The sequence below is a fragment of the Nocardia transvalensis genome (genome assembly GCF_015477765.1).
Taxonomy (GTDB): domain Bacteria; phylum Actinomycetota; class Actinomycetes; order Mycobacteriales; family Mycobacteriaceae; genus Nocardia; species Nocardia transvalensis_A.
Genome location: NZ_JADLQQ010000011.1, coordinates 230687 through 272854 on the forward strand (window position 1 = coordinate 230687; position 42168 = coordinate 272854).

43 protein-coding genes and 1 pseudogene (1 of these 44 running past the window's edge) are annotated in these 42168 nt (G+C 68.5%); 18 read left to right on the forward strand and 26 right to left on the reverse strand.

From position 1 onward, the window contains the following. From IU452_RS29990 to IU452_RS30035, 10 genes are all read right to left on the reverse strand, one after another. On the reverse strand, positions 1-215 hold the start of the coding sequence (locus IU452_RS29990) for a DUF58 domain-containing protein (protein WP_195112553.1). The gene continues 1060 nt to the left of window position 1, outside the view; 215 of the gene's 1275 nt are visible here — the first part of the coding sequence; its start codon is at positions 213-215; the stop codon falls past the left edge of the window. Further along, positions 212-1174, reverse strand: a complete 963-nt coding sequence (locus IU452_RS29995) for an AAA family ATPase (RefSeq protein ID WP_195112554.1) — start codon at positions 1172-1174, stop codon at positions 212-214. The genes IU452_RS29990 and IU452_RS29995 overlap by 4 nt, the downstream gene beginning before the upstream one ends. Positions 1175-1199: 25 nt before the next feature. Then, positions 1200-1703 carry a hypothetical protein gene (locus IU452_RS30000; protein WP_195112555.1) on the reverse strand — a complete coding sequence of 168 codons (504 nt, stop codon included), beginning with the start codon at positions 1701-1703 and terminating at the stop codon, positions 1200-1202. Further along, positions 1700-2635 carry a DUF4129 domain-containing protein gene (locus tag IU452_RS30005; protein ID WP_324192895.1) on the reverse strand — a complete coding sequence of 312 codons (936 nt, stop codon included), beginning with the start codon at positions 2633-2635 and terminating at the stop codon, positions 1700-1702. Before IU452_RS30005 ends, IU452_RS30000 begins: the two co-directional genes overlap by 4 nt. Before the next feature lie 308 nt (positions 2636-2943). Then, positions 2944-4119, reverse strand: coding sequence for a lipid-transfer protein (locus IU452_RS30010; protein WP_195112557.1), 1176 nt, complete (start codon positions 4117-4119; stop codon positions 2944-2946). Continuing rightward, the gene (locus tag IU452_RS30015; RefSeq protein WP_195112558.1) at positions 4116-4532 is read right to left on the reverse strand and encodes a MaoC family dehydratase; all 417 of its coding nucleotides are present in this window, start codon (positions 4530-4532) and stop codon (positions 4116-4118) included. Before IU452_RS30015 ends, IU452_RS30010 begins: the two co-directional genes overlap by 4 nt. Beyond that, a complete protein-coding gene (locus tag IU452_RS30020) occupies positions 4529-5461 on the reverse strand; it encodes a bifunctional MaoC family dehydratase N-terminal/OB-fold nucleic acid binding domain-containing protein (RefSeq protein ID WP_195112609.1) in 933 nt (310 codons plus the stop codon). The genes IU452_RS30015 and IU452_RS30020 overlap by 4 nt, the downstream gene beginning before the upstream one ends. A 21-nt stretch (positions 5462-5482) precedes the next feature. After that, complete coding sequence (locus IU452_RS30025) at positions 5483-6724, reverse strand: acyl-CoA dehydrogenase family protein (RefSeq protein ID WP_195112559.1); 1242 nt, start codon at positions 6722-6724, stop codon at positions 5483-5485. Then, on the reverse strand, positions 6709-7773 hold the full coding sequence (locus IU452_RS30030) for an acyl-CoA dehydrogenase family protein (protein ID WP_195112560.1): 1065 nt from the start codon (positions 7771-7773) through the stop codon (positions 6709-6711). Before IU452_RS30030 ends, IU452_RS30025 begins: the two co-directional genes overlap by 16 nt. A gap of 28 nt (positions 7774-7801) precedes the next feature. Then, the gene (locus tag IU452_RS30035; RefSeq protein ID WP_195112561.1) at positions 7802-9955 is read right to left on the reverse strand and encodes an acyl-CoA dehydrogenase family protein; all 2154 of its coding nucleotides are present in this window, start codon (positions 9953-9955) and stop codon (positions 7802-7804) included. Positions 9956-10096: 141 nt separating this feature from the next. Between IU452_RS30035 and kstR the strand changes: the two genes are divergently transcribed. The 5 genes from kstR (at position 10097) to IU452_RS30060 (ending at position 16725) form a co-directional block, all read left to right on the forward strand. Beyond that, entirely contained in the window at positions 10097-10756 is a 660-nt protein-coding gene (kstR, locus tag IU452_RS30040) for a cholesterol catabolism transcriptional regulator KstR (protein ID WP_195112562.1), read from the forward strand. A 183-nt stretch (positions 10757-10939) separates the two neighbouring features. After that, on the forward strand, positions 10940-13519 hold the full coding sequence (gene otsB, locus IU452_RS30045) for a trehalose-phosphatase (protein WP_195112563.1): 2580 nt from the start codon (positions 10940-10942) through the stop codon (positions 13517-13519). A gap of 430 nt (positions 13520-13949) precedes the next feature. After that, on the forward strand, positions 13950-14840 hold the full coding sequence (locus IU452_RS30050) for a metal ABC transporter solute-binding protein, Zn/Mn family (RefSeq protein ID WP_416382387.1): 891 nt from the start codon (positions 13950-13952) through the stop codon (positions 14838-14840). Positions 14841-14854: 14 nt separating this feature from the next. Further along, a complete protein-coding gene (locus tag IU452_RS30055; protein WP_195112564.1) occupies positions 14855-15802 on the forward strand; it encodes a metal ABC transporter ATP-binding protein in 948 nt (315 codons plus the stop codon). Beyond that, on the forward strand, positions 15799-16725 hold the full coding sequence (locus IU452_RS30060) for a metal ABC transporter permease (RefSeq protein ID WP_195112565.1): 927 nt from the start codon (positions 15799-15801) through the stop codon (positions 16723-16725). Before IU452_RS30055 ends, IU452_RS30060 begins: the two co-directional genes overlap by 4 nt. A 175-nt stretch (positions 16726-16900) precedes the next feature. Here the strand turns inward: IU452_RS30060 and IU452_RS30065 are convergent, their stop codons facing one another. Continuing rightward, positions 16901-17776 carry an A/G-specific adenine glycosylase gene (locus IU452_RS30065; protein ID WP_324192896.1) on the reverse strand — a complete coding sequence of 292 codons (876 nt, stop codon included), beginning with the start codon at positions 17774-17776 and terminating at the stop codon, positions 16901-16903. A 180-nt stretch (positions 17777-17956) separates the two neighbouring features. On the opposite strand from IU452_RS30065, the gene IU452_RS30070 reads away from it, so the two are divergent. Then, positions 17957-18580, forward strand: coding sequence for a carbonic anhydrase (locus tag IU452_RS30070; RefSeq protein ID WP_195112566.1), 624 nt, complete (start codon positions 17957-17959; stop codon positions 18578-18580). 62 nt (positions 18581-18642) lie between these two features. Continuing rightward, on the forward strand, positions 18643-19314 hold the full coding sequence (locus IU452_RS30075) for a DUF4232 domain-containing protein (protein ID WP_195112567.1): 672 nt from the start codon (positions 18643-18645) through the stop codon (positions 19312-19314). A gap of 24 nt (positions 19315-19338) precedes the next feature. On the opposite strand, the gene disA is transcribed toward IU452_RS30075, so the two are convergent. The 3 genes from disA to IU452_RS30090 all read right to left on the reverse strand — a co-directional run bounded on the left by disA (position 19339) and on the right by IU452_RS30090 (position 22734). Then, entirely contained in the window at positions 19339-20454 is a 1116-nt protein-coding gene (disA, locus tag IU452_RS30080) for a DNA integrity scanning diadenylate cyclase DisA (protein ID WP_195112612.1), read from the reverse strand. Between the two features lie 59 nt (positions 20455-20513). Then, positions 20514-21911 (reverse strand): DNA repair protein RadA, encoded by a 1398-nt coding sequence (gene radA, locus IU452_RS30085; protein ID WP_195112568.1) that lies wholly within the window; start codon positions 21909-21911, stop codon positions 20514-20516. A gap of 91 nt (positions 21912-22002) precedes the next feature. Beyond that, complete coding sequence (locus IU452_RS30090; RefSeq protein ID WP_195112569.1) at positions 22003-22734, reverse strand: hypothetical protein; 732 nt, start codon at positions 22732-22734, stop codon at positions 22003-22005. Between the two features lie 345 nt (positions 22735-23079). Between IU452_RS30090 and carD the strand changes: the two genes are divergently transcribed. The 6 genes from carD to IU452_RS30120 all read left to right on the forward strand — a co-directional run bounded on the left by carD (position 23080) and on the right by IU452_RS30120 (position 27674). After that, on the forward strand, positions 23080-23568 hold the full coding sequence (gene carD, locus IU452_RS30095; RefSeq protein WP_019931623.1) for an RNA polymerase-binding transcription factor CarD: 489 nt from the start codon (positions 23080-23082) through the stop codon (positions 23566-23568). 2 nt (positions 23569-23570) lie between these two features. After that, positions 23571-24293, forward strand: a complete 723-nt coding sequence (ispD, locus tag IU452_RS30100) for a 2-C-methyl-D-erythritol 4-phosphate cytidylyltransferase (RefSeq protein WP_195112570.1) — start codon at positions 23571-23573, stop codon at positions 24291-24293. A 14-nt stretch (positions 24294-24307) separates the two neighbouring features. Further along, a complete protein-coding gene (gene ispF / locus IU452_RS30105; protein ID WP_195112613.1) occupies positions 24308-24796 on the forward strand; it encodes a 2-C-methyl-D-erythritol 2,4-cyclodiphosphate synthase in 489 nt (162 codons plus the stop codon). A gap of 102 nt (positions 24797-24898) precedes the next feature. Beyond that, on the forward strand, positions 24899-26293 hold the full coding sequence (gene cysS / locus IU452_RS30110) for a cysteine--tRNA ligase (protein WP_195112571.1): 1395 nt from the start codon (positions 24899-24901) through the stop codon (positions 26291-26293). Between the two features lie 46 nt (positions 26294-26339). Further along, on the forward strand, positions 26340-27308 hold the full coding sequence (rlmB, locus tag IU452_RS30115; RefSeq protein ID WP_195112572.1) for a 23S rRNA (guanosine(2251)-2'-O)-methyltransferase RlmB: 969 nt from the start codon (positions 26340-26342) through the stop codon (positions 27306-27308). Positions 27309-27383: 75 nt separating this feature from the next. Then, positions 27384-27674, forward strand: coding sequence for a DUF4190 domain-containing protein (locus tag IU452_RS30120; protein ID WP_195112614.1), 291 nt, complete (start codon positions 27384-27386; stop codon positions 27672-27674). On the opposite strand, the gene IU452_RS30125 is transcribed toward IU452_RS30120, so the two are convergent. From IU452_RS30125 to IU452_RS30135, 3 genes are all read right to left on the reverse strand, one after another. After that, entirely contained in the window at positions 27645-28496 is an 852-nt protein-coding gene (locus IU452_RS30125) for an enoyl-CoA hydratase/isomerase family protein (RefSeq protein ID WP_195112573.1), read from the reverse strand. The two genes, IU452_RS30120 and IU452_RS30125, sit on opposite strands and share 30 nt — an antisense overlap. A 187-nt stretch (positions 28497-28683) precedes the next feature. Then, positions 28684-29853, reverse strand: a complete 1170-nt coding sequence (locus IU452_RS30130) for an acyl-CoA dehydrogenase family protein (protein WP_195112574.1) — start codon at positions 29851-29853, stop codon at positions 28684-28686. A 107-nt stretch (positions 29854-29960) separates the two neighbouring features. Then, entirely contained in the window at positions 29961-30704 is a 744-nt protein-coding gene (locus IU452_RS30135; protein ID WP_195112615.1) for an alpha/beta fold hydrolase, read from the reverse strand. 118 nt (positions 30705-30822) lie between these two features. Here IU452_RS30135 and IU452_RS30140 point away from each other — a divergent pair, with 118 nt between their 5' ends. Next, a complete protein-coding gene (locus IU452_RS30140; RefSeq protein ID WP_195112575.1) occupies positions 30823-31134 on the forward strand; it encodes an antibiotic biosynthesis monooxygenase family protein in 312 nt (103 codons plus the stop codon). A 2-nt stretch (positions 31135-31136) separates the two neighbouring features. On the opposite strand, the gene IU452_RS30145 is transcribed toward IU452_RS30140, so the two are convergent. The 4 genes from IU452_RS30145 to IU452_RS30160 all read right to left on the reverse strand — a co-directional run bounded on the left by IU452_RS30145 (position 31137) and on the right by IU452_RS30160 (position 36564). Beyond that, on the reverse strand, positions 31137-33860 hold the full coding sequence (locus IU452_RS30145; protein WP_324192897.1) for a discoidin domain-containing protein: 2724 nt from the start codon (positions 33858-33860) through the stop codon (positions 31137-31139). 198 nt (positions 33861-34058) lie between these two features. Continuing rightward, entirely contained in the window at positions 34059-34502 is a 444-nt protein-coding gene (locus IU452_RS30150) for an OsmC family peroxiredoxin (protein WP_195112576.1), read from the reverse strand. Between the two features lie 305 nt (positions 34503-34807). Beyond that, a complete protein-coding gene (locus IU452_RS30155) occupies positions 34808-35665 on the reverse strand; it encodes an ABC transporter permease subunit (RefSeq protein ID WP_195112577.1) in 858 nt (285 codons plus the stop codon). Next, the gene (locus tag IU452_RS30160) at positions 35662-36564 is read right to left on the reverse strand and encodes an ABC transporter ATP-binding protein (RefSeq protein WP_195112578.1); all 903 of its coding nucleotides are present in this window, start codon (positions 36562-36564) and stop codon (positions 35662-35664) included. Before IU452_RS30160 ends, IU452_RS30155 begins: the two co-directional genes overlap by 4 nt. A gap of 126 nt (positions 36565-36690) precedes the next feature. On the opposite strand from IU452_RS30160, the gene IU452_RS30165 reads away from it, so the two are divergent. Further along, positions 36691-37983: a sensor histidine kinase gene (locus tag IU452_RS30165; RefSeq protein WP_324192898.1), complete on the forward strand. Its 1293-nt coding sequence runs from the start codon at positions 36691-36693 to the stop codon at positions 37981-37983. Continuing rightward, positions 37980-38642 (forward strand): response regulator transcription factor, encoded by a 663-nt coding sequence (locus IU452_RS30170; protein WP_195112579.1) that lies wholly within the window; start codon positions 37980-37982, stop codon positions 38640-38642. The genes IU452_RS30165 and IU452_RS30170 overlap by 4 nt, the downstream gene beginning before the upstream one ends. A gap of 15 nt (positions 38643-38657) precedes the next feature. Here the strand turns inward: IU452_RS30170 and IU452_RS30175 are convergent, their stop codons facing one another. Then, positions 38658-39296, reverse strand: a complete 639-nt coding sequence (locus tag IU452_RS30175) for a vWA domain-containing protein (RefSeq protein ID WP_195112580.1) — start codon at positions 39294-39296, stop codon at positions 38658-38660. Between the two features lie 134 nt (positions 39297-39430). On the opposite strand from IU452_RS30175, the gene IU452_RS30180 reads away from it, so the two are divergent. Further along, a complete protein-coding gene (locus tag IU452_RS30180; protein WP_195112581.1) occupies positions 39431-39688 on the forward strand; it encodes an SHOCT domain-containing protein in 258 nt (85 codons plus the stop codon). A gap of 119 nt (positions 39689-39807) precedes the next feature. After that, positions 39808-40554, forward strand: a complete 747-nt coding sequence (locus IU452_RS30185; protein ID WP_195112582.1) for an SDR family oxidoreductase — start codon at positions 39808-39810, stop codon at positions 40552-40554. A gap of 22 nt (positions 40555-40576) precedes the next feature. Here IU452_RS30185 and IU452_RS30190 read toward each other — a convergent pair whose 3' ends face one another. The 4 genes and pseudogenes from IU452_RS30190 to IU452_RS30200 all read right to left on the reverse strand — a co-directional run. Continuing rightward, positions 40577-41428, reverse strand: a complete 852-nt coding sequence (locus IU452_RS30190) for an RNA methyltransferase (protein ID WP_324192899.1) — start codon at positions 41426-41428, stop codon at positions 40577-40579. Beyond that, positions 41409-41552, reverse strand: a complete 144-nt coding sequence (locus IU452_RS38555; protein ID WP_228818966.1) for a hypothetical protein — start codon at positions 41550-41552, stop codon at positions 41409-41411. The genes IU452_RS30190 and IU452_RS38555 overlap by 20 nt, the downstream gene beginning before the upstream one ends. Continuing rightward, a complete protein-coding gene (locus tag IU452_RS30195; RefSeq protein WP_195112584.1) occupies positions 41549-41746 on the reverse strand; it encodes a hypothetical protein in 198 nt (65 codons plus the stop codon). Before IU452_RS30195 ends, IU452_RS38555 begins: the two co-directional genes overlap by 4 nt. Before the next feature lie 153 nt (positions 41747-41899). Beyond that, positions 41900-42168, reverse strand: a pseudogene (locus IU452_RS30200) (NDP-hexose 4-ketoreductase); the annotation flags it as partial.

Genomic DNA, 42168 nt, shown 5'->3' on the forward strand with positions numbered 1-42168 from the left:
GCGCCGTCGACCTGAATCCTGGTGCGCGACATCTGTATCGATGCGGCGGCGAGCACGCCCAGCATGGGCGCGGCAAACACCACGAGTTGCCAGCGCTCCAGCATGACGGCCAGCGTGAGCGCCGGTGCCGCCACGCCCGCCAGCATGAACACCAGGGGCGCCGGCCGCCACCGCAGTTCGGCCTCGGCCACCGATGCGATATCCCGATGCCTCATGTGACGGTGGCGCGCGGAACCGGCAGCCGACGCAGCAGTTCGGCGATCACGTCCTCGCCGCGGATGCGGCGCACCCACATCTCCGGGCGCAGCGTGATGCGGTGGGCCATGGCCGGAATCGCCAGGGCCTTCACGTCTTCGGGGATCACGTAGTCGCGGCCCATGAGCAGCGCGCGGGCGCGGGACATCTGCACCAAATCCAGCTCGGCCCGCGGGCTGGCGCCGACCTCGACCTGCGGATGACCACGGGTCGCGGCGGCCAGCGCCACCACGTAGGTCACGACATCCGGGTGCACGGTGACGAATTCGACGGCTTGGCGCATCTCCAGCAGGCCCTGTGCGTCCACCACCTGGCCGATCTGCGGGGTCACCGCGCCCCGCTCCAGGCGGCGGCGAATCATCCGGGTCTCGTCCTGCTCGGACAGATAGCCCAGCCGCAGCTGTACGGCGAACCGATCCAGCTGCGCCTCGGGCAGCGGGTAGGTGCCCTCGTACTCGATGGGGTTGTCGGTGGCCAGCACGATGAACGGCTGTGGCAGCGGGAAGGTTTCGCCATCGATGCTGACCTGTCCCTCGGCCATGGCCTCCAGCAGCGCCGCCTGCGTCTTCGGCGGGGTGCGGTTGATCTCGTCGGCCAGCAGCATATTGGTGAACACCGGGCCGCGGCGGAAATTGAAGCGGCCCGAATTCATGTCGTAGATGGTCGAGCCGATCAGGTCCGCGGGCAGCAGATCCGGAGTGAACTGGACCCGGGTGAACTGCAAACCCAATGCGGCGGCGAAGGATCGGGCGATCAGCGTCTTCCCCAGACCGGGCAGGTCCTCGATCAGGACGTGGCCACCGGCCAGCACCGTGACCATGATCAGTTGCAGTTCGTCGCGCTTGCCGACCACGACGCGGGAGATCTCCCGCAGCACCGCGTCGGTGCGTTTGATGGTTGCGTCCATCGGTGTCGTCATATTCGTCACACTCGTATCAACCTTTTCACATCGACTGGAGTCGGCGCAGGATCTCGTCCAACGCCGCGCGCCCGGGTGCGCGCGTGTTGTGGTCGCGCAGCGCCGAATCGGCCGGGTCCACCCAGCGCCACAGTTCCGGGCCGAACAGCATCAGCCCGGCCGATTCGGTGGCGCGCCGGTTCTTCGTGATCCGGTGTCCGCTGGACAGTTCGAACTCCTTGGCCAGCAGCGGTCGCAGATACCGGTCCCAGTCGGCGCGCGAACCGTCGGCCCGCTCGGCGAGCATCTCGGCGCGAGCCTGCCAGCGCCGCAACATCTCCGCCGGGCCGTTATCGATCTCGTTGTCGGCCGGGTCGTTCGGCGGTTCGGCGCGCGACCGCTCGACCAGCGACCACACCAGCAGCCCCAGCGCACCCAGCACCGGCACGCCGACCAGCACCGGCAGCGCCGCGCGCTGGCTGCTCAGGGCGAGCAGTTCGACGAGTACGACCAGGGCGATCGCACCGCAGACGATGACAGATCGGATCATTGCTGTTCTCCCTGCAGGTCGTTCAGCACGATCCGCAGCAGTTGCTCGGCCCGCATGCGCTGCCACTCGAGCATGGCGTGCGGGCTGAAACGCGCCTCCTCGAACAGCGCGACCAGTTCCCGGGCCGAGGCATCGTGCAGCGCACCGCGATCGAATGCGCGGGCCAGCACCTCGGAGGGGGTGTCGGACACCAGCGGCGCCACCTCGCGGGCCTGCGCCAGGCCGCGTTCCATGGCGACATAGCAGGCGATGATCGCCTCGCGCGCATCCTGGCCGGGCGCGATCATGGCAGCCAGGCCCATCTCGGCCACCTGTGCCAGCGAGACCGCGGGTTCCGCGGCGGACGGGGCGGGGAGGTCTGGCTCGGGCACCGTGCGGGTCCGGGTGCCGAGCGCGACCACGATGAGACCGGCGATCGCGGTGGCGATCAAGGCCGCGGCGGTGACGCCGACGAACCAGAACGTGCGCCCGCTCAGCTCCGGCGTGCCGGAGAACGGGTGGGGCGTCGGCGGCGGGGATTGCAGCGTCGTCGTCGGGGTCGGACGCGCCGCCGGGGCTTCCGGTGCGGTGGATCCTCCTCCCGTCACGAGATATACGGACCAGGTGAGCGCCGCGAAGAGGGCGATGATCGCCAGAACGACGAGCACGATCAGGCCCGCCCGGCGTAGCCGCCAGGGTTGGCGCCGCCGGTCCCGGTCGCGCTCGGGCATGGCCAGCGGCAGCCGGTGCTGGCTCGTGAGCACCCCGGCGAGCAGAATCACCACCGACACCAGCGACAGCACCGGCATCAGCGCGACGGTGACCGCAGACGGCGGCGAGACCGCGTGCGGCCCACCGATTCCCGGGATGAAGCCGCGCAAGGCGAGCACGGCGAACATCAGCAGCGCGATCAGTCCGACCGCGCGCGGTATCGCCGTGCCCACCCGGCCCACCGGCCTCTCCCAAGAACATCGGTACTGCACAAACAGCCACATCGTTACATGCCGAACGGTCCGTCAGGAGGGAAATCGAAACACCAGGACATCACAAATCGGGTGTATCCCCCTGGCGGATCGTCGATCCGGCAATCGGCTGTGAAAATCCACAACGGCACCGGCCCGCATCCCGGCCGGTCCACAAAGAGATACGCCTCTATTTCGCATTAATGCAAAGGCATTGGCGCGCAATCCGAGTCGCGTTTGTACGATTTCTCACAGTTCGCCGAAATCCGCAACGAGGGAATCCGGCGAGTGCGGGAGCGTCAGTTCGCGCTCAGTACCAAGCCGGACGTGGGGACGCCGGTCCCGGCGGTGACCACGATGTTCTGCAGGCCCTGAACCTGGTTGACCGACGTTCCGCGGATTTGGCGGACGCCCTCGGCGATGCCGTTCATGCCGTGGATGTAGGCCTCGCCGAGCTGGCCGCCGTGGGTGTTCAGGGGCAGGCGGCCGCCCAGTTCGATGGCGCCGTCGGCGATGAAATCCTTGGCGTCGCCGCGGCCGCAGAAGCCCAGTTCCTCCAGCTGCATCAGGACGAAGGGGGTGAAGTGGTCGTAGAGGATGGCCGCCTGCATATCGTCCGGGCGCAGACCGCTTTGGGCCCAGAGCTGTTCGCCGACCAGGCCCATTTCCGGCAGGCCGGTCATGGCGTCGCGGTAGTAACTGGTCATGACGTATGGGTCGGAGCCGGAACCCTGTGCCGCGGCGGCGATCACGGCCGGGCGCTGCGAAAGATCGCGGGCCCGCTCGACACTGGTGATCACCAGGGCGACACCGCCGTCGGTTTCCTGGCAGCAGTCCAGCAGGTGCAGGGGCTCGGCGATCCAGCGGGAATTCTGGTGCTCCTCGAGGGTGATCGGCTTGCCGTAGAAGTGGGCGGCGGGATTGACCGCGGCATGTTTGCGATCGGCCACCGCGACCCGGCCGAAGTCGGCACTGGTGGCGCCGTACACATGCATGTATCTGCGCGCCACCATGGCCACCTGCGCCGCGGGCGTCCCCAGGCCCTGCGGATACGACCATGCCGCATCCACACCCGAGGAGGTCGGCGCGGCGGCCAATTGAGTGGAGAACTGGCCGAAGCGGTGTCCGGAGCGTTCGTTGAAGGCCCGGTAGGCGACCACCACGTCCGCAATACCGGTCGCCACCGCCATGGCGGCCTGCTGCACCGTCGCGCACGCCGCACCGCCACCGAAAGGAATATTGCTGAAGAACGTCAGATTCGGGATATCCAGCGCCCGCGCCACCGCGGCCTGGGTGTTGGTGTCCATCGTGAAGGTCGTCAGACCGTCCACATCGGCGGGTTTCAGCCCCGCGTCGTCGAGCGCGGCCGTGACCGCCTCGGCGGCCAGCCGCAATTCGCTGCGCCCGGAATCCTTGGAGAAGTCGGTGGCACCGATGCCGACGATCGCGGCCCGACCGCTGATTGAGGTACTCACGCCTTCTCCTGCAGTGCGATGACGACTTTCGCCTGAATGTGGTCGCCGAGGCTGTCGCGCCCGACCACCTCGATATGAATATCGCCACCTTCGATGGCGGTCACCGTGCCGGTCAGCGTCAGCGTGTCCCCGGCATACAGCGGCACACCCAATCGCAGCGCATTGGATTTCACCACGGCGCGGGGCCCGGCCCAGTCCGTGACGAACCGCTGTACCAGGCCCATATCGGTGAGGATATTGACGAAGATGTCCTTCGAGCCCCGCTCCACTGCCTTGTCACGATCGTGGTGCACATCCTGAAAGTCCCTGGTGGCCAACGCAGTGCTGATCACGAAGGTGGGGTCGGCGTGAATGGTCAGCTCCGGCAGCGCCGTTCCGACCTCGACGGCGGCCGGTTCCACTGTGGCGGTCATCGGATCACCTTCCAGTACGGCAGTGTGTTGTCGTCGTCGAGCTTCTCGAAGGCCACCTCGACCGGCATATCGATGCGGACCCGGTCGGGTTCGACGCCGCGCAGCTCGCCGAGCATGCGCACGCCCTCCTCGAGTTCGACCAGCGCCACCACGAACGGCAGTTGCCGCCCGGGCACCTTGGGCGCGTGATGCACCACGTAACTGAACACCGTGCCCCTCCCGGAGGCGACCACATAGTCGGGCGCCTCGGACTTGTCCTGCCACAGCGCGGGCACGGGCGGATGCCGCAGCGTGCCGTCGGGCAGACGCTGAATGCGCAGCTCGCCGAGCTCGGCTCCCTCCCAGAAGAATTCGGTGTCCTTGGAGACGATGGGCCGCACCCGCTTGCTCAGATCTTCTTGCGGCGCGGCCGGTTTCCCCGTCCCCGGTGCGAACTTCAGCATGCGGAAGCTCATTTCGGTGACCGGTTCGTCGTCGGCGTACCAGGTCAGGATGTACGTGGCGAACCAGCCCTCGCCCAACGCGGTGCGCTTGGGCCCCACCAGATCCTGCAACCGTGTCCGGGCCTGCACCCGCTCCCCGACCCGCAGGTACCGGTGGTAGGTCTGCTCGCAGTTGGTGGCCACCACCGAGGTGTATCCGGCGGCGTCGAGCAGGTCGTTGACGGCGTTCATCGGATCGTCCGACGGCCGCGACCCGCCCAGCCCGGGCATCGTCCAGACCTGCGCCATCGCGGGCGGCGCCACGATGCCCGGATGTCCGGCCGCGCGGGCGGCCTGCTCGTCCACGTAGATCGGATTGGTGTCGCCGAGTGCCTCGACCCAGTTGTTGATCATCGGCTGGTTCACCGGATCGCGGGCCAGGCGCGGGGCGCACTCCCCGGCCGCCTTGATCTGCTCACCGGCGGCGATGATCTGGTCCGCTGTCATGGTTTCCGGCACGGGAAACTCCTATCTCGGTACGCGCGGCAACTTCAGCCCGGCGGTGGCGATCAATTCGCGCATGATCTCGTTGACGCCGCCGCCGAAGGTGACCACCAGGTTCTGTTTGGTCCGCCGGTCCAGCCAGGTCGCCAGCTCGGCGGTGGCCGGATCGGCGGGATCGCCGTGACGGCCGACGATCTCCTCCGCCAAACGGCCCGCCTCTTGCAGCGCCTCGGTCGAAAAGACCTTGGTCGCCGAGGCATCGGCGATGACACCGGCTGGGTTCGCAGTGTCGATGCGGCGTCCGCGGGTCCCTCCGTGGTTACGCAAGCTGCCGCCTCCGGGCCCGTCGCTCCCACCGGTGGCCTTGTCGGCATTGGCGGCCACCTGCCAGTTCAGTAACTCGTTGAGCCGGACCATGGCGTGCATGCGACCCAGTGACCGTCGCACGTCGATTTCACCCAGCACCCCTTGCCGCAGGGCCCATTCCCGCACCCGGTCGTAGAGCTGCTCGATCTTGCCCGACGGACCGAGGCTGATCCGCTCGTGGTTGAGCTGGGTGGTGATGAGTTTCCAGCCGCCGTTCTCCTCGCCGACGAGCATGTCCGCGGGGACACGTACGTTGTCGAAATATGTTGCGTTGGTGTGGTGTGCGCCGTCGCAGGTGATGATCGGCGTCCAGGAATAACCCGGATCCTTCGTATCCACGATCAGGATCGTGATGCCGCGGTGGCGCGATTCGGCCGAACCGGTGCGGCAGGCCAGCCAGACGTAGTCGGCCTCGTGCGCGCCGGTGGTGAAGATCTTCTGCCCGTTGACGATCCAGTCGCCGTTGGCATCGCGCACCGCGCTGGTCCGCAGCGATGCCAGGTCTGTCCCGGCCTCGGGTTCGGAGTAGCCGATCGAGAAGTGCACGTCGCCGGACAGGATGGCGGGCAGGAACTTCTGCTTCTGCTCCTCGGTGCCGAACTGCTGCAGGGTCGGGCCGACCGTCATCAGCGTCACCAACGGCAGCGGTACGTCCGCGCGCGCGGCCTCGTTGTAGAAGATCTGCTGTTCGACCGGCCCGAAACCCTGCCCCCCGTATTCCTTCGGCCAGCCCACGCCGAGCCAGCCGTCGCGGCCCATGCGCCGCACCACCGCGCGGTAGGCGTCGCCGTGCCGATTGACCGCCATCTCGGCCTCCTCCTCGGGAGTGACGAGATCGGCGAAATACGAACGTAAGTCGTCGCGCAGTCGGCGCTGCTCGGGCGTCAGGTCGATGAACATCGGGCTCCCAAACGATCCAGCCGGAACGACGCGCCGCCGAGCCAGCGGGCGATGTCCTTGGCCTGTGAGTAGTAGCGATGCAGCGGATGGGTCACATCGACCCCGATACCGCCGTGCAGGTGATGACATTTCTGCAGGGCCGCGGGCAGTTCGGAGCTGACGCAGTAGGCCAGCACGTCCAGGTCGTCATCGATCCGATCCTGGTGTTCCGGGCTCGAGTCCTCCTGGGCCAGGGTCCAATTCGCCGACACCGCGGCCGCGTGCAGGGTGCGCGAGACGACGTAGATATCGGCGATCTGCTGCGCCACCGCCTGGAATTCGGCCAGCGGCCGGCCGAACTGATGCCGGGTCCGCACATGTTCGGCGGTCAGCGTCAGCGCCCCCTTCACCAGCCCGTCGGCGACCGAACCGATCGAGGCCAGCGCCAGGCGGTGCAGCGCGGCGATGCCGTCCGGCAACAGCTGTTCGGCCGGGATCTCGGCGGCGTCGAAATGCACGGAGAACTCCGGTGCTCCGGTCGAGGCCGGACTCTCCAGCAGCGTCACTCCCGGCGCGGCGGTGTCGACGACGGCGATCCCGGCATCGGTCGGCACCAGCATCCACTGCGCCTGCCCGGCATACGGGACGGCCACCTTGTGTCCGGTGATCCGCACCGTGGCGCCGTCGGCGACGGCGACCGTCTCCGGCTTCACCGCGAACGGCGCGCCCGGCTCGTTCAATGCCGCGGTGAGGATCGCGCCCTTGGCGACGGCCGGAAAGATCCGCTCCGCCAGCGCGTCCGGCACACCGCCGAGCAGCGGCAGCACGCCGAAGCCCAGCGTCGCCAGCGCCGGCACCTGCGCGGCGTCGGTGGCCAGCTCGGTCAGCATGGTCGAAACCTCGAGCAGGCCCATCTCGTCACCGCCGAATCGCTCCGGTAGTGCGACCGACAGCAATCCGCTGTCGACGAGTGCGGGCCACAGCGACATATCACGCGCGCTGTCGCGCTCCAGCAAACTTACGACAACCTCGGCGACCGCATCCTGGCTCTCGTCCCTGTCGAAATCCAATTCAGTGCTCCCGTGTGAGGTGTGGACTTCAGCTGTGCGATTCGCGCGGGAGTCCGAGAATCCGTTCACCGGCCACGGTCAAAAGGATCTGCTCGGTACCCCCTGCAATCGACAAACAGCGCGTTAGCAGGAATTCTTTCACCACATCCGATTCCTGCGCGCCCGCCACACCAGCGAGTTCGACAGCGAATTCGGCGACCGCCTGCCGATGGCGCACACCGACCAGTTTGCGCACACTACTTTGCGGTCCGGGATCCACACCCGCCAACATGCGCTGGGCGGCACGGGTTTCCAGCAACAGCCCGGCGACGGCATCGGACACCAAAACGCCCAGCCGATCCGCGATCAGTTCCGCGCCCGGACCTGCGGTCGGCGCGGTGGCGATCAACATCTCGAGTTCGTCGCCGATTCCGCCGCCGCCCATGGCGACCCGTTCCGAGGACAATGTGGATCGCGCGATTTTCCATCCTGCGCCCAGTTCACCGACCAGACAGTCGTCGGGGACGAATACGTCGTCGAGGAACACCTCGGAAAAGCGTGCCTCGCCGGTGATCTGCACCAGCGGGCGCACCTCGATACCCGGACTCGACATATCCACGAGGAAATAACTGATGCCGCGGTGTTTGGGGACCGAGACATCCGTGCGAGCCAGACATATCGCCCAATTGGCCACATTCGTCAGTGACGTCCACACCTTTTGGCCGCGCAGCCGCCAACCGCCGTCCACACGGGTTGCCGTGGTACGCAAGGCCGCCAGATCCGACCCGGCGTCGGGTTCGCTGAACAGCTGGCACCAGATAACCTCGCCCCGCAGCGTGGGGCTCACGAAGCGTTCGATCTGTTCGGGGGTGCCGTACTGCAGCAGCGTCGGCACCGCCCAGTTGCCGATCTGGATATCGGGCACGGTGATTCCGGCGCGGCGTACCTGCTCGTCGATCAGGGTGCGCAGGATCGGGCCCGCGCCGCGTCCGTACGGAGGCGGCCAGTGCGGTGCCAGTAACCCGGTGTCGGCGAGGGCATTCCGCTGCTGTTCGGGCGGGAGGGCGGCGATGCGCGCCAGCTCCGCGGCCAATTCGGCGGCCCCGGCGGCGTCGAGCCCCACGGCCTCCCACGCCTCGGCGTTCAGCTCGTCACCGTCGAAGCCGAGATCCACGCCGACCGTGCGCCGGCGGCCCTGCCGCACGAGTTCGGTGACCCGCGCCCGCCACACGGCCGATCCGCCGAGCAACTGCCGCAGGGCGACCGCGCGGCGCAGATACAGGTGCGCGTCGTGCTCCCAGGTGAATCCGATGCCGCCGAGCACTTGGATGCAGTCCTTGGCCGTCTCCACCGCCGCATCGAGCGCGATCGCCAGCGCGATGGCGGCGGCCAGCGGCAACTCCTCGGTGCGGGTGTCCACGGCCGCGGCGGCGTCGGCGGCCACCGCCCGGATCAACTCGGCCCGGCACAGCATCCACGCGCAGATGTGCTTGACCGCCTGGAATTCACCGATCTTGCGGCCGAACTGCTCCCGCACCTTGGCGTACTCGGCGGCGGTCTCGAGGCACCAGCCCGCGATCCCGGCGGCCTCGGCGGCGACGAGCGCGGCCGCCACATCGGTGACCGCCCAAGGGGGCTCGAAGGTGTCCGCGGCGGGCACTCGCACCCCGGAGCATTCGACGCGGGCGAGCGGGGTGCTCGCGTCCAAGGGCGGTAACGGGGTTATGCGCACTCCGTCGGTGCCGGGGCGTACCAAGCACCAGCGGTCCCGGCCGGGCAGCAAGACGGCCGTCCCCTCCGCAGCACCGATCACCGTCCCCCAGGCGCCGGTCAGCTCCAGTTCGCCGGTTTCATTGCGAGACAGGGCAACCGGGTCACCCAGCGCGATCCCGCACGGGGTATTCTCGTCGAGTGCACCGCCGGTAACGAGGCCGGCGAGCGCGGTCGCCAGCACCGGACCACCCACCAGATCGTGTGCCGCCTGCTCGATCAAGACGGCCAGGTCGCCGACGGTTCCGTCGGCGCCCCCGGCGGCCTCGGGCACCGCGACGCGGAAAATGCCCAGATCCACCAGGCTCGGCCAGAACTCGCGCCAGTAGTCGGGGATGCCACTGCGCATTGTTGCAATCGGGCGTACCGACGCGGACCACCCGCGCATCGACTCCTGGACGGCTTTATGCTCGTCAGTGGTGGCAATGGTCACACTGCGTACCGCCTTTCCGGCGTGACTCACACACTTAGAACATGTTCTAATATTCCAGCCGGGCGGAAGTCAAGAGACCGTCCGCGACGAACACCGACGCACGACCCCGCGAGCTACGTTTGCAGGAAAGGACTTTCACCGATGGCCAGTCCCTCCCGAGAGCAGGCAGCCGACTCGGGTGCGCCGAACGGTAACCGCCCTCGCGCCACCCCGGTGACCACGCTCAGCGAGGACGAGCTGAGTTCGGCCGCACAGCGGGAGCGGCGCAAGCGCATCCTCGATGCCACCCTGGCCCTGGCATCCAAGGGCGGCTACGACGCCGTGCAGATGCGCGCGGTCGCCGAGCGCGCCGATGTCGCCGTCGGCACCCTCTACCGGTATTTCCCCTCCAAGGTGCACCTGCTGGTCTCGGCGCTGGCGCGGGAGTTCGAACAGTTCGAGAGCAAGCGCAAACCGCTGTCGGGGCAGACTCCGCGCGAGCGCATGCATCTGCTGCTCAACTACGTCACCCGGGCCATGCAGCGCGACCCGCTGCTCACCGAGGCCATGACCCGGGCGTTCATGTTCGCCGACGCCTCGGCCGCCGCCGAGGTGGACCGGGTCGGCCGGGTGATGGACCGGTTCTTCGCCCGCGCCATCGAGGACGGCGAGCCCAGCGATCGCGACCTGGCCATCGCGCGGGTGATCAGTGACGTGTGGATGTCCAACCTGGTGGCGTGGCTGACCCGGCGGGCCTCCGCGACGGACGTCACAGAGCGACTGGAACTGACCGTCGACCTGCTGCTGGGCGACAAAACGTAAGAAGTTTGCCCGTTGTTCCGCGTGGCAAACCAGCTAACGTACGGCAGGAGACCGCACAATCGGGGATGCGCACGGCGAGGCGTCTGTAAACGTCTCGTATCACTGCGCGAACAAGCGAGCAAACCCCACCCAGTAGAGTTTCTCGCGCCCTGACATTTCTCCTCCGATCACTAGGTTGGATGCGTGAGCGCACAGGATCTGCCACAGGAACTTCGCCGTGCCTTGTCGGCCGTAGCCCGCATGCCACGGCTACTGGTCGCATCGGACTACGACGGGACTATCGCGCCCATCGTGTCCGATCCGGCGAAGGCCTATCCCCATCGGGAATCGGTGAGCGCGCTGCGTGCGCTCGCCGGCCTCACCGCCACCACGGCGGCCGTCATCTCCGGCCGGGCTTTACGTGACCTCGCGGCGCTGTCCCGGCTCCCGGTCGAGGTGCAACTGATCGGAAGCCACGGTTCGGAATTCGACGTCGGCTTCGTGCACGCCATCGACAACGACGCCAAACAGCTACTGCAGGAAGTACAGAACGCCCTCACCCGCATCGCCGAGAACAATCCCGGCGCCGCGGTCGAGACCAAACCCGCCAGTGTCGCCCTGCACGTGCGCAACGCCTCCCCCGAGGTCGGCCGGCGCGCGCTGCAGCAGGCCCGGCAGGGTCCGGCCAGCTGGGTGGGCGTGCAGGTCACCGAGGGCAAAGCCGTTATCGAACTGGCGGTCATCCAGACCGACAAGGGCGACGCACTGGACATCATCCGGCATCAGGAGGGCGCCTCGGCCGCGGTCTTCTTCGGTGACGACGTCACCGACGAGAAGGCCTTCGCGCGGCTGTCGGGTCCCGACGTCGGCATCAAGGTGGGCGACGGCGAGAGCCTCGCCAAATACCGCGTGGCCAGCACCGAGGAGGTGGCCAAGGCCCTGGCGTTCCTGCTCGAAGAGCGGCGCACCTGGCTGGCCGGTGCCTCCGCCCCCCGAATCGAACGGCTGACCATGCTGGCCAGCCCCCGATCCAAGGCCCTGGTGACCCCCGACGGCACGGTCACCTGGTTCTGCCATCCCGAACCGGATTCCGCGGCGGTGTTCGCGCACCTGCTGGGCGGCCCGGAGGCCGGGCACTTCACCGTCGCGCCGGAACGGCCCGGGCTGCCGCTGTCGCAGCGCTATGTCGACGGCACCATGACCGTCGAAACCCGGTGGGCCAGTCTGCAGGTGGTCGACTATCTGCCGCACGACGTGGCGCCCGAGCGCACCGACCTGACCCGCGTGATCACCGGTGACGCGCGGGCCGTGGTGACCTTCGCGCCGCGGCCGGAGTTCGGTCAGGTGCCGGTGACTCTGCAACGCGAGCCGGCGGGTCTGCGGGTGCACGGCACCAACGATCCGATCGTCTTGCGCTCGCCGGGCGTGCAGTGGGAGATCGTCGAGGAGGGCATCCACCAGACCGCCCGCGCGGTGATCGATCCCTCGCGCGGACCGGTCGTGCTCGAAATGCGCTGCGGCACCTCGGACCTGGCCCCGGCCATGGCCGGTGAGCTGGAGCGGCGGCGCGAGGCCGAGCGGTACTGGCGCGACTGGGCCGAGCAGCTGGAGCTGCCGCCGCTGAAGCCGGATCTGATGAAGCGCTCCGCGCTGACGCTGCGCGGTCTCGTGCATCAGCCCTCGGGGTCGATCCTGGCCGCGGCCACCACCTCGCTGCCCGAGGACATCGGCGGCGTGCGCAACTGGGACTACCGGTACTGCTGGCTGCGCGACGCCTCGCTGACCGCGCATGCGCTGGTGGCCCTGGGCTCGTTGAACGAGGCCGAGGAGTTCCTGGCCTGGGTGCATCGGGTGCTGGAGACGCTGGCCGGTCCGGAGCGCCTGCATCCGCTCTACACCCTCTACGGCGAGACGCTGCCGCCCGAGGCCGTACTCGACCAGCTGCCCGGCTATGCCGGTTCGCGGCCGGTGCGCGTCGGCAACGCGGCGAATATGCAGGTGCAGCTGGACGTGTTCGGGCCGATCGTGGACCTCATCGCCGCCCTGGCCGATGCGCGGGAGCACAAGGGCATCACCAATCCCGCCAAGGCGCTGCCGGACGAGGACTGGGAGCTGGTGCACGCCATGGTGTCCGCGGTGCAGCGGCGCTGGCGCGAACCCGACCACGGCATCTGGGAAATCCGCGGCAATCCGCGCCATCACGTGTATTCGAAGGTGATGGGCTGGCTGACCGTCGATCGCGCCCTGAAGCTGGCCGAGAAGTTCCACCGCATGGTCGACCCGGCCTGGGCGGAGCTGCGCGAGACCATCGCCGAGGAGGTCAAGGCCAAGGGCTGGAACGACGAGGTGCAGTCCTACACCGCCGCCTACGACGGCACCGATCTGGATGCGGCGACCCTGCACATCGGGCTGAGCGGGCTGATCGACCCGTCCGATCCGCGGTTCGCGGCCACCGTCGTGGCCACCGAGGCGGAGCTGCGCAGCGGGTCGACGGTGTATCGCTACCACCACGACGACGGCCTGCCCGGCGGCGAGGGCGGTTTCCACCTGTGTGCCGCCTGGCTGGTGGAGGCCTATCTGCTGATCGGCAAGCGCTCGGACGCCGAGGCCCTGTTCGCCCAGCTGGTGGACGTGGCGGGCCCGACCGGCCTACTGAGCGAGGAGTACGACCCCGTAGCCGAGCGTTCCCTGGGCAACCACCCCCAGGCCTACAGCCACCTCGGCCTCCTGCGCTGCGCCCAACTGCTGAGCCAGCCCGTCCCCGCCCTGGCCCAGAACTCCTGACCCAGGCCCCAGCCCGCGCTCGGATCCGGCAACCCCTTCCGAGCCGCGGGCGCCCTCCGGCCATCTCGGCATCCCGATATAGGACCGCACCCCAAGGCACCGCGCTCGGGCCGGGCCGACCGTGCCACGCCCAGGATGTGAGTGGAACCAGCCCCGCAGACCGCCACCCCACACCCGCAGGGCGGCACCCAGCCATCGCCGGGCCGCCACCCAACACCCGCAAGGCGGCACCCAGCCATCCGCCGGGCGGCTACCCAACATCCCTGTCCTTCGTCGTCCCGGCATGCTTTTGGCCGGGACGGCGGAGGACAGGGCCGTGGCCGGACTCACAGGGCAATTCGGGCAGATCGATGTCATCGGTTCTGGACACGTACGCTACATTTAAATGGAAATCGTTTCCGTTAAGTGCAGCGTGCAGGAGTGCCCCCGCGTGACCAGAAGTTTCGTCTTCCGATTGGGTGCCGTCGCGATGGGGGTCGCGGTCGCGGCGGCGGTCCTGACCGCCTGCGGTGGTTCGGGCAGCGACTCGGACAAGCCGACCGTCGTTGCCTCCACCAACGTGTGGGGCGGTATCGCCGCGGCGGTTGCCGGGCCGGACGTGAAGGTCGAGTCCATCATCGACGGCTTCACCGATCCGCACGAGTATCAGACCTCGCCGTCGGATGCCGCCAAGATCCGCGATGCCTCGCTGGTGATCTTCAACGGCGGACATTACGACGAATTCGCCGAGAAGGCCGCGGCCGGGCGGAGCAAGCCCACCATCGAGGCGTTCGCGCTGAAGTCGGGTCCTGTCACCGACGACGACAACGAGCATGTCTGGTACGACGTGAACACCGTCGACGCGGTGGCCGCCAAGATCGCCGACGAACTGGGCAAGGTCGACAAGGATCACGCCCAGGCATACACCGACCGCGCCAACGCGTTCCGGGCGAAGCTGAAGGACATCAGCGCGATCACCGGCAGAATCGCCGTCGAGCATCCGAAATCGCCGGTGCTGCAGACCGAACCGATCGCCCACTACCTGCTGCTGGCCGCGGACGCCGACGACCGCACCCCGCACGCCTTCGCCGAGGCCGTCGAACAGGGCACCGATCCCGCCCCGGCGGATGTCGCGGCCGTGCGTGATCTCGTGAACGGCAAGCAGATTCGCGCCTTGATCTACAACGTGCAGACCGAGGACAAGACCACCAAGGATGTGGCCCAGGCCGCGAAGGCCGCCGGTGTGCCGGTGGTCGAGGTGACCGAAACCGTGCCCGAGGGCACCGATTATCTGCAGTGGCAGACCCAGAACGCCCAAGCCCTGGCCAAGGCGCTGGGCTGACGACGGGAGCACCGATGTCCGGGAACGTCCGCACCAGCGACCCCGTTGCCACCGACGCAGAGGCGTCGGACTGCCCGTTCGATCCCGGCTGCGCCGAATCGGTCGCGGAGCCGGGTACGGTCGCCGAACCCGCGCGGCATCGGGCGCCCGCGGTGCGGCTGCGGGATGCGCGGTTGGCGTACGGGGAGCGGACGCTGTGGGAGGGACTGAATCTGGAGGTCGCCCCCGGGGAGTTCATCGCGATCCTCGGCCCGAACGGGTCGGGGAAGACCTCGCTGCTGCGGATGCTGCTGGGACAGGTGCCGCCGGCCGCGGGCAGTGTGGAGATCGCGGGTTCGCCTGCGCGGGTGGGTAATTCGAATATCGGATATGTGCCGCAGCAGAAGACCTTCGAGGCCGGGGTGCAACTGCGGGGTGTGGATCTGGTCGGGCTCGGCGTGGACGGGCATCGGTGGGGGCTCGGGTGGCGCGGGCGAAAGGAGCGGCGGCGCAAGGTCGCCGATGCCATCGCGCAGGTCGGGGCCGAGCGGTTCGCGCAGGCGCCGCTGGACGCGCTCTCCGGTGGTGAGCAGCAGCGGCTGCGGGTGGCCCAGGCACTGGTCGGCGATCCGCGGGTACTGCTGTGCGACGAGCCCTTGCTGAGCCTGGATCTGGCCAATCAGCGGCTGGTGTCCGAACTCATCGACAAGCGCCGCCGGACGCACGACACCGCAGTGCTTTTCGTGACCCATGAGATCAATCCCGTACTGCCCCTGGTGGATCGGGTGCTCTACCTGGTCGACGGCGGGTTCCGCATCGGGACGCCGGATGAGGTGATGACCTCGGAGGTGCTGTCGGAGCTGTATCGCACCCAGGTCGACGTGTTGCGGGTGCGCGGGCGGCTGGTGGTCGTCGGCACCGGCGACACCATGGATGCGCTCGGTGCCGCGGGTACTCATCACATCGGAGAGGCCGAGCAGTGATCGACAAATTGTCCGACGTCTTCACCAAGGTGCTCGACTTCCGCGTCACGGCCGACCTGCTGTCCTACGACTTCGTGCAGCAGGCGGTGCTGGCGGCGGCCCTGCTGGGGCTGTTGGCAGGGGTGATCGGGCCGCTGATCGTGAGCCGCCAGATGTCGTTCGCCGTGCACGGCACCAGTGAGCTGTCGCTGACCGGCGCCGCCGCCGCGCTGCTGGCCGGAATCGGCGTCGGCGCGGGCGCGATCGCCGGTTCGGTGGTCGCGGCGATTCTGTTCGGCGTCCTGGGTTCTCGTGCGCGGCAGCGGGATTCGGTGATCGCGGTGGTGCTGTCGTTCGGGCTGGGGCTGTCGGTGCTGTTCCTGTGGCTCGGGCCCTCGCGCGCCGGTTCGAAATTCTCCCTGCTGACCGGCCAGGTGGTCAGCGTCGGCGACAGCGGTCTGACGCTGCTGACCGTCTGCACGATCGGCGTGCTGGCGGTGCTGGCGTTCGTCTACCGCCCGCTGCTGTTCGCCAGCACCGACCCGGAGGTGGCGATCGCCCGCGGCGTCCCGGTCCGCGCACTCTCGGTGGTCTTCGCCGTCCTACTCGGTGTCACCGCGGCCTTCGGCGTCCAGATCGTCGGCGCCCTCCTGGTCCTGTCGCTCCTGATAACCCCCGCCGCGGCCGCCGCTCACCTCACCGCCAGCCCCGTCCGCGCAACCCTCCTCGCCATCGCCTTCGCCGAACTCGCCGCAGTAGGCGGCATCCTCCTCTCCCTGGCCCCCGGAGTCCCCGTCTCCACCTTCGTCACCACAATCTCCTTCGCCACCTACGTCCTCTGCCGCCTGATCGGCCCCCGCAGCAGATCCGCCTCTCCGCGTTTCAGGCCATACAAGTCAGTGCCGCGAGATTCGGTCACAGGTCCTACGCCGGCACGCGGCTGAGTTCTGGGCGTACCCGACGAGTTACCCATGTGCTCACGAAACCGGTAGCCGGTTTCGAAACCGCGGGCAACCTGCAGACGAGGCGTCAGCCCAGTCGCACCCCTTGTTGACAGGCGCACCCCTTCCAAGTGTTGGAGGGGGTGCGGCTGTCGAGAAAGGGTGCGGGTGGGTTGGGTTAGGGGCCGGCTTCGCCGGCCAGGGCGAAGAGGCCGTCGGGGGTTTGTTCTATGAGGCCGTCCAGGAGGAGGGAGTCGAGGGCTCGGGCGCGTTGGCCGGGGTCGCGGGGCCAGGCGAGGTCGAGGGCTGGGCGGGCTACGGGGCCGGGGGCGGCGCGGAGGACGTCGAGGAGGCGGCCCCGGGCCTGGCGGTCGGTGCCGTCGTATTTCTGGGTGCGGCGGACCACGGTGGAGGCGGGGCGGCCCGCGGTGACCCAGGCGCAGCGTGGGAGTGGGCAGTGGTCGCAGGTGGGGGTGCGGGCCGTGCAGACGAGGGCGCCCAGTTCCATGAGGGCGGCGGAAAACTTCGCGGCGCGGTCGACGCGGGCCGGTAGCAGGGCCTCGGTGTCGGCGAGATCGCGAGACGAAGGGTTGCCCGCGTCGGCGCGGCCGTGCACCGCGCGCGCGACCACCCGGCGAACGTTGGTGTCCACCACCGGAACCCGCTGACCGTAGGCGAAGCAGGCCACCGCCCGGGCGGTGTAGGCGCCGATCCCCGGCAATCCGAGCAGCACGTCCACGTCGGCGGGCACCTCGTCGCCGTGTTCGGCGGCGAGCACCTGCGCGCACTCGTGCAGCCGCAGCGCCCGCCGCGGATACCCCAGCTTCCCCCACGCCCGCAGCACCTCACCCTGCGAGGCGGCCGCCATCGCCGACGGCACCGGCCAGCGCGCCACCCATTCCCGCCACACCGGCTCCACCCGCACCACCGGCGTCTGCTGCAGCATGATCTCGCTCATCAGAATCTGCCAGGCGCTCACTCCGGGTCGCCGCCACGGCAGATCCCGAGCGGTCGCCGCATACCAATCGATCAGCGCATCGGAATCGATGCTCACGCTCTCACTGTCCTCTCCCTACTCCCGGCAATGCTACGGTTCGCGCATAAAGTTGCGAACCGGTCGCCCGCACGCGGTTCACGCACTCACTGCGCGTGTCGGCGGCGCGTCAGCAGTGATTTGCCGGGATGTAACCTCACGGACTCGCCGGTAACCGGCGGCATATGGAAAATGGGACACATGCCTCATACCAACCCGATCAGTGCCTGGAAGGCCCTCCGCGAGGGCAACGAGCGGTTCGTCAGTGGCACGCTGCAGCATCCTAGCCAGGGCGCCGCCGACCGGGCCAAGCTCGTCAGCGGCCAGCAGCCCTCGGCGATCCTGTTCGGGTGCGGCGATTCCCGAGTGGCCGCGGAGATCATCTTCGATCAGGGCCTCGGCGACATGTTCGTGGTCCGCACCGCGGGCCATGTCGTCGACTCCTCGGTGCTGGGATCCATCGAATACGGCGTCGAGATCCTGCACGTCCCGCTGATCGTGGTGCTGGGGCACGACAGCTGCGGCGCCGTGCGGGCCACCATCGATGCACTCGACGGCGGCGATGTGCCCGGCGGCTTCATCCGCAGCGTCGTCGAGCGGGTCACCCCGTCCATCCTGATCGGCCGCCGCGAGGGCCTGACCGGGGTCGACGAAATGGAGGCCCGGCACGTGGTGGAGACCGCGCGACTGCTCATGCAGCGCTCGATGATCATCTCCCAGCGCGTGGCCACCGGCGAATGCGCGATCGCCTGCGTCACATACAAACTGAACGACGGCAGGGTGCAGTTGCACCGGGCGGTCGGCAATATCGGCGAAGTGGCCTGAGGCATTCGACACGCCGTGGCCCTGAGTAGGGCCCGCTCGATCGTGCCCTTACCGTTGTTGCCGTGCTGGAACCGAATGGACCACTGCCGCCCGAGATCTACTGGCGCCGCCGTCTGCTCGCCATCGCAGCGTTGGTGATCGTGCTCGCGCTGGTGATCTGGCTGGCGATCTTCCTGCTGCGCAGCGGCGGCAAGAACGACACCAAGGCCGCCGCGACCACCACATCGGCCGCGGCGAGCAAGGCCGCCGCGGTCGACGGTTCGAGCACCTCCGCCACCGCACCGTCCGGAACCTCCACCAGCGCGGCGGCGACCACCAACGCCACCGCCAGCGGTTCGCCCGCACAATGCCCGGACCAGTCGCTGGCCTTGAAGGTGTCGGTGGCCCAGCCGACCTACAAGGCGGGTGAGCAGCCGGTGTTCCACATCGTCATCACCAATATTTCGACCACGGCCTGCACCCGCGATATGGGTTCCGGGCTGCAGCAGGTATCGGTGCAGTCGCTCGACGGCCAGCGACGGCTGTGGTCGAGCACCGACTGCGATCAGGGCGGCCCCGCCGATATGCGCACGCTGAACGGCGGCCAGCAGGCGGAATTCACCCTCACCTGGTCGGGCACGACCTCGCAGCCCCATTGCGCGGGCGAGCGGGTTCCGGTGCCGCCGGGCGCCTATGCCGTTGTCGCCCAATTCGGTTCGGTGCACAGCGCCCCGGAACCGTTCAACATCGCGTAATTCCGGCCGAAACGCACCGGACCCTCATACCGTCCGCGCCAGAGCCTCACGGATCTGCCGAGCCAGTTCGGCGTCGATGCCGTCGACCGCGGTGAGGTCGGCGATATCGGCATCCAACAGGGCCGACAGCGATCCGAATGCGGCGACCAGTGCCTCCGCCCGCTCCCGGGGTATCCGCGGGATCTCCGCGAGCAGGCGGTAGCCGCGCGGGCAGGTCGGGGTGCCGAGCGCCTCGACGGTGGCCGGAAAGCCCAGCGGCGCGGCCAGATTCGTCAACTCCAGCAGTTCGACCTCGAGCAGCCCGTCCAGCGCCGACAACGCCCGGTCGACGGCAGCCTCGTCCACGCCGCCGGGCGTCCACGGCCGGACGTAGTCGCGCACGACCATCCGCCGCACGCTCTCGGTGTCGCCGACGACCTCGGCCAACTGCATGGCCAGCTGACGACCGTCGACACCGAGTTCGGCCACATCGGCGTCGATCTCGCGGGCGACCCGCCGCACCAACTCCAGGCAGTGCACCACGGTCAAGGCGTCGCGCACGGTCACGACGTCACCCAGTTCCACCACCGACAGCTGCCGGACCATCTCGTCCAGCCGCGTGCGGTACCGCTCCAGCGTCGCCATCGCCTGATTGGCCCGCGACAAGATGGTTTCCGACGGTTGGATCAGATGCCGGTCCCCCGCCGCATAGACGGTCACGATCCCGGTCGACCGGCTCACCGATACCACGGGGCAGCCGGTCTGCGCCGCGGTCCGTTCGGCCGCCTTGTGCCGGGTGCCGGATTCGGTGGTCGGCAGCAGCGGATCGGGCACGAGATGGACATTGGCCCGGCGAAGGCGCCGGCCGTCGGTCGAAAGCACCACGGCCCCGTCCATTTTCGACAGCTCCCGCAGCCGGGTGGGCGAGAATTCCACATCGAGTTCGAATCCGCCGTCGCAGATCTGCTCGACCGATTCGTCGTAGCCCAGCACGATCAGCGCGCCGGTGCGGGCCCGCAGGATGCGATCGATGCCGTCGCGCAATTCGGTGCCGGGCACCAGGCGGGCCACCACGGCCCGCAGCGCGGGATTCCCGCCGCTGTCGGGCCGGGGATCGGGCGCAGGCGGGCGGGGAAGCGACGAAGGCAGGTGGGCGCCCATCGGATCCGGCGGTGCGGACACGGATCTGCCGAGCAGAGTGGTGACCCAGCGCCCCGGGTTCATTCGACAGCCTCCAGACGTGGTAGCCCTCGCTTCGACAATCCGCTCAATGCCAGTGCAGCACGAACATCGGTCACCTCGTGCACCTTCATGCCGATTCCGGAGCTGTCCACGCCCGGCGGCACCAGCGCCTGGGTGAAACCTAGTCGCTCGGCCTCGGCGAGGCGACGCCCGACCCCCGCGACCCGCCGCACCTCACCGGCCAGGCCGACCTCACCCAGGATCACCGTTCCGGCGCGCAGCGGCCGGCCCCGCTCGGCGCTGGCGATGGCCAACGCGACGGCCAGGTCCGCGGCGGGCTCGGTGAGCCGCATACCGCCGACGGTGGCCGCATAGACCTCGAATTTGCCCAGATACAGCCCGCACCGGCTCTGCAGCACCGCCAGCACCATCGACACGCGGTTGTGGTCCAGCCCGCTCACCGCGCGCCGCGGCATGGCCGCCTGGGTTTCCACGGTCAGCCCCTGCACCTCGCCGAGCAGTGGACGCTTACCGTCCATCGCCACCGTGATCGCCGTGCCGGGCACCGTATCGGCGCGATGGTGCAGGAACAGGCCGGACGGATCCTCGACCCCGGAGATGCCGTCGTCGTGCATCTCGAAGCAGCCCACCTCGTCGGCGCTGCCGAAGCGGTTCTTGATGCCGCGCACCATCCGCAGCGCGGAGTGCTTGTCGCCCTCGAACTGCAGCACCACGTCCACCAGGTGCTCGAGCGTGCGCGGGCCCGCCAGATGGCCGTCCTTGGTGACGTGCCCGACCAGCAGCACCGCGATCCCGCTCGCCTTGGCCAGCGAGGTCAGCGCTGCCGTGACCGCCCGCACCTGTGTGACACCGCCGATCACCCCTTCGACATCGGCGGCCAGCATGGTCTGCACCGAGTCGACGACCAGCAGCGTCGGGCGCACCTGCTCGACATGCCCGAGGATGGTCGCCAGATCGGATTCGGCCGCGAGATAGACCCGCTCGTGCACCGCGCCGGTGCGATCGGCCCGCAATCGCACCTGCCCGGCCGATTCCTCGGCGGTGACGTAGAGCGATCGCTCGTCGCGCCCGCGCGCCCAGCGGTGCGCCACCTCGAGCAGCAGGGTCGACTTGCCCACCCCCGGCTCGCCCGACAGCAGCACCACCGAACCGGGCACGATGCCGCCGCCCAGCACGCGGTCGAGTTCGCCGACACCGGTGGTCCGGGCCCGGGTCTCCTGGGAATCGATAGTGGAGATCGGCGCCGCGGCCGTCGAGGGCAGCAGCGCGCGCCGACCGGCCGACGGCCCGGACGGGGCGGCCGGGGCCATCTCGTCGACGGAACCCCACTCACCGCAGCCCGGGCACCGGCCCACCCATTTGGCGACCTCGTGCCCGCACACGGAACACCGAAACTGCGATTTCACCTTGGCCACGGGGGCAGCCTAAGGATTCGGTCCGACAGGGAGGCCGATGAACACTCGGCCGACACGGACACGTCGCCGACGCGCCCGGGCCGGTGACCTGTCAGTGGCCCGAGTGTCCGCCGGCGGGCTTGTCGGCCTTCTCCTGGCGGGGCAGCTCCGGACCGGCGTCGACGGGGACGTTGACCGCGACCGTGCCGGCGTCCTTGAAGTTGAAGGTCACCTGGTAGGTCAGGCCGGGGGTGATGTCCTTGGTGAGGCCGGTGATCTCGACCAGGATCGGGTGCGCGGCGGCGTCGGTGGGCTCGTCGGGCGAACCGGCGCCCTCGGGGTGCGCGGTCGCGCTGGTCGACGATGCGGGAGTGCTGGTCGGCGCGTGTGCGCCGGTCGATGGGGGGCTGGTCGGCGCGGCAGCCGTGGTGCTGGCCGGGGCGGGGGCATGGCCCGGCTGCGGGGCGGCGGCGACCACGGTCTGTCCCGGCTCCAGCCGCGGGTTGGCCGGGGTGATGTGCACCGTGCCCAGGTCCGTGGTGATGCTGGTGAGCTCGTCGGCCTTGGACGCGCCGTCGTTGATCGCGCTGAAGGCGATGACGGCCTTACCGCCCTTGGCGTTGTTGTACTCCTCCGACTTCGGCAGGAGCAGGCGCACATCGCGCAACGCCACGTTGCCGATGTTGGCGGTGTTGCCGTTCACGGCCGAGACCTGCTGGGCGGTCTGTGAGATCTGACCGGCACCGCAACCCGACAACGCGAGCACCGCACCCGCGGCGACCGCGGCAACTGTCGCGGCCCGGCGGCGCGCCTTCGACGCTGTGGTGGCTTTCAGGGCAGTCACGGCTTGTCCTCCATGTCGACCGGCTCACTCCACGATGCAGAGTAGTAGTAGGGAGCGTAGTAGTTGGCACCGTGGCCCTCGTGTCGGGTGGGGGAGTTGCAGGCTCAACCATCGCGGGGCACTACGATTGGGATACGCACGAGGGCGCGCCGCCGGGATCGTCCGAATCCGGACAACCTCGATCCGGCCGGGCCGTGCGTAACTCCTTCTGGCACAACGGGATGCATACACAGGGCGTTCTGTCAACCCCCACGGCTGGCCCGTTGTGGCCCTGACCTGCGTCGTTGATCGCGCCGTTACCGAGTCGCATGTTAAACTGTGAACATCGAAAGGGGCACGGGACACATGATTTTTAAGGTCGGAGACACCGTCGTTTACCCCCACCACGGAGCGGCGCTGATCGAAGCTATCGAGACCCGCACCATCAAGGGTGTGCAGAAAGAGTATCTGGTCCTGAAGGTCGCACAGGGCGACCTCACCGTTCGGGTTCCCGCCGAGAACGCGGAGTATGTCGGCGTCCGCGACGTCGTAGGCCAGGAGGGTCTCGATCGAGTCTTCCAGGTGCTGCGCGCGCCGCATACCGAGGAGCCGACGAACTGGTCTCGCCGCTACAAGGCCAACCTGGAGAAGCTCGCCTCCGGCGATGTGAACAAGGTGGCCGAGGTCGTGCGTGATCTGTGGCGCCGGGAGCAGGACCGCGGTCTGTCCGCCGGCGAGAAGCGCATGCTGGCCAAGGCTCGCCAGATTCTCGTCGGTGAGCTCGCCCTCGCCGAGGGAACCGACGATGTCAAGGCCGAGACCCTGCTCGACGAGGTTCTCGCCGCGGCCTCCTGACCGTGAAAACGTCGCACGACGAAAGTCGTGTTGTGGCGTTGGTGCCTGCCGCCGGTCAGGGCGTTCGCCTGGGTGAATCGATGCCCAAGGCCTTCGTCCCGGTCGGCGGCAGCCCCATGCTCACAGTCGCTGTCGACGGTCTGATCGCGTCCGGGGTCGTGGACCGCATCGTGATCATGGTGCCCGCCGAATGGCGTGCGCAGGCCGAGGCCCTTGTGCATGTGAATTCCCGGGTGCCGATCAGCGTGGTGACGGGGGGCAGCGAACGTACCGATTCCGTGCGCGCCGGACTCGCGGCCGCGCCGGAGGCCACCCATGTGCTCGTCCACGACGCGGCCCGCGCCCTGACGCCGCCGTCGCTGATCGCGCGGGTGGTGGCCGAACTGCGGGCCGGGTCGCGCGCCGTCGTCCCCGGCGTCCCGGTGGCCGACACCATCAAATCGGTGGACTCCGACGGCGAGGTGACCGGCACGCCGGACCGATCCGTGCTGCGCGCCGTGCAGACCCCGCAGGGTTTCCGGGCGCAGCTGCTGCGCGAGGCCTATGCGCACGACGTGCCCGCCACCGACGATGCCGGACTGGTCGAGCGCCTCGGCGTGCGCGTGCGCGTCATTCCCGGCGACCCGCTCGCCTTCAAGATCACCACGCCGCTCGACCTGCGCCTGGCCAATGCCCTGCTGGCCGAGCGCGAGCTGTCGGAGCTGTCACAGGCGGTGCGGCCATGACCGACGTGGCGAATATGCGCGTCGGCGTCGGCACCGATGTGCACCCGATCGAACCGGGCCGCCCCTGCTGGATGGCGGGCCTGCTGTTCGAGGGCGACAGCGGGTGCGCCGGCCACTCCGACGGCGATGTCGCCGCCCACGCGCTGTGCGATGCACTGCTGTCCGCCGCCGGTCTCGGCGATGTCGGCGCGGTCTTCGGCACCGGACGCCCCGAATGGGAGGGCGTATCCGGCGCGGCCATGTTGAAGGAGGTCCGGCGGCTGCTCGACGAGGCGGGATATGTCATCGTCAACGCCGCTGTGCAGGTGATCGGGAACCGTCCCAAGATAGGTCCCCGCCGTGGCGAGGCTCAGCAGGTGCTGGGAGAATTGTTGGGTGCGCCGGTTTCGGTATCGGGCACGACGACCGATGGCCTGGGGTTGACCGGACGCGGGGAGGGGATTGCTGCGATGGCCACCGCATTACTGCAGTGTTGTAGCCCCTCCTGTCCGGGCTCGCACTGAATCCCGACCCCAGTTCTTCCGGGTGTGCGCCCGATCCCTCGCTCGTACCCTGCACCGAACCGCCCGTACTCTGCAATATCTCAACAGCTAGGATGGCTGGCCGTGACTCTGCGCCTGTTCGACACCGAGACGCGGACCCTGCGTGATTTCACGCCTCTGGTCCCCGGCCGCGCATCGGTGTACCTGTGTGGCGCCACCGTACAGGGTGAACCCCATATCGGACACGTACGCAGCGGAGTCGCCTTCGACGTGTTGCGCCGCTGGCTGCTCGCCAACGGCTACGACGTGGCCTTCGTCCGCAACGTCACCGATATCGACGACAAGATCCTGAACAAGGCCGCCGCGGCGGGCCGCCCCTGGTGGGAGTGGGCCGCCACCCACGAGCGTGCCTTCGATCGCGCCTATGAGGCACTCGGTGTGCTGCCGCCGTCGGCGGAGCCGCGCGCCACCGGGCACATCACGCAGATGATCGAGCTGATGCGCCGGCTCATCGACCGCGGCCACGCCTACGCCTCCTGCGGGAACGTGTATTTCGACGTGCGCAGCTTCCCGGAGTACGGCAAGTTGTCCGGCCACAAGCTCGACGACGTGCATCAGGGCGAGAGCGCGGGCGAGGGCAAGAACGATCCACGCGACTTCACCATGTGGAAGGCCGCCAAGCCCGGCGAGCCGTCCTGGCCGTCGCCGTGGGGCCCGGGCCGTCCCGGCTGGCATCTGGAGTGCTCGGCCATGGCCGAGTTCTATCTCGGCGCCGAATTCGATATCCACTGCGGCGGTATGGATCTGGTCTTCCCGCATCACGAGAACGAGATCGCCCAATCCCGCGCCGCCGGTGACGGTTTCGCGCGGTACTGGCTGCACAACGGCTGGGTGACCCTCGGCGGTGAAAAGATGTCGAAGTCGCTCGGCAATACGCTCTCGGTGCCGAATGTGCTGAAACATGTTCGGCCCGTGGAACTTCGGTTCTATCTGGGTAGCGCGCACTACAGCTCGATGCTGGAGTACTCCGATCAGGCGCTGCGCGATGCGGCACAGGCCTATCAGCGACTCAAGGCGTTCGTGCAGCGGGCCGCGGAGCGGGCCGGTGACATTCCGGTCGGCAAGTGGACCGACGCGTTCGCCGAGGCCCTCGACGACAATCTCGGAATTCCGAAGGCACTGGCCGAAATTCATCGGCTCGTGCACGAGGGCAACAAGGCGCTGGAGTCCGGCGCCACCGACACCGCCCTCGAACTGGCGGGGCAGGTGCGTGCCATGCTCGGCATTCTCGGCGTGGATCCGCTGGATCCGCACTGGGCCGCGCCCCAGGATTCCTCGGCCGCCCTGGAGGCACTCGACGTCCTGGTGCAGGCCGAACTGGAGCGGCGCCAGCAGGCCCGCGGCGCCAAGGACTGGGCGACCGCCGACGCGGTGCGCGATCGGCTCAATGCGGCCGGGGTCGAGGTCACCGATACCCCGAACGGCCCGGAGTGGACTCTCACCAGGGACGCGCGATGAGCGCGCGCCCAGTGCGGATGTCCCGCACGATACGAAAGGCTCACTGATGGCAGGCAATTCGCAGCGGCGGGGCGCGATCCGCAAGACAGGCACCAAGAAGGGCGCGGTCGTCGGTTCCGGTGGTAAGCGCCGCCGGGGCCTGGAGGGCCGCGGCGCCACGCCACCGGCGCATATGCGCAAGAACCATCCGGCGGCCAAGCGGGCGGCAGCGGCCAAGAAGGCCGCCCAGACCGGCACCCGCACCTCCGGCCGCACCCCCAACCGCAAGGGCGACGACGGCCCCGAACTGGTGCTGGGCCGCAACCCGGTGGTGGAATGCCTGCGGGCCGGGGTTCCGGCGACCGCGCTGTACGTCGCGGTGGGCACCGAGAGCGACGAGCGGCTGACCGAGTCGGTGAAGCGGGCCGCCGACACCGGTATCTCCATCCTGGAGGTGCCGCGCACCGATCTGGATCGCATGAGCGCCAACGGCTTACATCAGGGCCTGGCGCTGCAGGTGCCGCCGTACCGCTACGCGCATCCCGACGATCTGCTCGAATCGGCAAGGAATTCCGATACTCCCGCCCTGCTGGTGGCCCTGGACAACATCTCCGATCCGCGCAACCTGGGCGCGGTCATCCGGTCGGTGGCGGCCTTCGGCGGCCACGGTGTGGTGATCCCGCAGCGGCGCAGCGCCAGCGTCACCGCGGTGGCCTGGCGGACCAGCGCCGGTGCCGCGGCCCGGCTGCCGGTGGCGCGGGCCACGAATCTGACCCGCACACTGAAGGACTGGGCCAAGGCGGGGCTGCAGGTGGTGGGCCTGGACGCGGGCGGAGACACCCTGCTCGACGACTTCGACGGCACCACACCGACGGTCGTGGTGGTCGGCTCGGAGGGTAAGGGCCTGTCGCGGCTGGTCCGCGAGACCTGCGACAGCATCCTCAGCATCCCCATGGCGGGCCCGGTGGAATCGCTGAACGCCTCGGTCGCCGCGGGCGTCGTGCTCGCCGATATCGCCCGCCAGCGCCGGATCTAGTTTTCCCGCAGTCCGAGAAGCCCCGCGTCGGACCTGCTTTCGGGGTGGCTGTCCCCCTAGACTTGGCGGGTGGCCATGAATCAGCCCCCCTACTGGTTCGATCAACCGATCGGGCAACCGGTCGAGCATCCGCACGCGACCACCGTGCTGGTGCTCGGGGCGTTGAGCGTCTTCTGTTGTGGCGCACTGGGTCCCGTGGCGTGGGCGATGGGCAGGCGGGCGCTGGATCAGATCGATGTCTCCGGCGGCGCCTATGGTGGCCGCACCCAGGTGATGGTGGGCTACGTGCTGGGCATCATCGGCACGATCCTGATGATCCTGATGGCGACCCTGTTCCTACTGATCCTGATCGGTGGCAACGCCTGAGGGGCGCACATCGCGATCGAGGCCCGGGCGCTGCGGATCGGCCGTGACCTCCCAGGCGGGCCATTCGGCGCTGACCCGGCCGGCCCAGTTGGGCTGGCGCCGGTCCCGGAAGGCGGCCATCCCCTCGCCGCCGTCGACGCTCTCGGCCACATAGGCATTGAGTTCGACCTCGAGCCGCCCGACGGCCTCCGGGCCCATGCCCAGCCCCTCCCACAGCAGCCGCTTGGACAGGGCGGCCGGCAGCGGGGCCGATCCGGTGGCGATGTCGTGCGCGACGGCCATGGCGGTGGGCAGCACCTCCCCCGCCGACAGACAGCTGTTGGCCAGGCCCATCGCCTTGGCCTCGTCGCCGTCGAAGGTGCGGCCGGTGAGCAGGATGTCGGCCGCATTGGCCATGCCGACCAGCCGCGGCAGCGTCCAGTGCGCGTATCCGTCGGCGAGCACCGCGCGGCGCACCTGATTGAGTCCGTACACCGCATCCCGGGCCATATAGCGCAGGTCGCACTGCAGCGCGAGCGCCAGCCCGATACCGACGGCGTGCCCGTTCACCGCCGCGATCACCGGCTTGCGAATGCGCCACGGCGCGGGGTCGATCGTGGCGCTGACGTCGCCGACCCGGTTGGACAGGTCCGCACCGGCGCAGAAGGCGGGCGGGGTGCCGGTGATGACCACGGCGCGAATCGCGTCCTCGCTGTCGCAGCGGCGCAGCGCCGCACCGAGTTCGGCCACCATCGTCGGGGTGAAGGCATTCTGCTGAGCGGGACGATGAAGCGTGAGCACGGCGACTCCGGCGGAAACATCGACGTGCAGTTCCGAACTCATGCGATGAAATCCTAGCTCTGTGCGACGTGTGCCACGCCCACCTTGTGAGTGAGCGCGGGCAACGGCGACCCGAATCCGGGTATTACCGGTGGTATCGCGATCGAGCAGAACACAACCGGACACGATTGCGCAACCGCGGCCGTCGCTGCTAGTCAGAGGGCTTCGCTATCGGACGGTAGCGTCACAGCTAGCGCAACACCTTGCGGCCGATTGCCCACTTGTGCACCTCCGTGGGGCCGTCGTAGAGGCGGAAGGCGCGCATATCGCGGAAGATCATCTCGACCACGGTCTCGTCGCTGATGCCGATGCCGCCGAGCACCTGGACGCAGCGGTCGGCGACCTTGAACAGCTCCTCCGACACGTACGACTTGGCCATGGAGCTCTCGTGGCGGGCCTTGTGCCCCTGATCCATCAACCAGCAGGCATGCCAGATGGTCAGGCGGCACTGGTGCAGCGCGATCTCGTTGTCGGCCAGCAGGAACGACACGCCCTCGTGTTCGCCGATGGGCTTGCCGAAGGCGGTGCGGGTCTTGGCGTGTTCGACGGCAATGCTCTGGGCGCGTTCGGCGGCGCCGAGCCAGCGCATGCAGTGGGTGAGCCGAGCGGGAGCCAGCCGCAGCTGCGCATACCGCAGCGCCTGGCCGGTTTCGCCGAGCACCGCCGACTTGGGCAGGGTCAGATTCTCGAAGCGCACCACCCCGTGACCGCCGACGTAGTTGCGGTCCATGGTGTTCATCGTGCGCTCGATGACGATGCCGGGGGTTTCGCCGTCGGTCAGGAACAGCGTCGGCCCCTCCGGCAGGTGGGGGTTGGGCGCCAAGCGGGCCATGATGATCCAGGTCTTGGCCCCGTCGGCACCGGTGATCAGCCATTTGCGGCCGTTGATGACGAAGTTCTCGCCGTCGAAGGTGGCCGTGGTGGTGAGCTGACCGGGATCCGAGCCCGCCCCGCCCGGCTCGGTCATCGCGAAGACCGAGCGCTGGTGGCCGGTGATCACCGGCATCAGGTAGCGGTCGACCTGTTCGGGGTTGGCGACCTTGGACAGCAGGAACATATTGCCCTCGTCCGGGGCGGCGCAGTTCATGGCGACCGGGCCGAGGGTGGACCAGCCTGCGGCCTCGTAGAGCACGGCCTGTTCGACATGGGTGAGGCCGCGCCCGCCCAGTTCCACGGGGGCCTGAATGGTGAGCAGTTTCTCGGCGCGGGCCAGTTCGACGAGTTCCTGGCGCAGTTCGTCGTTGGGGCCGTGCGAGGTCAGCCGCGGATCACGCTCGTAGGGAACGATCTTGTCGATGACGAATTGGCGGATCCGGTCGCGTTCGGCCTCGAGGTCGGCGGGCAACGAGAAGTCGATCATCGGTGGTCACCTTTTCCGGCTGTCCCGGCGTGCTTTCGGCCGGGAACGTGGCACGAGCATACGACCCGCACCCCGACAGACTGAAGGCGGCTGCCATCAAATGGTGGTCAGCCCAGGACGCCGCGCAGGAACTCTTCGACGTGGGCGCGGTAGGCCGCGGGCTGATCGTCGTGGACCAGATGTCCCGCGTCCGGGATCAGGACGTGGCGCGCGTTCGGATGCCGGGCGGCCATCTCGCGCATCTGGCCGGGCGGGGTGATGGTGTGCTCGCCCTCGATCAGCAGGGCCGGTGCCCGCACCGACTGCCACTGCGACCAGAAGTCGCGGCTGCCCCATTCCTCGGAGATGTCGCGGAAGGTCGTGACATCCCCGTGCAGGCGATAACCGTCCGGGCCCTCGGTGAACGAATTCAGGAAGTAGCGGCCCGCCACCGGGCCGAAGAAATCCAGCACCGCGTCGGCGGTGCGGAACGGTTGCGGCCACGCCGCGATCATCGCCGCCCAGTCCCGAGCCGTGCGCCCCCGGTAATCCGGGGCCATATCCTCCACCACCAGCGCCCGCACCCGATCCGGATGGTCGGCGGCATACACCCAGCCGTGCAGGGCGCCCATGGAGTGACCGATCACCACCATCGGCTCGGCGATCGATGCAGTAGCGGTCGCCAGATCCGCAACGAACGCCTCGGTGGTGAGCTCCTGCGGCGCCGCACGCCCGTGCCCCGCCGCGTCGAAGGTGAACACCTGCCCGAATTTCCGCAGCCACTCCACCTGCCCACCCCAGGTCCGCGCACTGCCCATCAGCCCGTGCAACAGCAGAATCGGCACACCCGTGCCACCCTCGTCGTACAGCAGCTTGTCCGCCTCCCCGCGTCTTCAGGCCATACAAGTTGATTGCCACGCAATCTGGTCACAGGTCCTACGTCTGTGCCGAGCAGAGTTCCGGGCGCGCCGCTAGCTTAGTCTTGTGGCTATGGCTGTTGTGAAGATCAATGCGATCGAGGTGCCCGAGGGTGCGGGGCCCGAGTTGGAGAAGCGGTTCGCCAATCGGGCGCATGCCGTGGAGAATTCGCCCGGATTTCTCGGGTTCCAGTTGTTGCGGCCGGTGGCCGGGGACAATCGGTACTTCGTTGTGACGCAGTGGGATTCGGAGGAATCCTTCGCGGCGTGGCGGGACGGTCCGGCGAAGCAGGCGCATGCCGGTCAGGCCGACCGCAAGCCGGTGTCGACGGGCGCGTCGCTGCTGGAGTTCGAGGTCGTGCTGGACGTGCCGGGTAAGGGCTGACCTCACCTGGGCCGGGTGTTGACGTCGAGTTCTCGCAGGCCCGGGTGGGCATTCGGGTCGGCGCCGGTCACCTGGATCCGCACGTAGCGGGCGTTGGTGGGCTCGACCAGATCGCCGGTCGGCGTGGTCGACACCGCCGTCCAAGTGCGGTTGTCGGCGGAGACCGAGACCTGCGTCGCGGCCGGTGCCGGTTGGGTCCAGCTCGACACCACCCGCGTCACGACGGCCTCCGCGCCGAGATCGACGGTGAGGTCGGCCTGCGCGGCGTCGGGCCGCCAGCTGGTGGCACCTTCGCCGTCGACCGCGGCCTCGGCGTACTGGCCCGGCTCCTCGCTGCTGGCGGTGACCGTCTTGCATTGCGCGGCATCGTCGGTCGGCGCGAGATCGGGTCGGCGCGTGGGCAATTCCAGCACCGCCCCCGAATCGACCTGGCGCACCTCGGTTCCGGGTCCGGTGTCGACCGGCAGCGGCGCCCCGGATTTCAGCGTGACGGTCGTGCGCTGGGCGCCGACGGTCACATCGAAAACACGTCCCTGCCACCGCAACCCGTGGATGGTGACCCCATCGCTCAGCCGCGGCGGCAGCAGCGGTTCCAGCCGCACCCGATCCTCGTGGAAGCGCAGCCCCGCCAGGCCGTTGGTGAACTCCTGAACGTATCCGCCCGCCAGCGTGGTGAAGTTGAACGCCGGTGAGCCCGCCAACGGGTCGTGGGCGCCCGCCTTCTCCCCGCGGGCCTCGGCGAACTGACCGAACGGTTCGCGCGCGAACGGACGCCCGGAGCGATCCACATAGGTGCCGACCGCGCAGCCCGGTTCGCCCAAGTCCGCGGCATCGATCGCGTGCACCGAATCGGTCATCGCCGGACCGTCCGGATCGGTGCGTTCGGCGTAGAACTCGAGCGTCTTCGCGGCGACGTCCTCGGGCATGGGCCATTCCAGCGGATATTGCAGCAATACCGTGTCCGCCTGTTTGATCTGCGTTCCGCGGTAGCCGTCGTACTGCAGGAAGACGCCGTTGGCGGGGTCGAAGGGCATGCGCAGGTGATCGGCGATCGCGGTCCAGGTCGGCGGTGCCGGTTGGCCGACGATCCGGGCCGCCTCGGTGGCGTTGCGAAGGGCCTCCGCCGCAACGGCATTGGTGTAGACCCCGTCGTCGACGCCATTGCTGTATTCGTCGGGCCCGGCGACATTGCGGATGGAATAGCTGCCGTCCGGATTGGGCGTCGCACGCGCGGCCCAGAATTCGGCCAGGGCGGACATGATCGGCCAGCCGCGGTCGCGCAGATAGCCGGTGTCCTTGGTGGCCAGGTAGTACTGCCAGGCCGCGAGCGAGATATCGCCCTGCAGATGGATCTGGGTCACGCAGTGCGGTGGTGACCAACTGTGGCATTCGGAGTTCAAATCGCCCGTGTCGGCGCTGGTCCAGGGATAGAAGGCGCCCGGATATCCGAGTAGCCGCGCATTCTCCTTGGCGGCGGGCAGCGTCTTGAACCGATACTCCACAACGGATTTGGCCAGCGTCGGCGCCAATTGCAGTAGCCCCGGGTACATCCAGATGTCGGCGTCCCAGAAGATGAGACCGGCGTAGTTGTCGCTGCTCAACCCCGTGGGCGAAATGCTGTTGTCCTGCTGGGGATTGGTCGCCGAATACAGCGAATACAGAGCCGCGCGAACCCAGCGCTGTACATCGTCGTGCCCGCGGACCTCGATATCGGACGACCACAGCGACCGCCATGCCTCGGCATGTGCGGCAAGCACATCCGACCACCCACGTCGAGCGATCCGATGGGCGGCATCGGTCGCCGCGCGAGCCGGATCCGCGGCGGTGAGACCGGTGTCGACACCGACGAATTTCGTCACCTCGTAGGACTTGCCCGACTCCACGTCCAGTGTCGCCTGCTGGCTGCCGTTCTGCTGGTGCACCGAGGCATCGCCCACCGAGAGCACCGAGGCCACATTTCCGGCGATATTCGTTGTCTTGGTGCGGAATCCCAGGGATGTGGTGGTGTTGTCCGGGGTCGTGATCCCGGTCTGGTCCAAGCGGCGTGCGCCTGCCATATCCAACAGGCCGGTCACGGTGGCCTGCCCATCCCAGTGCGGGGTGAGAGTGAGATGCACCGCGGCGGCGTGCTGATCGCCCCGGTCGGCGATCACGTCGTAGACCAGGTCGGTGGCCCGCCCGTCCTGCGTCGTCCAGGTCAGCGTGGTGCGCACCAGACCGCAGCGCAGATATTCGGTCTGCCGGAAGTTCGTGACCTGCGCGGGTGCCGTTGCGGGGGAATATGTTTCCGCACCGACCCCGACCAGCAGTGTGGACCAGTTGGGCAGGGCGGCGGCCACCTCGCGCCCGTCGGCGAGACCCGGCTCGGCACCGTACAACCCCGCGACGAAAGCGCCGTCGTAACGGGGTGTGTACAGCGGCCAGCCGGTCCGTTCACCGGTCTGCACATATCCCATGCCCGCCGGTGGCACCCGCAGGCCCAGATAGCCGTTGCCCACGAAGGGGTGTTTGTCGTAGGACCCGGCATAGGCATCCGAGAAGGGAGCCCATTCGGCTCTGTCGGAGACGTTGTCCCCCGGGCACGGCTGGGCCTGCGGCGAGTCGCCGTTGCCGGATCGCACCGCGACCAGAATCGCTGCGACCACCAGCACGACCACGACCGCCGCGACGATACCGATCAGCAGCCGAGTATGGCGGCCGATGAACTGTCGCGCAGTTGACGCCACGTTCGCCAGAGTGCCACAACTCGACCGACCGGTGCGACGACATCAGCCCGAACTACACATTTCGGTTATGGTTGCCGCCCACAGTGACCGATTTCCGCCATATAACCACGGCGCCTCGTTGCTCGCCGAACCGTTGACGATGGTGGTCGCCAACGGATTCGGCGAGCGATGTCGAGCCGGTACCCGGCGACCGGTTCGTCAGGACTCGAAACTGGCGTCCAGCTCGATGGTGTCGACGCCGGCCAGCGCCTTACTCACCGGGCAGCCCGCCTTGGCGGCCTCGGCGGCCTGCTGGAAGGCGGCGGCATCGATGCCCGATGCCTTGCCGCGAACGGTCAGCTTGATCTTGCCGATGCGGAACCCGCCCGCCGGATCCGGGCCCAGGGTCACATCGGCGCCGACATCCAGGCTCTGCACCGTGCCACCGGCATTGCCGATCTGGGCCGAGAGCGCCATCGCGTAGCAGGACGAGTGCGCGGCGGCGATCAGCTCCTCGGGGCTGGTGGTGCCGTCGGCGGTCTCGGCACTCCGCTTGGGGAACGACACATCGAACTTGCCGACCCCGGAGCTGGCCAGTTCGACCTGACCGGAGCCGTCCTGCAGTCCCCCGCTCCAAGCGGTACGCGCGGTACGTGTTGGCATCACTGTCCTTTCACAGTTGGGATAGGTCGCCGTCCCGATCGAACCTACCCGCTCCCGCGGGTTTGGTGAGGCGGCCGCAAGATTCCGGCCCAGAACATGCCGGAATGACGAGGAGGGCCGACCTCCTCGTCATTCCGAACGAGCCCGCCCTCGCTGTTCCGGGCGGGCCCGCCCCCCTTCGCCTTCCGGCCGAGCCCCCTTATCGGGAGGCCCACCCCTCAGCCTTCCGGCGGGGCCATACCTCGCCATTCGGCGGACCGCCCTGGTCCTTCCGGCGGGCCATGCCTTTCACCTTCCGGCCGGAATCAGGTCATATCGCGTTGCCGGATCAGCCAGGCCGTCGCCGCGACGAAGGCGACGGCGTAGGCACCGAGGACGGTGAACGACACTGGGCGGGAAAGGATGTCGAGCACGCCCGGGGTGGCCTGGCCCTGGACCGTGCGCATCGCGCCCGCCAGGGAACCGGCGGCGGTGCCGGGCAGGTGGTCGGTGACCGCCCGGATCGGGGAGAAGATCGCCGCGACGCCGCGCAGCAGGTTCTCCACCACCAGCACCCAGACCAGGCCCAGGCCGACGGCCAGTGCGGGGCCGCGAGCGATCGCGCCGATCACCGCACCCGCCAGCGTCCACATGCCGAGAATGGCTGTGCCGGTGACGATTCCGAGCAGCGTACGACCGGCCGAGGGCAGGGCCAGCGACTGGTGCTGCACCGCTCCGATCACCGCCGCCACCCCGAGGTCGATCGCGAAGGCCAGGCACACCAGCGCGATCACCACGATCACCAGGGACACCACACTGCCGCCGATCACGCTCATCCGCGAAGGGCCTTGTGTCAGAGCGGTTTTCCAGGTTCCCCAGCCGTAGCCGCTGCCGACGGTCAGCGCGCCCAGCACCAGGATCAGCGCCCCGCCGAACATCGCCATGCCCTGGGTGAACACCTCCGGCACCGCGGCCGGAAGCATCTGCCGCAGCAGCACGTCGCGGGGCAGACCGTTCGACATCCGGGTGCTGTCACCCGAGGTGTAGGCCAAATAGTTGAACAGATAGGCGAAGGTGAGATTCAACAGAATCCACGTGCCGATCAGAATCCACAGTGCCGGCCACTTGCGCAACCGGGCGAATTCCGCCCGGGTGCCGGCCCACAGATCTCGCACCGTCGTCATTGCGGCGCCTCCGATTTCGTCATCTCGAAAAAGACTTCTTCCAGGGATCTTTCGTCGGTGCGCAGCTCCAGCAGGTCCGCGCCCGCCTCGATCACCGCGCGTGCCACCTTGGGCGCCGTTGCCACATCGGCATCGACTCTGATGCCGGCGGCGGTCAGCAACGCGGTGCGATCGCCCACCACCCGGCGCACGGCCGGATACGCCAACTCCACCGGCTCGGCCCGCAGGAACAGCGTTGCCGCTCCCCGCAATTCGCTGACCGTCGCCTGAGTGAGCAGGCGGCCCTGCGAGATGACGCCGACGCGGTCGCATATCTCCTGCACCTCGCTGAGCAGGTGAGACGACAGCACGACGGTGTGCCCGTCGGCGGCGAGCCCGGTAATGAGCTCACGCATCTCGGCCATACCGACCGGATCGAGCCCGTTGGTGGGTTCGTCGAGGATCAACAGGTCCGGGCGGCCGAGCAGGGCCGCGGCCACGCCGAGCCGCTGCTTCATCCCCAGCGAGTAGGCGCGGAATTTGTCGTCGCCGCGGCCGGCCAGCTTCACTTGGTGCAGCGCCTCCTCCACGTCGTCGAGGCCGCAGCCGCGATAGCGGGCCAGCACCCGCAGGTTGTCCCGGCCGGACAGGTACGGGTAGAACCCAGGTCCCTCGATCAGCACGCCGATACGGCGCAGCGTGCGCGGATCGCCCGGCCGCCGGCCCAGCACCGTCGCCGTACCGGAGGTGGGATGGATCAGGCCGACCAGCATGCGCAGCGTGGTGGTCTTACCGGCACCGTTGGGTCCGAGGAAGCCGTAGATCTCGCCGGTGTAAACCGTCATGTCGACGGCGTCGACGGCGGTGTGGGAGCCGTAGCATTTGGTCAGCGCCTGGGTGACCACGACGGTTTCGTTCATGCCTTCGAGAATCCGCCCTCGACCGGGGCGGGACATCCGCCGCCCGACCCGATCCGGCATACGTATCCAGACGTAATTCGCCGTGGCCACGTACCGTTTGCGCGAGTACGGCGTTACCGTGCGAGTGTGAGTCCGACCGCTCGGCCCAATAGGCGGGATGTGCTGGTGGCGCTGGTCGTCGCCGCTGCGCAACTCGGCGCCGGGCGGATGGCGAATCTGGCCGAGGTCCGGCAAGGGGTGCCGGTGCCGGGCGTGCAAGCCTTGGACGCATTCGGGTACGGGCTTCTGATGCTCGGCCCGCTGCTGCTGGTGGTGCGGCGCGCTTACCCCCGCACCGTATTCCTGGCGACGTTGGCAATCGTCTTCACCTACTTGTACGCGGGTTACGGCTACGGGCCGATCTTCATCTCGATGGTCGTCGCCTTCCTCACCGCAGCGACGCGCGGATCACGCTGGCACACCTATCCGTTCGTGCCGCTGGGATATCTGATGCTGATGTGGCCCGCACCGACGCTGCGCGGATACGCGATCGGCGGCTGGCAGGTCATCGGGGTATTCGCCTGGCTGTGCGTGCTGATCGCGATCGCCGAGGGGATTCGCCAGCGAAAGGCGGTGCTGACGGCCCGTCGGCAGCGCGCGGAGACCGTGCGCTGCCAGCAGGAGGCCGAGCGCGAACGCGAACTGGCCCAGCGCGAACAGCGTGCCACCGAGGAGCGGCTCGCCATCGCCAGGGAACTCCATGACGTGCTCGCCCACAGCCTGTCGCTGATCAACGTGCAGTCCTCGGTGGCACTGGAACTGCTGGACCGCAAGCCCGAGCAGGCCGCCACCGCGCTGGCCGCCATCAAACAGGCCAGCCGCGATGCGCTCGACGAGGTGCACACGCTGCTGCGGTCCATCCGAGCCGGGGCGGAATCCGGTGCGGCGCCGACGAGCCCGACGACAGGCATCGCGGACCTGGATACCCTGCTCGCTCCCGCCCGGGCGGCCGGACTCACGGTCGACACGGCCATTCGAGGCACCGTGCGGCGACTGCCCACCGTGGTCGACGTCGCCGCCGCCCGCATCGTGCAGGAGTCGCTGACCAATGCGCTGCGCCACGCACCGGGCACCGACGCCGTTGTCGCAGTGGACTATTCACCGCACGAGCTACGGCTCACCATCGAGAACGGCCGACCCGTCGGGCCTGCGGATTCCGGCCGAGAGCAGGCCGAGAAGACAAAAGAGGGCGTCACCGGTGGAGGTCACGGAATTCCTGGAATGATCGAGCGTGCGCACGCTCTCGGCGGGGAACTGCGGGCGGGACCGCGCGGCGACGGCGGATTTCGAGTGAGTGCGCGGTTGCCGTTGGGTTCTCCGGATTCCGACGGACGGCACCGGGCGGCCGCAGAACCGTCCACCGCACAGGAGGATTCATGACAATCCGGGTATTGGTTGCGGACGATCAGGCGCTGGTGCGGGCCGGGTTCGTGGCGCTGCTGGACGCGCAGGACGGGATCGAGGTCGTCGGTGAGGCCGATAACGGGCAGCAGGCGTTGCGGATGACGCGGGAGTTGGTGCCCGATGTGGTGCTGATGGATATTCGGATGCCGGTGCTGGACGGGCTGTGCGCCACCCGGATGATCGCCGACGATCCCGAGCTGTCCGGCGTGAAGGTGGTCGTGCTCACCACCTTCGAGCTCGACGAGTACGTCTTCGAGGCAATGCGTTCCGGGGCCACGGGTTTCCTCGTCAAGCACACCGAGCCCGCCGACCTGGTGAAGGCCGTGCGGGTGGTCGCCGACGGTGATGCGCTGCTGTCCCCCAGCGTCACCCGCCGCCTGGTCGCCGAATTCGCCTCCCGCGCCAAGCCGGCGCCGACCGCGACACTGTCCGATCTCACCGACCGGGAACGGGAGGTGATGGCGCTCGTGGCCGAGGGGCTGACCAATGCCGAAATCGCCGAGCGATTATTCATGAGTCCGGCCACCGCCCGCACGCATGTCAGCCGAATCCTGTTGAAGCTCAACGCCCGCGACCGTACCCAGCTGGTCGTCATGGCCTACGAATCCGGATTGGTGCGCCCCGGCTGGCAGTAGCGGCGCGAGATCCGGTCACTCCCCCGGGTTGGCCTCGGCCCTTTCGTCGTCCGTGAAGCCGATCGGACCGCTCGCGCGGGTCTGCATCCGGGCGGCATTTCCCGCCGCCGCCCGGAATACGCCGCGCACTCCGCCCGGCGCGGCGGCGTAGGTGATCGACTGGCGCGGATCGAAGCCCATCTCGCTGCCGATGGCGACCGCGTCCATATTCGCGCCGAGGAACAGGAAGTTCCAGCTGTACACGTCCTGCTGCTGGGTGATCAGCGACTTCACCGCCGAATGCGTCCATTCCCGGCTGGAGTTCTCGTGCCCGTCGGTGAGGACGACGACGATGACCGTCCCCGGGCGCGCGTTCTCCGGGCGTGCGGCCAATTCGCTGCCGATATCGGTGACCAGGCGACCGACCGCGTCGTACAGCGCGGTCATCCCGCGCGGCTGCAGATTCAGCGGCGGCACCTCGGCAATCGGCCGATTCGCGTACACCAGTTCGTATTCGGTGTCGAACTGGGCCAACGTCACCTCGATCCGCTTGGGCACTTCGCGCTGCTGCTCGAGGAAGGCGGCGAACCCGCCCTCGGTGTCGGACTTGATCGACTGCATCGATCCGGAACGATCGAGTAGTACGGCTATGAGCGTCAGGTCGGAATCGGTCATCGCATTGCCCCCGGTCGAACGATGTGAACGCCACCCACGGTACGCGCGATGCCCTGCGCGTACGCGCGCATACGTATGCCAGATGTCGCGTACACACCGATGCCGCGGCAGTCGGCTCGAGTCAGGCTCGAGTCATGAACACCTATCTCACTTCCACGACCGTCTCGGTACTGGCCGACCACGCCGATTACGGCTGGCATCCCTGGCCGTTCTTCTGGATCATCCCGATTCTGTTCTGGCTCACGGTCATCGCCCTGTTCGTCTTCCGGCGCGGCTTCGGCCGTGACAACGGCATCGGCACGCTGCGCTCGGCCTACGCGCGCGGCGAGATCAGCGAGGAGGATTATCTGACCAGGCTCGATGTGCTGCGGCGATCACGCCGCCGCCGATGACCATTCGCCTACGCTGAGAAAGGGATCACAGCGAGTCACATTCGTCCGGCCTGCCTCGTCGTCTCGGTAGATCGCCGGTACGGCGACGGCATACCGGCCGAGCGGCAATGGAGGTTGTGATGGCGGCGAAGATTCTGGTCACCGGTGGTACGGGCACCTTGGGCAGGCACGTGGTTCCCGGCCTGCTCACGGCGGGACAGGAGCTGCGGGTGCTGAGCCGGAGCCCGCGTGCGAACACGCCCGGAATCGAGTATGTGCGGGGCGATCTCACCAAGGGCCACGGTATCGACGCGGCGGTGGCGGGCATCGACACGATCGTGCACCTGGCCGGTGACGCCAAGACCGACGACGTCGCGACCCGCCACCTGGTCGACGCCGCGGCCGGGGTCGGGCACCTGGTATTCATCGGGGTCACGGCGGCGGAACGGATTCCGCTGGGCTACTTCCGCGCGAAGCTGGCCGCGGAGCGGGCGATCGAGGAATCGGGGATCCCGTTCACCACGCTGCGCGCGGCACAGTTCCACGACCTAATCTTCGACGCGCTGCGGACGCTGGCGAAACTGCCGGTGGTCCCCCTCCTCCCGGGCCGCATGCAGCCGGTGGAGACCGCGGAAGTGGCGCACAGGCTGGTCGAACTGACGCTGGGTGAACCCCAGGGCCGGGTGTCCGATCTGGCCGGTCCGGAGGTGCTGGACTTCCGCGCGCTGGTCCGCACCTTCCTGCAGGCCACAGGTAAGCGGCGGCTGATGGTGCCGATTCCCTTCCCCGGCAAGGCAGGCCGCGCCTTCCGCAACGGCGACAACCTCACCTTCGAAACCCACGGCAAGCGCACCTGGGCGGAGTACCTCGCCGAACGGGTCGGCTAGCGATCGGCCTCGGCCGGAAAGGTCATGGAGGATTACCGTACCCGCGCTGCCGAGCCGCTTCATAGAGCACAACCGCTCCCGCGGTGGCCGCATTGAGGCTGCTGGCACCGCCGCCGATAGGAATGCGCACGATATCGTCACAGGCTTCACGCCACCGGGCGCTCATGCCGGCCGTCTCGTTGCCGATGACCATCAGGGTCGGCTGAGTGAGGTCGTAATCCCCGATGTCGACCGTGCCGTGCTCGTCGGTCCCCACGATACGAATCGGGATCCCTTCCCGCCTGCGGTCGGACACCCAGGTCAGCACCTCGTCGGTCGAATGGGCACGCACCACCGGCAGCGTGAACAGGGAGCCGGTACTCGCCCGCACCGCCTTGGGGTCATAAATATCCGCGGCATGGCCGGTGATTATGACGCCGGAGGCACCGAAGGCATCGGCCGATCGTATGAGAGTACCGATATTGCCCGGGCTCACCGGACGGTCGAAGACGACTCCGAAAAATCCCGGCCCGGGCCCCAGCCGATCGAAATCGTCGGGGCGGAGCGCACCGACCGCGATCAACTCGGGTTCGCCCGATTCCCTTTCCCCCAGTTCCGCGAGCAGATCCGGCTTCACTTCGATGACCTGCGCGCCGCTGCGCCGCACCATCTGCTCGGCCCAGCCGGAGAGTTGTCGCCCCTCCGGACGGAGCAGGCTGTCGATCGACCATCCGTTTTCTACTGCCAAGGTAATCGGCCGTACGCCCTGAATAAGGAACTGCCCGGCCCGTTGCCGCTTGTTCCGGTTCGTAAGTAATGCCTCCCACTGCTGAAACCTGGCATTTCTGACGGTGACCTTCAGCGGATCGACCTTTCTATCCGAGCCCGGGCGCACTGCCCGGGCGCACAACCGCCAGCAACCCCGGCACCTCGTCGCCGCCGTGCCAATGCACCTGTTGCCCATAGGGAACGTCGGTGATGACGATGTCCGGCGCCGAACGATCGACAATGGCGGTCACCTCCGATATCCGCTGCCGCACATCGGATCCCACACCACCGCCGGACGATCGCCGCCACGAATCGCCAGTGCACGCTGAAATGTCTCCGGCGCAAGCCGGACCGGAAAGGCGGGCAAGCCGGGAGCAGACCGGAGCACGGCACCGCTGGCAAGGTCGCCGTAGTCCGCCTGCTGTACCGCGAATCGATACGCCACCCCGGTTCCTTCCCATGACCGTATCCGTATGTGAAGACTAGGGATTCTCCCAATAATCGGCGAGTTCCACGGGGAACCGGGCCGGAACGACGGAGCGGGAGATATGGCGAAGGCCCCTCTCGCCTTGTGCGAGAGGGGCCTTCGACTGGATTACTACTCTCCGGAGGCCGCGGCCTCGCCCGCGAGCGCCGCCACCGGCTCGTCGGTCGCCTTGGGCTCCTTCGCCTTACCGGTGAAGGTGAACTTGGCGTCCTCGCCGGCGCCTTCGCCGTCCCAGCCCTCGACGTCGACCTGCACGACCTGGCCGGCGCCGATCTCGCCGAAGAGGATCTTCTCCGACAGCTGGTCCTCGATCTCGCGCTGGATGGTCCGGCGCAGCGGGCGGGCGCCCAGCACCGGGTCGAAGCCGCGCTTGGCCAGCA

Excerpts from the sequence above, each read along its gene's own strand:
- IU452_RS30140 (WP_195112575.1), top strand. The coding sequence starts at position 30,823 with ATGGCTGTTGTGAAGATCAATGCGATCGAGGTGCCCGAGGGTGCGGGG.
- IU452_RS30170 (WP_195112579.1), top strand. The coding sequence starts at position 37,980 with ATGACAATCCGGGTATTGGTTGCGGACGATCAGGCGCTGGTGCGGGCC.
- IU452_RS30180 (WP_195112581.1), top strand. The coding sequence starts at position 39,431 with ATGAACACCTATCTCACTTCCACGACCGTCTCGGTACTGGCCGACCAC.
- IU452_RS29995 (WP_195112554.1), bottom strand. The coding sequence starts at position 1,174 with ATGACGACACCGATGGACGCAACCATCAAACGCACCGACGCGGTGCTG.
- carD (WP_019931623.1), top strand. The coding sequence starts at position 23,080 with ATGATTTTTAAGGTCGGAGACACCGTCGTTTACCCCCACCACGGAGCG.
- IU452_RS30055 (WP_195112564.1), top strand. The coding sequence starts at position 14,855 with ATGTCCGGGAACGTCCGCACCAGCGACCCCGTTGCCACCGACGCAGAG.
- IU452_RS30175 (WP_195112580.1), bottom strand. The coding sequence starts at position 39,296 with ATGACCGATTCCGACCTGACGCTCATAGCCGTACTACTCGATCGTTCC.
- kstR (WP_195112562.1), top strand. The coding sequence starts at position 10,097 with ATGGCCAGTCCCTCCCGAGAGCAGGCAGCCGACTCGGGTGCGCCGAAC.
- IU452_RS30130 (WP_195112574.1), bottom strand. The coding sequence starts at position 29,853 with ATGATCGACTTCTCGTTGCCCGCCGACCTCGAGGCCGAACGCGACCGG.
- IU452_RS30015 (WP_195112558.1), bottom strand. The coding sequence starts at position 4,532 with ATGACCGCCACAGTGGAACCGGCCGCCGTCGAGGTCGGAACGGCGCTG.
- IU452_RS30150 (WP_195112576.1), bottom strand. The coding sequence starts at position 34,502 with ATGCCAACACGTACCGCGCGTACCGCTTGGAGCGGGGGACTGCAGGAC.
- IU452_RS30120 (WP_195112614.1), top strand. The coding sequence starts at position 27,384 with ATGAATCAGCCCCCCTACTGGTTCGATCAACCGATCGGGCAACCGGTC.
- IU452_RS30000 (WP_195112555.1), bottom strand. The coding sequence starts at position 1,703 with ATGATCCGATCTGTCATCGTCTGCGGTGCGATCGCCCTGGTCGTACTC.
- IU452_RS30155 (WP_195112577.1), bottom strand. The coding sequence starts at position 35,665 with ATGACGACGGTGCGAGATCTGTGGGCCGGCACCCGGGCGGAATTCGCC.
- IU452_RS30025 (WP_195112559.1), bottom strand. The coding sequence starts at position 6,724 with ATGTTCATCGACCTGACGCCCGAGCAGCGCCGACTGCGCGACGACTTA.
- IU452_RS30020 (WP_195112609.1), bottom strand. The coding sequence starts at position 5,461 with ATGACAGCGGACCAGATCATCGCCGCCGGTGAGCAGATCAAGGCGGCC.
- IU452_RS30070 (WP_195112566.1), top strand. The coding sequence starts at position 17,957 with ATGCCTCATACCAACCCGATCAGTGCCTGGAAGGCCCTCCGCGAGGGC.
- IU452_RS30185 (WP_195112582.1), top strand. The coding sequence starts at position 39,808 with ATGGCGGCGAAGATTCTGGTCACCGGTGGTACGGGCACCTTGGGCAGG.
- IU452_RS30160 (WP_195112578.1), bottom strand. The coding sequence starts at position 36,564 with ATGAACGAAACCGTCGTGGTCACCCAGGCGCTGACCAAATGCTACGGC.
- ispF (WP_195112613.1), top strand. The coding sequence starts at position 24,308 with ATGCGCGTCGGCGTCGGCACCGATGTGCACCCGATCGAACCGGGCCGC.
- IU452_RS30125 (WP_195112573.1), bottom strand. The coding sequence starts at position 28,496 with ATGAGTTCGGAACTGCACGTCGATGTTTCCGCCGGAGTCGCCGTGCTC.
- rlmB (WP_195112572.1), top strand. The coding sequence starts at position 26,340 with ATGGCAGGCAATTCGCAGCGGCGGGGCGCGATCCGCAAGACAGGCACC.
- disA (WP_195112612.1), bottom strand. The coding sequence starts at position 20,454 with ATGGGCGCCCACCTGCCTTCGTCGCTTCCCCGCCCGCCTGCGCCCGAT.